Below are 56,421 nucleotides of genomic sequence, written 5' to 3'. Positions count from 1 at the left end.
AGTTTTAGGAGTTGGTCCCGCTTGAGGCCGGGGAGCAGTTCCGCTCTCCCGCACCTTTGGGGTGACAAGTAAGTACTTTACGGACCTCTTGACGGCCTCGCAAATCGCGCCTGCAACTCGGGCGTGTCGCGCCTGGGGATGCGAAACGGCCGACCAGCTGGGGCACCGGGGTGCGCCAGCCGATCGGCCGGTTGTCTGCGTTCGGGCGGGAATCGACCGCCGTGCAGAGAAGTGCGCTGAGGCCTACAGGCCTGAGTACGCGTGGAGTCCCTTGAAGAAGACGTTGACGATACCGAAGTTGAACAGGACGGCGGCGAAGCCGATGATGGCGAGCCAGGCCGACCGGGAACCGCGCCAGCCACGAGTGGCGCGGGCGTGGATGTAGCCGGCATAGATCACCCAGATGATGAAGGTCCAGACTTCCTTGGTGTCCCAGCCCCAGTAACGGCCCCACGCCTTCTCGGCCCAGATGGCTCCGGCGATGAGGGTGAAGGTCCAGGCGATGAACCCGACGATGTTCACCCGGTATGCGAGGTTCTCGAGTGCGGTCGATGTGGGAAGAGTCGCCAGGAACTTGAACTGCTGCGGCTGGGATTCTGCGACCTGCCGTTCCCGCCTGACCTGCAGCAGTTGCAGACCGGACAACGCGAAGCCCAGGGCGAAGAACGCCGTGCCGAGCACGGCCACGATGATGTGGATCACCAGCCAGTACGACTGGAGCGCCGGCTGCAGCGGGACGACCGGGACGTAGTACCGCAACAGAGCGATGCCCTGCAGCACGAGCACGAGACCCATGACGAAGGTGCCCAGGTACTTGATGTCCCACTTGAGGTTGACCGCCAGGAACACTCCGACGATGACGAGGGTTCCCGTCATCGAGAACTCCCACATGTTGGCCCACGGCACCCGGTCGGCGGCGATGCCGCGGAGAACCGTCGCCACCAGGTGGAAGGCGAAACCGATGATGGTGAGCACGAACGCCCACCGGACCGACGTCGACGACTCCGACCCGTAGAGCAGGTCGTCCTCGACCCTGTTGCTGATCTTCGCGGAGATCCTGCCCAGGGTCGATGTGCCCGCTCGTCCGTTTGCGCCGCCTGAGCCTTCGGCCGTGATGGTCGCCGTGGTCGAGCGCGCGGGCTGTGCGACCTCGGTTCGACGGGCGACCGCGCTCGGCACGGCGGCGGCCTCAACGGCGGTCGCTCGTGCTCCTCGCCGCGAGAGGTCGAGTGCGAACGCGATGAACGCGGCCGCGTAGATTCCCATGGCCGCGTAAATGAACACGGTCGATAGCTGAGCCAGGGTTTCGGTCACAATGCAAGCCTAAGTGTTTCGGGGGCGGGTGAGGGCGTCGGCGTGATCGTCGGCGATGGATTGGACGGCGGCGGCGAGGTTCGGGTCCTCGCCTCTGGCCAGACCGGCGTACTCGAGCGTGAGCGAACCATCCGGGTTCTCGATGGCTTTCACCCACAGCCGGCGGCGCGGGACGAACAGGGCAACGAGCAGACCGGCGAAGATCAGGACGGCGAACGTGAGGACCCAGCCCTGCGCGGGGTCGTGGTGCACATCCAGGGATGCGTAGCGCTTCACGTTGTCGAGCGTCACCGTGCCGAGTCCGTTCGGGAGGTCGACCGTCTCGCCCGGCCGGATCTTCAGCGCCTCGGTCTTCGTCGGCGGGCCGGCCAGCTGCTTGAGCGAGTCGGTGTTGAGGCTGTAGACGGACTGCGGGACTCCGCTGTCGACGCCGAGGTCGCCGGCGTACACGTTCAGGCTCAGCAGCGGATCCCTGAGACCGGGGAAGGTCGAGGTGAGCGCGCCCTTAGCGGTGTCACTGTCGCCGACCGTCGGGTAGAAGAAGCCGATCATCCCGAGCTGCTCCTTGAGACCGTCGGGGACTTTCACGAAGCCGAGGGAGGTGAGCCGCGCATCCTGGGGCAGGAACGGGATGGTGTCGGTGAAGGCGACCTTGCCGCTCGGGTCGCGCACCGTGATGGTCGGCGCGTAGCCGTTGCCGAGGAGATAGACGTTCGTGCCGCCGATGGCGAGAGGCTCGTTCACCTTGATCGTGGTCGTGCTCGAGGTGTCGCCTGGGCCGGTCGTGGTCACGTGGGCGGTGTAGTCGAGCGGCTGGCCGAGGGCGTTGACGTTCTTGGTCTCGTAGTCGACGACGAGCTTGTCGACCTTGATGGAGAACGGCTGCAGAGACGCGTCGCTGAAGAAGCGGCCGGGGTTGAACGAGTTGTACGACGGCAGGCTGTTGACGAAGCTCTGTCCCTCGACGACGACCTTCTGGCCGGTGAAGCCGAAGCCGCCGCCGAGGCCGATCGCGAGGAGCACGCCGACGAGAGCCGTGTGGAAGACGAGGTTGCCTGTCTCGCGCAGGTATCCGCGCTCGGCCGAGACCGACGTGGACCGCGCATCCTGGTACATGGCGACGCGGTAGCCGGACTTGCGCAGGAGGTCGCGTGCGGCGGCGATCGGCTCAGGGCCGCCCTCGCGCAGTTCGGCGGGGAGGATGCGCGCCTGGAAGCCCGCCATGCGCGTGAGGCGCACGGGCGTCTTCGGCGGCTTCGCGCGCAACGCCGTGAAGTGGTGTTTGGTGCGCGGGATGATACAGCCGATGAGGGAGGCGAATAGCAGGAGGTAGATCGCCGAGAACCAGACGGAGGTGTAGACGTCGAAGGCCTGCAGCTTGTCGAGGAACGGCGCGATGTCCGGGTGATCGGTGAAGTACTTCGTCACACCGTTCGGGTCGGAGCTGCGCTGCGGGACGAGCGAGCCTGGCACCGCCGCGATCGCGAGCAGGAGCAGCAGGAAGAGCGCCGTGCGCATGCTCGTGAGCTGCCGCCAGAACCAGCGCAGCCAGCCGACGAAGCCGAGCTTGGGTTGCTCGACCTCCGGCTGATGGCGCGGGGGCGCGGAGTCGATGTGGTCAGAGGGCCGGCTCAAAACCTTGAATCACCGCCAGGAATTGGGACATGAGCTGGCTCCAGATGCCGGACGCCATGAGGATGCCGATGATGACGAGCAGAACGCCGCCGATGATGTTGATGGCACGGATGTGCCGCTTGAGGAAGGCGACGGACCCCGCCACCCAGTCGAAGCCGAGGGCGACGAGGAGGAACGGGATGCCGAGGCCGATGCAGTAGAAGAGGCCGAGGAGCGCTCCGCGCCACGGCGACCCACTGCCGACGCTGAGCGCGCTGATGGCCGCGAGGGTCGGGCCGATGCACGGCGTCCAGCCGAGGCCGAAGACAATCCCGAGCAGCGGGGCGCCGATGAGGCCGGTCGCCGGGCGCCAGGTGGGCTTGATGGTGCGCTGCAGGAAGGAGAACTGGCCGATGAAGACGAGGCCCATCGCGATGACCAGGACCCCGAGGATCCGGATGACGACTTCCTGCCAGCGGACGAGCCAGAGTCCGAGCGCGCCGAACGCCGCACCGTATGCGATGAAGACGATCGCGAAGCCCAGAATGAACAGGGCGACGCCGGTGAGCAGCCGCGAGCGGTCGCGCTTGGCACCCAGGTCGGTGAACCCGCCGACGTATGCGAGGTAGCCGGGGACCAGCGGGAGCACGCACGGAGACGCGAACGAGACGAGACCGGCGAGGACGGCGACGGGCAGCGCCAGGAGCAGCTGGCCGCTGAAGACGATCTCTCCGACTCCGCCCACGTCAGTTGGTCTCGGCGACGGCGTCGGAGATGAGCGAGTTGAGGGTGCTCGCGTCGGGGAGCGCACCCAGGATGCGCGCGGCGACGCGTCCCTTCTTGTCGATCACCAGAGTCGTGGGCGTCGCCTTCGGCGGCACGGTCTTGCTGAACGCGAGGAGCACGGAGCCGGTGTCCCGGTCGAGGACCGACGGGTATGTGACGCCCTTGTCCTTCTCGAAACTGGCTGCGGTGCTCTCGGTGTCGTAGAGGTTCACGCCGAGGAAGTCGACGCCGTCACCCTTGTACTTCTGGTAGAGCGATTCGAGGAAGGGGGCTTCGACACGGCACGGCGGGCATCCCGCGTACCAGAAGTTGACGACGAGCACGTCGCCCGCGTAGTCCTTCGACGAGACGGGGGTGCCGTCCGCGAGTTTTCCGCTGAAGTCGACGGCGGCACCGCGGCTGCCCGCGGCGAACTCGGTGACGGTGCCGTCGCCCGCGATGTAGTTCTGGCCGGTGCCGGCACGGTACTGGCTGGCGAGGCCGTCGGAGGACGTGCATCCACTGAGGACGAGCGCTGCGGACGCGGCGATCGCCGCGAGCGGGACCAGGAAACGGGAGCGGCGGTTCACACGGCCCCCACATCGGTGGCTGCTGCGTTCAGTTCGGCAGCGGGTTCGACGTAGCCGACCTCGATGATGCGCACGACGGGCGCTCCGTTCTCGGGATGCTCGGAGGAGGGAGGCTGCGTGCCGGCCTCGACCTCGGTGGAGGGGTTCGGGGTGGTCACCGCGTCGGCCCCGGGGGTGGCCCCGCTGGTGGCCTCGGTTGCCGGCTCGACCAGGGTGCGCTCGAACGTCGTGATGCTGGAAAGAGCGCAGCGGCGCTTGCGCGGGTCGTGCCAGAAGCGCGCTCCCGCGACGGAGAGGTGGGTGACCCAGATGGGCAGCTGGTGGCTGACCAGGATCACGTCTCCGGACTCGACGGAGTCGAACGCGTCGTCGATCGCCGCGAGCATCCGCTTCTCGATGTGCGAGTATGCCTCGCCCCAGCTCGGACGCGCCGGGTTGATGAGGAACGGCCAGTTGACGGGCTTCTTGAGCGCCCGGGACATCACGGTGCCCTCGAAGTGGTTGGTCGGCTCGATGATGCGCTCCTCGATCTGCACATCCAGAGCGAAGGCTGCTGCGATCGGCGCCGCGGACTCGCGCGTGCGCTGGAGAGGGGACGCCAGAAGCGCGGAGATCGGGCGTTCGCGCCCGAGGAGTTCGTCCGCTGCCGCAGCGGCCATCCGGTGACCGAGTTTGGAGAGGCCGAAGCCCGGCAGCCTGCCGTACAGGATGCCGTCGGGGTTGAACACCTCTCCGTGACGGACGAGGTGAACCTGGCTTGCTACCACGCGACCAGTCTACGGAGGCGTTTCCCTTGAATTCACTGAGCGCTGGCACGGGAGGCTTTCGGACGGGCCGCCCGGGCTGTAGTGGCGGGCGGTAGGCTTGTGGCTCGTGACCGCACGAGTATTGATCAAGGACCTTGCCGCCTCCCCCGACGGCCCCGTGAGCGTAGCCGGCTGGGTGGAGACCGTTCGCGACCAGAAGAAGGTGCAGTTCGTCGTGCTCCGCGACGAGACCGGCGCCGTTCAGCTCGTGAACCCGCGCACCGTGGATGCGGACGGCGCGGTGATCGCCGACGAGCCTGCCACCACGATCTCCGGCCTGTCTCAGGGCTCGTTCGTGCGTGCCACCGGCGAGCTCAAGCACGACGAGCGCGTGAAGCTCGGCGGCATCGAGATCAAGCTGTCGACCCTCGAGGTCGAGACGGCGGCCATTCCCGAGACCCCGATCGCCGCGGACAGCGGCATCGACAAGCGCATGGACTGGCGCTTCCTCGACCTGCGCGAGCCGAAGAACAACCTGATCTTCCGCATCCAGACCACGTTCGAGCACGCGCTGCGCGAGTACTGGGTGAACAACGACTTCGTCGAGATCCACACCCCGAAGCTGATGGCCAGCCCGAGCGAATCGCGCGCAGAGCTCTTCGAGGTCGAGTACTTCGACACCACGGCCTACCTCTCGCAGAGCCCGCAGTTCTTCAAGCAGATGGCGCAGTCCGCCGGCTTCGGCAAGGTGTTCGAGATCGGCCCGGCGTTCCGCGCCGACCCCAGCTTCACCAGCCGCCACGCCACCGAGTTCACCAGCGTGGACGCCGAGGTGAGCTGGATCGACAGCCACGAAGACGTGATGCAGCTGCACGAGAACCTCATCGTGGCCGGCTTCACGGCGGTCAAGGAGAAGCACGGCGAGCAGATCAAGGAGCTGTTCGCCGTGGAGGTGACGGTTCCCAGCACGCCGTTCCCGCGCATCCCGTTGGCGGAGGCGAAGCGGATCGTCGCCGAGCGCGGCTACGAGGTGCCCCGTCACGACGACGACATGGACCCGGAGGGCGAGCGCCAGATCTCGGCGTACGTGAAGGAGACATACGGGCACGAGTTCGTGTTCCTGACGGACTACGCCTCGAGCATCCGGCCGTTCTACCACATGCGCCACGCGGACGACGTGACCCTGACCAACAGCTACGACCTCATCTTCAACGGTGTGGAGATCTCGACGGGCGCTCAGCGCGAGCACCGCATCGAGGTGCTCGAGGAGCAGGCGCGCGACAAGGGGCTCGACCCGGAGGAGCTCGGCTTCTACCTCGACTTCTTCCGGTACGGCGTTCCCCCGCACGGCGGATTCGGCATGGGCCTGGCCCGCGTGCTGATGCTCATGCTTCACCTGTCGAACCTGCGCGAGACGACCTACCTCTTCCGCGGCCCGACGCGCCTGCTGCCGTAGCGTTCGCCGCCGGCATGGCCATCCACTGGTCGCCGGCGACGAGGATGTGCCCGAGGAAACGCAAGCCGATGGTCGCTGCCGCCTGATCGAGGCGACGCGTGAGCATGAGGTCGGCGACGCTCGGGTCGAGCGTGCCGCCCGGATGGTTGTGGGCGACGGCGAACGACCTGCCTCCTCTGGTGAGGACGGCCTGCAGCACGTCTGCCGGCTGGACGGACACGTCGTCGACCCCGCCGTCGCGCACCAGCACGAGCTCGAGCGGGCGAGGCCCGGTCGGCGACCACCACGACGAACCGCTCGCCGTCCCTGTGCAACAGCTCGGGCCGGACGATGCGAGCGACGGCCTCGTGGTCGACCAGCCTGGTCCAGGACGACGAAGCGCCGGCCCTCCGCCAGATCTCGGTGATGGCGACGAGCCTCCCCGCTGTTGCCGGGCCGACGCCCGGGAGGTTCTCGAGACGAGCGAAGTCCATCGTGGCGAGGCCGGGGAACCCTCCGGTGCGCCCCAGGATCGAGCGGGAGAGCCCGAGAACGCTCCTCCCGGACTGGCCGGAGCCGAGCACCAGGGCGAGCACTTCGTCGTCGGTGAGGGACCCGACGCCGATGCGCCGCATCCGTTCGCGTGGTCTGTCGTGGTGGGGAACATTCGCTAATGGCTCCTCTTCTTCCTGGTCGGACATGAGCCCAAGCTAGAAGCGCCGACAGTATCGGAAGCCAGCGATCCGAAATCTGTGGATAACCGCAGGATGTGGATGAAGCGCCGCGCACGCGTCGGCGCGCCGGTGTGAGAATGGGAGGGAGCCCGGCCACAAGCCGAACCAGAGCAGACAAGCCGCACCACGGCAACGAAGGCAACGAAGGAGTCGCCATGACCAGTCCTCAGGACGTCGTCATCCTGTCAGCAGCCCGCACACCGCAGGGCAAGATCCTCGGGGCTCTGGCCTCGCAGACCGCCGTGCAGCTGGGGGCGGTCGCGCTGAGGAAGGCGATCGAGCAGTCCGGCGTCGGCGCCGACGCTGTGGACGCTGTGATCTTCGGGCAGGTGCTGCAGGCGGGCGCCGGCCAGAACCCGGCGAGGCAGACGGCCATCGCCGCCGGGATCGGCTGGAACGTGCCGGCGGTCACGATCAACAAGGTGTGCCTCTCCGGGCTCGCCGCGGTGATCGACGCCGCGCGGCTGATCCGCGCCGGCGAGGCGACCGTGGTGGTCGCCGGAGGGCAGGAGTCGATGACCAACGCTCCTCACGTGCTCCCCGGATCCAGGAAGGGCTGGACATACGGGTCGATCAACGCGCTCGACTCCGCTGCGCACGACGGGCTAACCGATGCGTTCGACGGGATCTCGATGGGCGCATCCACGGAGGGGTACACGTCCCAGCTCGGGCTGACCAGGGAAGCTCAGGATGCGTTCGCGGCGGCCTCCCACCAGCGCGCGGGGGCTGCGGCAGCATCCGGAGTGTTCGCGGACGAGATCGCGCCGGTGAGCATCCCGCAGCGGAAGGGCGACCCCGTCGTCGTCAGTGCGGACGAGGGAGTCCGCCCGGATTCGACCGCCGAGACCCTCGCCGGGTTGCGGCCGAGCTTCGCGGACGGCGGGACGCTGACCGCCGGGAACTCGTCGCCGCTGAGCGACGGGGCGGCGGCACTGGTGCTGACCAGCCGGGAGAACGCGGAGCGGCTCGGGCTGGAGTGGCTCGCGGTGGTGGGGGCGTCCGGGCAGGTCGCCGGGCCGGACAACTCGCTGCACTCGCAGCCGTCGAACGCCATCTCCGCAGCGCTCGGGCGCGCGGGGTGGAGCGTCGGAGACCTGGACTTCGTGGAGATCAACGAGGCGTTCGCCGCCGTGGCGCTGCAGTCGATGACCGATCTGGCACTGGATGCGGAACGCGTCAACATCCACGGCGGCGCGATCGCCCTCGGGCACCCGATCGGCGCATCCGGAGCCCGGTTGGCCGGGACGGCGGCACACGAACTGGCGCGGCGCGGCAGCGGCAAGGCGGCCGTGGCGCTGTGCGGAGGCGGCGGGCAGGGCGAAGCACTGCTGCTGTGGCGCTGAGCGGGCGCGCGTAACTGCGGAGAAGTGGGCGGACACGCCGCGCGGAAGTCCGCTTGAGCGGAGAATCCGGACGTGAGGGGCGGATTCTCCGCGTGAACGGAGAGCTAGCCGTTCGGGAGGTGGCGCTCCTCAGCCCCGTTGTAGAGGGAGAGCGGGCGGATGAGCGAGTTGGAGGCGTACTGCTCGAAGACGTGCGCCGTCCAGCCGGTGACGCGGGCGGCCGCGAAGAGCGGCGTGAACGTGGCGGTGTCGAAGCCCATCAGGTTGTAGGCCGGGCCGGACGGGTAGTCGAGGTTCGGCTTGATGTTCTTGCGGTCGTTCATCGCCTTCTCGAGGGCGTTGTAGAGGTCGAGCATGTCTGCGCGGTCGTAATGCTCCGCCAGCTTCTCCAGCGCGGCCTTCATGGTGGGAACGCGGGAGTCCCCGTTCTTGTACACCCGGTGCCCGAAGCCCATGATCTTGCGCTTGGCGGCGAGCGACTCGTCGAGCCACGCCTCCGCGCGCTCCGCGACCTCGATCTCGTCGAAGGCGTGCATGACGGCCTCGTTCGCTCCACCGTGCAACGGGCCCTTGAGGGCGCCGACCGCCGCGGTGACCGCCGAGTACACGTCGGAGAGCGTGGAGGCGACAACGCGGGCGGTGAACGTCGACGCGTTGAACGAGTGCTCCGCGTACAGCACCAGCGAGACGCGGAACGCATCCACCACCACGTCGTCCGGCACCTCGCCGAACGTCATCCAAAGGAAGTTGCTCGAATAGTCGAGGTCGTCGCGCGGCTCGACCGGTTCGAGGCCGCGGCGGCGGCGCTGGTCGTACGCGACGATGGTCGGCAGCTGCGCCAGCAGGTAGACGGCGCGGCCGAGGTTCAGGTCGGGGTCGAGGATGCCGTCCGTCTGACCGAGGGTGTCGTCGAGGCTGCCGAGGTGACTGACCGCCGTGCGCACCACATCCATCGGGTGGGCAGCGACCGGGATGTCGTCGATGGCGCGCTTGGTGCGCTCGTCCAGTGCACGCAGCGAGCGTTCGAGCGTGGCGAACTCGGCCAGCTCGGCATCCGTGGGCAGTTCGCCGTGCCAGAGCAGGAAGGCGACCTCCTCGAACGAGCAGTTCGCGGCGAGCTCATGCACCGGATATCCCCGGTAGAGCAGCGAATTCGTCTCGGGGTTGACGCTCGAAATGGCGGTGGTGTCGACCACGACACCGGCGAGGCCCTTGTGGATCTCGGGGTCGGTCATTGCTGCTCCTTCGCTGCGGCGGGTCCGGCGCTTTTAGCGCTTGACCTCGAAATTGAACACGGACGTGTCGAACGCGTTGTAGCCCTCGTAGTCAATCAGTTCGTAGAGGTCGGCGCGATGCTGCATTTCGCCGAGTTTGGGCTCCAGCGTGCCGGTGTCGAGCAGCTGGTCGAGGCCGCGCTCTGCTGCGCCCATCGCCAGACGGAGCAGCGAGACCGGCCAGATCACGATGTTCACGCCGACGTCGCGCAGCTGGTCGACCGTGAACAGGTCGCTCTTGCCGAACTCGGTCATGTTGGCGAGCATCGGAACGTCGATGGCGTTGCGGACGGCCTCGAACTCGCCGAGGTCGCGCATCGCCTCGGGGAAGATCGCGTCTGCACCCGCATCCACCAGGGCCTTCGCGCGGTCGATCGCCGCATCGAGCCCGTCGACGGCGCGGATGTCGGTGCGCGCCATGATGAGCAGGTTGGGGTCGCGACGGGCGTCGGCGGCGGCCCGGATGCGCTTGAGCGCGGTGTTCTCGTCGACGACCTGCTTGCCGTCGAGGTGGCCGCAGCGCTTGGGGTTCACCTGATCCTCGATGTGCAGCCCGGCGACACCGGCGTCCTCGAGGGTCTGCACCGTGCGCGCGACGTTCATCGGCTCGCCGAAGCCGGTGTCGGCGTCGACCAGCGCGGGGAGGTCGGTCATCCTGGCGATCTGGGCGGAGCGACCCGCCACCTCGGTGAGCGTGGTGAGGCCGATGTCCGGCAGGCCGAGTTCCGCGCTGAGCACCGCGCCGGAGATGTACACGCCCTCGAAGCCCTTGCGCTCGATCAGCCGGGCGCTGAGCGGGTTGAACGCGCCGGGCATCCTGACCAGTTCGCCGGACGCGAGCCTGGCGCGGAAAGCGGCGCGCTTCTCGTGCGCCGGGACGGAGGAGTACAGCATCAGAAGAGTCCCTTCGGGGCGGGGATGCTCGCGAGCAGGCCCGGCTTGGCCGTGATGGTGAGGCCGCCGAGTTCGTCGGCGGTGAGAGACGGGAGGCGTTCTGCGACGCCGAGGAAGCGCTCGATCTCGGCCTCCTCGAGGACGTCGGCGGCTAGCATCCGGAACTTGGCGATGTAGTCGGCGCGCTCGAACGGGCGTGCGCCCAGTGGATGCGCGTCGGCCACGGCGATCTCATCGGTGATGACGCTGCCGTCGGCCATGCGGATCTCCACCCGGCCGCCGAACGCCTTCTCGGCGGGGTCGATGGAGTGGTAGCGGCGCGTCCACTCCGGGTCTTCCGTGGTGGTGACCTTGCCCCACAGCTCCACCGTCTCCGGGCGCTGGGCGCGCGAAGGAAGGTAGGAGTCGACGTGGTGCCAGCCGCCGTCCTGCAGCGCGACGGTGAAGATGTACGGGATGGAGTGGTCCAGCGTCTCGCGCGAGGCGGTGGGGTCGTACTTCTGCGGGTCGTTCGCGCCGGAGCCGATCACGAAGTGCGTGTGGTGCGAGGTGTGGATGACGATGCTCTCCACCCGCGACGGGTCGGCGGCCTCCGGATGCTCGCGGTGCAGCTTGCGGGCGAGGTCGATCCACGCCTGCGCCTGGTACTCGGCCGAATGCTCCTTCGTGTATGAGTCGAGGATGGCGCGCTTGGCCTCGCCGCGCTCGGGCAGCGGAACCTCGTAACGCGCATCCGGCCCGTCGAGCAGCCAGGCGATCACGCCGTCCTCCCCCTCGTAGATCGGGGTGGGGCTGGTCTCGCCGCGCATCGCCCTGTCGATCGCCTCGACGGCCATCTTGCCCGCAAAGGCCGGTGCGTGCGCCTTCCAGCTGGAGATCTCCCCCTTGCGCGACTGCCGCGTGGCGGTGGTGGTGTGCAGCGCCTGGCCGATGGCCTGGAAGATGACCTCCTGCGGCAGGCCGAGAAGCGTGCCGATGCCGGCAGCGGCGGACGGGCCGAGGTGGGCGACGTGGTCGATCTTGTGCGCGTGCAGGCTGATCGCCTTCGCGAGGTCGATCTGGATCTCGTACCCGGTGGCGATGCCGCGGACCAGGTCGCGCCCGGACAGGCCGAACGCACGACCGGCGTGCTGGGCGACGGCGGTGATCGGCGGGATGTTGTCGCCGGGGTGCGAGTACTCGGCGGCCAGGAAGGTGTCGTGGTAGTCGAGCTCGCGCACGGCGACCCCGTTCGCCCATGCGGCCCACTCCGGGCTGACGCGGGTGGCAGCCGGCTCGCCGAACACGGTCGAGCCGTCCTGTCGGCGTTCGTCGGTCAGCTCCTCGAGCTGCGCCGTCGGCAGTGGATGCGCCAGAGCCTGCGACCGCGCGGACACCACCGGGCGCCTGGTGAGAGACGCTGCCGCGACGGCGGCGTTGTCGATGACGCGGTTGATCACCATCTCGGTCACCTCCGACGTGACCTCGACGGGGTCGGCCGCGACCTCGGCGATCTGCCACGCGAGCTGATCCTGACGGGCGAGATTCTCTTCGCTTCTGTGCACACGAACGTTGTGGAGCTTCACGTATCGAACCTACCTCGGGGCGGCTACGCTGTGCGCATGGTTCCTGGCCCATCGCTGCTGGCGTTCGCGATCGCATCCATCGCCCTGATCGTGATTCCGGGCCCGAGCGTGCTCTTCGTGATCGGCCGGTCGCTGTCGCTCGGACGCGTCGGCGGCCTGCTGAGCGTGCTCGGCAACGCGCTCGGGATGCTGCCCCTGGTGATCGCCGTCTCCCTCGGGATCGGGGCGGTCGTCGCGCAATCCGTGGTGGTGTTCACGATCATCAAGTTCGCGGGAGCGGCGTACCTCATGTATCTCGGTATTCAGGCGATCAGACACCGGAGGCACACGGCGGTGACGCACGAGGCGACACCGCCCGCGCGCTCGCGGGTGCACATCCTGTCGGAAGGGTTCGTGGTCGGGCTGACCAACCCGAAGACGCTGGTGTTCTTCGTGGCGGTGCTCCCGCAGTTCGTCGACTACCGGGCGGGGAGCATCCCGCTGCAGATGTTCGAGCTGGGCACGGTGTTCCTGGTGCTCGCCCTGGCCTGCGACAGCGTGTGGGCGCTCGCGGCCGGGACCGCCCGAAACTGGTTCGGGCGGTCGCCGAAACGCGTCGAGCGGCTGGGGGCCGCCGGGGGCGTGATGATGATCGGGCTCGGCGGGGTGCTGGCGCTGACGGGGAACAAGCACTGAGGGTGCTGGCAGCGTTCTGCCTGCCGCGTCGTGCTAGATGTCTCCGGCGGTCGCGACCGGGGTGACGACGGCGCGGGCCAGCGTGTGGAAGTGCGCGTTGAAGCCGAGGACGGCAGGGGTCGACTCCGGGTCGAGGTCGAGGTGGTCGACGTCGAGGGCGTGCACGATCAGGTTGTAGTGGTGCGTGCCGGTTCCGGGAGGCGGTCCTGCGCCGGTGAAGCTCTTCGAGCGCAGCTCGTTCGAGAGCATCGCCGCGCCCTGCGGGAGGTTGGCGCCGCCCTCAGCACCCGCGTTCGCGTCGAGCGAGGTGACGTCGGCCGGGATGTTGAAGACGGCCCAGTGCCAGAAGCCGGAGCCGGTCGGCGCATCCGGGTCGTGGATGGTGACGGCGAAGCTCTTCGTCTCCGCGGGGAAGCCGGACCAGGACAGCTGCGGCGAGATGTCGCCGCCGCCACCGCCTGCGCCCCACTGCGCCTGCGCGAGCGGACGGCCGTCTGCGACGTCGTCGCTGGTGACGGTGAACTGAGGGACGGCGCCGAAACGCTCCAGAGGATCTTTGACGGTCATGAAGTAAACGGTAGACCCGTCAGCCGACGTGCGTCTTGACCGGAACGGGAACCCTGGTGCGGCGGAACCGCTGCGGGAGGCCGGAGACACCCCAGACGGTCACGCGCCACATGGCCTCGCGGACGATGCCGCCGCTCATCTTGGACGCGCCGTGCTCACGCTCCACGAACGTGATCGGCACCTCGGCGACCGAGAGGCCGGCGCGGTACGCGCGGCGGAGCATGTCGATCTGGAAGCAGTACCCCTGGCTCTCCACATCGGCGAAGTGGATGCTGCGGAGCGCCTCGGCGGTGAAGGCGCGGTAGCCGCCCGTGACGTCTTTGGCCGGGATGCCGAGGGCGATGCGCGAGTACGCGCTGCCGCCCCGGGAGAGCAGGCGGCGGCGGGCCGGCCAGTTGACGACGCCACCGCCGGGAACCCAGCGGGAGCCGAGGACGACATCGGCGCCGGGGGTGTTGGTGGGTGCGTTGGTGGATGCGCCGGACGCGGCTGCGGGTGCGCCGATCTCCCTCGTGCCCGGCTCGCGGAGCGCGGCCAGCAGGCGGTGCAGTTCCTCCGGGCGGTGCGAGCCGTCCGCATCCATCTCGACGATGCGGTCGTATCCCGCATCCAGAGCCCAGCGCATCCCGTCGCGATATGCGGCGCCGAGGCCCTCTTTTCCGGCGCGATGCATCACGTGGATGCGCTGGTCGGCCGCGGCGAGCGCGTCGGCGAGCGCCCCCGTTCCGTCCGGGGAGTTGTCGTCGACCACGAGCACATCCACGTCGGGGGTAGCCGCGCGGACGCGTCCGACGATCGATTCGACATTCTCCCGCTCGTCGTAGGTCGGGATGATGACCAGGGTGCTCACCCCACAAGCATCGCCGATGTTGGTGAATGAAAGGAAACCGAGCGCCTGGGTAACGGCGCCGGGGTCGCTGAGAGAGCGCACAGCCGGGGCGGCCTAGCATGGTGCGGTGCCCGTGCCGAAAGTCCTCCTCTATTACGTCTTCACGCCGCTCGCCGACCCGGACGCCGTGCGGTTGTGGCAGCGCGACCTCTGCGAATCGCTCGGCCTGCGCGGACGCATCCTGCTGTCGGGCGACGGGATGAACGGGACGCTCGGCGGTGAGCTCGGCGCGTTGAAGAAGTACCTGCGCAAGACGAAGGACTACCCGGCGTTCAAGGACCTCGACGTGAAGTGGAGCGAAGGGACCGGGTTCGACGACGACGGGATGAGCCTCGACTTCCCACGGCTGTCGGTGAAGGTGCGCGACGAGATCGTGAGTTTCGGGGCGCCTGCCGAGCTGGTGGTGGACGGATCCGGCGTCGTCGGTGGAGGCGAGCGGCTCGACCCCGCCGGGCTGCACGCGCTGGTGGAGGCACGGGACGACGTGGTGTTCTTCGACGGCCGCAACCGCTTCGAGGCCGAGATCGGGCGCTTCAAGGACGCCGTGGTGCCGGATGTGTCCACGACGCGGGAGTTCGTCGCCGAGCTGGACAGCGGGAAGTACGACCACCTCAAAGGCAAGCCGGTCGTGACCTACTGCACCGGCGGGGTGCGCTGCGAGGTGCTGTCCGGACTGATGCGGTCGCGCGGCTTCGGCGAGGTGTACCAGCTCGACGGCGGTGTCGTGCGCTACGGCGAGACGTTCGGCGACGACGGACTGTGGGAGGGCTCGCTGTACGTGTTCGACCAGCGGCAGTCCGTCCGGTTCAGCGACCACACGGCCGTGATCGGGCGCTGCGTCGTGTGCGACGGCGAGACCGAGCGGATGCGGAACTGCGCGGACGCGTCGTGCCGCGAGCAGCTGGTCGTGTGCGAGGCAGAGGACGCGGTGTTCTGCGCGGCCCACGGAGGCCCGATCCCTGCACTTCGCTCCTAGCGGACGAGTTCTCCACAGCCTCCCGGGAACCATTGGCACCCTGCGCGCGTTGCGGCCATCATGAACAGCATGGATCCGGTCGCAACCATTGTCTGGATCGTGTCGTTCGTTCTCGTCACGGTCACCGTCACGGGCTTGTCGCGCCGTGTCGGGTGGTCGGCGCCGGTGGTGCTGGTGGTCGTCGGGGCGGTGGTGTCGTTCATCCCCGGGGTCCCGCATATCGAGCTCGAGCCGGAGCTCGTGCTGTTCGGGCTGCTTCCACCGCTGCTGTTCGCCGCGTCCATCCAGACATCCTTCGTGGATGTGCGGGCCAGGCGAGACGGCATCCTGCTGCTCTCGGTGGGGCTGGTGGTGTTCACGGTGATCGTGGTGGGGTTCGCCACGTGGTGGGTGGTGCCCTCGCTCACGCTGGCGGCCGCGTTCGCGTTCGGGGCGGTGGTGGCGCCGACGGACACGGTGGCGGTGACGGCGATCGCCGGGCGATTGCACCTCCCCCGCCGACTCGTGACCGTGCTCGAAGGCGAGAGCCTGCTCAACGACGCGACGGCCCTCGTGGCGCTGAACGCGACCATCGCCGCGATCGTGAGCGTGGTGAACCCGTGGGCGATCGCGGGAGACTTCGCGCTGGCGGTGGTGGTCGGAGTGGCGGTCGGGCTCGGGGTCGGCTGGGTGCTCGCGATCATCCGGAAGCAGCTGCGGGCTCCGGTGCTGGACACCTCGCTGGGGTTGATCACGCCGTACCTGGCGTTCATCCCGGCGCAGTTCCTGCACGGGTCCGGCATCCTGGCGGTGGTCGTGTCCGGGCTGTACCTCGGCTACCGGTCGCCGACCATCCAGACGGCGGAGGCGCGCATCGCGGAGTCGATCAACTGGCGCACGATCCAGTTCCTGCTCGAGAACGCGGTGTTCCTGTTCATCGGGCTGGAACTGTCCAGCATCCTGAGCGGCGCATTCCGGTCGGGGATCACGGTCGGCCAGACGGTGGTGATCAGCATCGTGGTGCTGCTCGCGATCTCGGCGGCGCGGTTCGTCTGGATGGTGCTGACCACGACGCTCTACCGCCACGGCCCGAAACGGCTGCGCGAGCGCGGGTGGAACTGGCCGACGGGGATCGCGGTGTCGTTCGCCGGTATCCGCGGGGTGGTGACGCTCGCCGCCGTGTTCCTACTGCCGGACGCGACACCGCACAAGGAGTTCCTGCAGTTCCTCGCGTTCGTGGTGGTCGTCGGAACGCTGCTCGAAGGGCTCGCGCTCCCCTGGGTCATCCGCCGGCTGAAGCTCCCGCCGCCCGATTTCGCCCAGGAGGCGAGCGAGATGCAGCGGCTGCTCGCCGAGGCCCAGACGGCCGGGCTGGAACACCTCGACTCCCAGGTGACGGGCGACGAAGACGAACGGGTGCTGGAGCGGCTGCGGATCAACGCGGTCTTCCTCTCCGACGCGCTCGAGAACCCGTCCCCGAACGAAGACGAGAACGTGCCGGTGGAGTACCAGAAGCTGCGGCGGTCGATGATCAAGGCCGAGCGGAAGGCGGTGCTGGATGCGCGGGCCGAGGGGCGGTATCAGGAGCTGGCGGTGCGGTCGGTGCTGGCGTTCCTGGATGCGGAGGAGTCCGCGTTGAAGTCGTCGGGGCCGCGGAAGGGGCTTATGTAGCGGGCCAGGGCTTGGGTGCGGTGCGCCACCGCCGGAGGTTTGCAGAGCCCGTCGCAGGCCAGGACTAAGCTGGATAAATGTACACACTGAAGCGAAACATACTGACATCGTTGCTTGGACTCAGCGTGGCTGTCGCAATACTCATTGCCATGATGTGGGTGAACGGCAACTTCACGATCGCCGTCGCTGCCGGCGTCTCCCTGGCTGTGGGCCTCGCCGTCTTCTGCTCCATCGCGGTGCGCCGAGGTCGGCGGACGGAACGATCCCATCCGCGCGACCTCGCGTGACTTCTGCGGAAGCTCGACGCAGCGACTAGCTCGCGCCCGTAGACGCCGCGATCGTCTGCCGCGACCCGCGCGGACGCGGGCGGCGGGCCCAGAGGCGGGAGCGCTGGGAGGAGAGGGCCAGGACGACCAGGATGTCGAGCGGGAGGCCGAGGACGTTGTTGTGGAGGGTGACCTGGGGGCCGCCGTTGAAGAAGTCGATTGCGGAGATGATGATGAGCAGCGAACTGTAGGACATCGAGGCGATGCGTGCCCAGTTGCTGCCGCGGAAGACCAGGATCGCCAGCAGCAGGTAGAAGAGCAGGCCGACCGTGAACAGGGCCATCACCACGACGAGGACGAGCTGCACGATCGGCTTCTCGTCGGCGGTGAGCGCCGCCGCCGGGTCGTCCATCTGGGCCTGGACGAACTGGCGCCAGTCGATCACGGTCAGCGCGACGAACACCGCACCCGCGACCGTTCGCAGCAGCATCAACAGGAAGCCGAGTGACGTGGGGATCGGCCGGTCCTCCGCCCTCGCCGCGCGTCTCGCATCCGCCTGGTCCGCGACCGCGATCGCAGCCGCATCCACCGGGACCGCACGCACGTCGATCACGGGGAGGTTGCCGTCGGTCTCGATGCTGTCGCCGCCGCCGTTGCGGGAGTGGTAGCCGGTGGAGAAGTCCTCGATGACCTCGACGTCGACGCCGATCCGCGCATCCATCAGGGTGGAGACGATGTGGTCGCGCTCGACGTCGGTGTTCGCGTCGATCTTGTGGGTGATCTGCAACGTGAACAGCGAGAAGCCGACGGAACGGTCGAACGTGCCGGCAGCCAGCCAGTCCGCGTTGTGACCGCCGGGCAGGAGCCAGCCCTCCGGGCACCGCCAGAAGCGCACATGGTGGCGCTTCGACGGGTTGCCGCGGACCTCCTGCTGGTACGCGACATCCTGCTGATGGCCGAACAGGAACAGCGGGCTCACGGGAGCCTCGTCGTAGCTGCGGCGCAACAGAGTGGATGCGACGATCCGCCAGCTGGTGCGCAACGTCACGTCGTCCGCCCTGGTCCAGCCGGCCTCCGTCATCGCCTTGTCCAGCTGGGCCTCGGTGCCGAGGACGGCCAGGTTGATGGGGTCGCCGAGCAGGCCGTCGCTGGTGCGGGCCCTGCCGATGAAGTAGTCCGGGACGTAGATCGAGGTCAGGATGCGGTGCAGGCGCGGCAGGACCAGATAGGCGACCACCACCCAGAACAGCACGAAGAACGCGACGAGGAACCAGCCCCACGAAAAACTCTCGGTGAGGACGATCCAGGCCAGCCAGACCACGGCGGCGCCGCCGAAGACGAAGAAGAGGTTGTCGACGACGACGTTGGTCGACCGGCGCCGGCCCGTCGCCGACCGGGTCTTGGTCACCGCCGTCTCGGCCATGCGCTCATCCTAGAGCCGCCGGGCGCGGGGTCGTATGGTGACTTCGTGAACGCGAACAACGAACTCGGCGCCGAGCTGCGCCGCCTGCACGACGCCCCCGAGCTGCTTCAGGTGGTGAACGTGTGGGATGCGATCAGCACGCGCGCGATCGCCGCACTCCCCGACACCCGCGCCATCGCGACGGCGAGCCACTCGATCGCCGCCTCCCACGGCTACGAGGACGGCGAGCGCATCCCGCTCGACCTGATGCTCGCGGCCATCGGGCGGATTGTGGACGCGACCGATCTGCCGGTCAGCGCCGACCTCGAAGCGGGATACGGCAACCCGGGCGAGACGATCCGGCGCGCGATCGGCGTCGGTGCGGTCGGAGCGAACCTCGAAGACGGGACGCGCTCGTTCGAGGAGGCGGTCGCCGCCGTGCGGGCCGCCATCGCCGGGGCGGAGGCGGAAGGAGTGCCGTTCGCGCTCAACGCGCGCACCGACGTGTTCCTGCATGACGACCAGCGGCCCACCGAAGAGAAGGCGCGCGAGGCGATCGAGCGCGGGCGGGCGTTCCTCGACGAAGGGGCGACCTGCGTGTTCGTGCCCGGGCGGCTCGACGAGACGGTGATCGAACTGCTCGTGGAAGGGCTCGGGATGCGGAAGCTCAGCGTGATCGGGGTGCCGGGATCTGTGGCGCCGGCGCGGCTGGAGGAGCTCGGGGTGGCGCGGGTGTCGTACGGTCCGTGGACGCAACGGCTGGCGTTGACCGCGCTGCAGGATGCGGCGAGCGCGCTGTACGCGGGCGGGGCGCTGCCGAGCGGGGTGCGGGTGTTGAACTAGGGGTGGTGTGGCACGTGGCGGCCGAGCAGGCGGGCGCGGTGGTGAGCTGCGAGGCGCGGCGGTCCAGGCGGCGCTGGGCCGGGTGGCCCATCCACTGGTCGGCGTATGGTGAAAGCCATGACTGACTTTCGGGCCATCGTGATCGAGCAGGAGGCTGAGGCGGGGCGGATCGTGGCGCATACCGCCGAGGTGCGGCGGGTGACGGATGCGTTCCTGATGCCGGGGGATGTGACCGTTGCGGTGGAGTATTCCGACCTCAACTTCAAGGATGCGCTCGCCATTGCCGGGCGGCCGGGGGTGGCTCGGACGTCGCCGCTGATTCCCGGGATCGACCTGGTCGGAGTGGTGGAGGAGTCCGCAGACGAACGGTGGGTGCCCGGGGATCGGGTGGTGCTGAACGGCGACGGGATCGGCGAGTCGCATCACGGTGGGCTGGCGGAACGGGCACGCGTGCGCGGGGATGCGCTGGTGCGGGTTCCGGAGGTGCTGAGCAGTGCGCAGGCGGCGGCGGTCGGGACCGCGGGATTCACCGCGATGCTGTCGGTGCTCGCGCTGGAGCGGAACGGGCTCGATCCACAGGTGGTCGCGGATGCCGGGTCGAGCGTGCTGGTGACAGGAGCGGCCGGGGGTGTCGGGTCGGTGGCCGTGGCGGTTTTGGCGAAACTGGGTTACCCGGTTACCGCATCCACGGGCCGGCCGGAGGAGCAGGCGGACTACCTGACCGACCTCGGCGCGACGGCGATCATCGACCGGGCGGAACTCAGCGATCCCGGCAAGCCGCTGCAGCGTCAGCGCTGGGCGGGCGTGGTGGACGCCGTCGGCAGCCACACGCTCGCGAACGCGCTCGCGCAGACGACGTACGGCGGGACGGTGGCGGCGTGCGGGCTGGCGCAAGGTCCGGATCTGCCCGCGACGGTGATGCCGTTCATCCTGCGCGGGGTGACGCTGGCGGGGATCAACTCGGTCGAGGCGCCCATCGCGCTGCGCGAGACGGCGTGGCGGCGGCTGGCGGTCGACTTGGACACTGAATCGCTTGCGGCGATGACGGCGTTCATCCCACTGGCCGAGACGATCGCGGCTGCGGAGGAACTGCTGGCCGGGAAGCTGCGCGGGCGGACGGTGGTGGAGGTGCGCGCCTGACCGTGCGCGCCTGCCGCCCGCGGGCGGGGTGTCGCCGTATGCTGACCGCATGATCGTCCTCGCGACCGTGGTCGTCACCCTTGCCGCAGCCCTGCACATCGCCATCTTCGTCATGGAGAGCGTCGGCTGGACGCGGCCGGCGGTGTGGAAGCGGTTCGGGGTGGCGTCGCAGGAGGCCGCGGACACCACGCGGCCGATGGCGTACAACCAGGGGTTCTACAACCTGTTCCTCGCCATCGGGGCGATCGTCGGGCTCATCCTGTTCGGGGTCGGGATGCACGATGCCGGGCTCGCGCTGATCCTGTTCAGCACCGCGAGCATGTTCGCCGCGTCCGTCGTGCTCATCACCACCGGGCGCGGGTACGTCCGTCCGGCGCTCATCCAGGGGATCCTTCCGTTGATCGGATTCATCCTCATGCTGCTGTCCTGACGGCAGGGCCAAGCAGCCGTCAGCGGCCGTCAGCGCAGCTCGGGCCCGATGTGCTCCGGGAGGAAGCCGCGGCCGACGATCCGCGCTGACGCACGGCGCGCCACCGGCATCGCAGCGGTGAGGAGCGCCCGGAGCGGAGCGGGCAGCGGGTTGGGCAGGCGGGCAGCGCCTCCCGGGCGCGCGATGAACTCGTGCGCGGCGAGCTGGAGACCCTGCATCCTGGCGACGGGAGGCAGGCGGCGGTGCTGCACCGCCTCCAGCACCCGGAGGTCGACCGGGCCGGAACGCAGCGGGGCGGCGACCGCGTTGGCCGTCGCAACCGCATCCTGCACCGCGTAATTGACGCCGACGCCGAACGCGGGCGACATCGCGTGGGCGGCGTCGCCGATCGCGAGGAAACCGGAGCGGAACCAGCGGTCGAGGCGGTTGATCTGGACCGAGAGGAGCTTGACGTCGTCCCAGGAGGCGATCGCGTCCACCACCGGCGCCAGCACGGGTGCGACCTCGCCGAGTATCCGGTGGAAGTGCGGCAGCCCGGCCGCCCGCAGGGTGTCGAAGCCGCCCTTCTCGATGATCACGCCGGTCTGGAAGTAGTCACCGCGGTCGATCGTGATCACCATCGAATGCTGGTCGACGTACGCGAGCGTGCTCGGCGGCACGCGGTCCGGCTTGGGCACGCGGAACCAGAGCACGTCGATCGGGACGCCGAACCGGCGAGGGCGCAGGCCGGCAGCATCCTGGAGCGTCGAATCGCGCCCGTCCGCGGCGACCGTCAGGGATGCGCGCACCTCCAGCTCTCCGTCCGGCCCGTGCGCCGTCACGCCGCGCACCGCACCGCCCTCCTGGATGAGCCCGACGGCGTCGGTCTGCATCAGCAGGTGGAAGCCGGGGAACGCCGCCGCCTCCTGCGCGAGGAAGGAGAGGAAATCCCACTGCGGCGCCATGGCCAGGAAATCGTCGGGCGGAGGGAGCATCCCGAAGTCGATCGGGTGCAGCCTGGTGCCGTTGACCACCGCATCCAGTGTCCGGATGCTCGTGTGCGGCATCCCGAGGAAGCGGTCGCGCAGCCCGAGCTCGCCGAGCACGGTGATGGTGGACGGGTGGATGGTGTCGCCGCGGAAGTCGCGGAAGAAGTCGGCGTGCTTCTCCAGCACCACCACATCCAGCCCCGACCTCGCCAGGATCAGGCCGAGCATCATGCCGGCGGGACCGCCGCCGGCGATCACGCACGAAGTCTCCACAGTGTGCATAGTGCCCAGCGTATGCTCACACGCATGGCCATCATCGGTTCCATCCTGATCGCCGCGGCCGCCGTCGTGCACCTGGCGTTCTTCGCGATGGAGAGCGTGTTCTGGTCGTCACCCGGCGTGTGGCGCAGGTTCGGGGTCGCCAGCCAGCGCGACGCGGACACGATCAGGGCGATGGCGTACAACCAGGGGTTCTATAACCTGTTCCTCGCCGGGGGCGCGGCGGTCGGGCTGGTGCTCTACTGGACGACGCTCCGGGATGTGGGGTTCGGGATCGTGTTCTTCTCCGCCGTGTGCATGGTGCTCGCGGCGGTGGTGCTGATCACGACCGGCCGGGCGTTCCTGCGCGCCGCGCTGCTGCAGGGCGCGCTGCCGCTGGTGGGACTGGTGCTGCTGGTCCTCGGCTGACGCGCGGGCGGCGGCTGTGTGGCGGCAGCCGCTACAGCGAGGTCTCGCCCTGCGCCGGGGTGCCGGCCGCATCCACCCGGAGCGCCTCGATGAGCTTGGTCGCGTGCGGCGTCGAGACGATGATGCGCGAGTACTCCTCGCCCTCCAGGTCGATCACCACGGCCGCGCGCTGCTTGCCCTTGATGAGCAGGAAGTCCTTGCCGCCGTGGAACTTCCAGGTTCCGACGGAGAGCGTCAACGGCACGGCGGCTCCTGGCGCGCGGATGCCGCGGATCCAGATCCACGGGTCCTCGGTGATCGCCACGGACCGGATGCTCTCCCTCGGCACGATGAGGTCGTCGCGCTTCAGAGCGAGCACCTTCTCCGCCGGCGTGAGGTGGATCTCAAGTCGGTCCGGGTGAACGTGCATGTCGGCCATGCTTCTATCCTGCCAGCGAGGGCGGCGTCGTGCGGGTCCGTTCCTCACAAAGAGATAACCCTTCGGCCGACGGTTTCCCACACTCCCCACCCCCTCGACCGCGGGGCATGTATCCTGCTGATCGTGGCAACGCAGCGGCGAACCCCGGGTTCGCAGACTTCACTTCGTGAAGCCAACCGGGCGCGGATTGTCGACGCCATCAAGAAGCACGGCGGGCTGACGCAGGTCGAGCTCGCCGGCGCCACCGGCCTCTCCCCCGCCACGGTGTCCAACATCGTGAAGGAGCTGTCGACCTCGGGCGTCCTGCATACCGCTCAGAGCATCCGGAGCGGGAGGCGCGCCCAGCACGTCACGCTGGCGCACGCGCTCGGACTCGTGGTCGGCGTGCACTTCTCCACCAGGCACATGCGGATCGCGCTCGCGGACGTCGCGCACACGGTGGTCGCCGAGAACCACATGCCGCTCGCCAAAGACCACCGGGCGGACAACGAGCTCGACAAGGTCTCCCTGCTGCTCACCGACATGCTCGAATCCGTGGATGCGGGCCGCGACGAGGTGCTCGCCGTCGGCATCGCGCTCCCCGCCCCGCTGGACAGGGCGAGCGGCACCATCGCCCGCAGCGGCATCATGCGCGGCTGGGACGGCGTGGACGTCGCCGAGGTGATGGAGCGCAGGCTGAAGCGCCCGGTGTTCATCGACAACGCCGCGAATCTGACCGCCCTGGCGGAGTCCAGGCTCGGCGCAGGGCGCGGAAAGCGCAACACGATCACGCTCGAACTCGGGGACGGGATCGGCGCAGGGCTCATCCTGAACGGGCAGGTCTATCGCGGGTTCCACGGCGTGGCCGGCGAGTTCGGGCACACCACCATCCGGGAGAACGGCCCGCTCTGCCGGTGCGGCAACCGCGGCTGCCTCGAAGCCATCGCGGGCGGTCCGGCGATCCTCGACGAGCTGCGCGACCACCTGGGCAGTCTGAAACTGGGCGATGTGGTCATCCAGGCGATGGCCGGGGATGCACGGTGCATCAGGGCCATCGCCGACGCGGGCAAGCACATCGGTATCGCGACGGCGAACCTGTGCAACCTGATCGACCCGGAGCGGGTGGTCGTCGGCGGCGAGCTGGCTAGGGCGGGCGAGCTGCTGCTCGGGCCGATGCGGCACGCCGTCGAGCGGTCGATCATCGTCAACGAAGACCTCATGCCCGACATCGTCCAGGGGCAGCTCGGGACGCGTGCGGCGACGCTCGGCGCGGTCGCATATGCCGTGGACTGCGTGAACATCACGCCGATCGACTCGCCCGCCTGACCCGGCGCGCAACACCTGCGGTGCCACACCCCCCGAATGCGTGTCTATTCGTTATCGAATCCGTTGGCTTCAACTCTTGACGACAACCTCACCACCTGCAACACTCAACCCAGCCGCCAACGATGGCGGTCTCGAATCGGAGGTTTTTCAATGAAGATCGCCACCACGAGAGCGGTCATCGCGTCGGCCGCGATCCTGCTCACAGCCGCAACACTCACAGCCTGTTCCAACGGGTCCGGAAGCGGATCCAGCTCCACCGCCGGTGCCAGCAGCGCCCAGATCGGCCTCCTCCTCCCCGACTCCGTCACCGCCAGGTACGAATCGGCAGACAAGCCGTTCTTCGAGGCGAAGATCAAGGAACTCTGCCCCGACTGCAAGGTGCTCTACTCGAACGCGGACGGCGACGCCAGCAAGCAGCAGCAGCAGGCGGAGTCGATGCTGACCCAGGGCGTCAAGGTCCTCGTCCTCGACCCGTTCGACGGCGAGGCCGCCGCATCCATCGTCGGAGAGGCCAAAGCCAAGAACGTCCCGGTCATCTCCTACGACCGCCTGATCAACAGCCCGGACAGCAACTACTACATCTCGTTCGACAACGAGAAGGTCGGGCAGCTGCAGGCCACGGCGCTCGTCGACAAGCTCAAGAAGGACAACGTCGCCTCCGGCGCCGGCATCCTGATGGTCAACGGCTCGCCGACGGACAACAACGCGACCCTGTTCAAGAAGGGCGCGCACAGCGTGATCGACTCGAGCGGATACAAGGTGCTCGCCGAGTTCGACACACCAGGATGGGACCCCGCGAAGGCCCAGGACTGGGTGGCAGGCCAGATCACGCAGTTCGGTAGCCAGATCAAGGGCATCTACGCGGCGAACGACGGAACCGGCGGCGGCGCGATCGCCTCGCTGAAGGCCGCCAACGTCAGCCCGATCCCGCCGGTCACCGGACAGGACGCCGAGCTCGCGGGCATCCAGCGCATCCTTGCCGGCGACCAGTACATGACGGTCTACAAGGCGCTCAAGCCCGAGGCGGAGAAGGCGGCAGAGCTGGCCGTCGACCTGGCCAACGGCAAGAAGCCGAAGGGTGACACGACGGTCAACACGGCGGGTGGCGCTGCCATCCAGTCGTTCCTGCTGACCCCGGTCGCCGTGACGACGGACAACATCGAGAGCACGGTCGTCAAGGACGAGTTCTACGGTTCCGACTCCGCCGCCAAGATCTGCACCGCAGACTACAAGGCCGACTGCGACAAGTACGGCATCAAGTAGCCCATCGAAGACCCGGCCGGGGATGCGGAAGCGCACCCCCGGCCGGGCCGATTCCGGCCTACCCTGGAACCGCGCAATACCCGCATTGCCAGCACCGAGCACCACCCGCTCCGCCCTTTCAGTCCAAAGGAGAACACCGTGACGATGGAATCCGCCGTCGCAGAACCCGAACGGTCGACGCGCCAGCCCGTCCTCTCCCTCCGAGGGATCTCGAAGGGCTTCGGCGCTGTCCAGGCCCTCACCGACATCGACCTCGATGTCTACCCGGGAGAGGTCGTCGCCATCGTCGGCGACAACGGCGCAGGCAAGTCGACCCTCGTCAAGATCCTGGCGGGCGTCCACCCGCAGGACGCGGGAACGGTGACGTTCGACGGCGACAGGGTGAGCATCCCGTCGCCGTCCGCGTCCCGCGAGCTCGGCATCGCGACCGTGTTCCAGGACCTCGCGCTCTGCGACAACCTGGATGTGGTCTCCAACCTCTTCCTCGGACGCGAGATCGCCAGGGGAACGCTCGACGAGGAGGAGATGGAGAAGCGGTCGTGGAGCCTGCTCCGTCAGCTCTCCGCGCGCATCCCGTCGGTGCGGATCGCCGTGGCGTCGCTCTCCGGAGGCCAGCGCCAGACCGTGGCCATCGCCCGCTCGCTGATCGGCGAGCCGCGCGTCGTCATCCTCGACGAGCCGACCGCCGCCCTCGGCGTCGCGCAGACCGCCGAGGTGCTCAACCTGATCGAGCGCCTGCGCGAGCGCGGCCTCGGCGTGGTGCTCATCAGCCACAACATGGCCGACGTGCAGGCCGTCGCCGACCGCGTCGCCGTGCTGCGACTCGGCCGCAACAACGGCACCTTCCGCGTGCCGGACGTCAGCTACGAGGAGATCATCTCGGCCATCACCGGCGCGACCGACAACGTCGTCACGCGCAGGGCCGAGCGCCTCAGCGAAGAAGTAGAGCAGCTCACCGAACGGAGTGCGGACGCATGACCAAGACCGAGACGCCCGCGGAGGTCGCCGCCGACCTCCAGGACGAACGCCTGATCCGCTCCGAAGGGCTCAGCGGCGCCGTCAAGTCGTTCGGGATGCGCGTGCGCGGTGGCGACCTGGGCTCGCTGCCTGTCGTGGTCGGCCTCGTGGTGATCTGGGCCGTGTTCCAGATCCTCAACCCGAACTTCCTGTCCGCGAACAACCTCGTCAACCTCACGCTGCAGTGCGCCGCGGTCGGCACGATCTCGATCGGCATCGTGCTCGTGCTGCTGCTCGGCCAGATCGATCTGTCGGTCGGGTCGGTCAGCGGTCTGGCCGCCGCGATCATGGGCGTCGGCCTCACGCAGCTGCACTGGCCGCTCATCGTCGCGGTGATCGCCGCGATCATCGCCGGTGTCGCCGTCGGCTATCTGTACGGGTTACTGTTCACCCGGTTCGGGGTGCCGTCGTTCGTCATCACCCTGGCCGGCCTGCTCGGCTTCCTCGGTCTGCAGCTGTGGGTGCTCGGCCCGAACAGCTCGATCAACATCCCGTTCGACTCGTGGATCGTGCAGTTCGCGCAGCAGACCTTCCTTCCGCCGTGGGCAGCGTACGCGCTGGCCGTGATCGCCGCGGTCGCGATGTTCCTCTCCGACTGGCGCCGGTCGGAGCGCCGCCGCAAGGCCGGCCTCTCGCAGGGGTCGATGACGGTGATGCTGGTGAAGTCGGTGCTCCTGCTGCTGGCCCTCGGGGTGAGCGTCTGGTACCTCTCCACCGACCGCGGCACGGGCGCGATGTTCCTGCTGTTCGTGATCCTCGTCGTCGTGATGAACTTCTTCCTCACCCGCACCCGCTGGGGCCGGTCGGTGTTTGCCGTCGGCGGCTCCGTCGAGGCCGCGCGCCGCGCCGGTATCAAGGTCAACCGGGTCTACATCTCGGTGTTCATCCTGTGTTCGACGTTCGCGGCGGTCGGCGGCCTGCTCGCTGCGGCCAGACTCGCATCGGTAAGCGCGGCCAGCGGCGGGACGGACACCAACCTGAACGCGATCGCCGCCGCCGTCATCGGTGGGACGAGCCTCTTCGGCGGACGCGGAAGCGCCTGGTCGGCCCTGCTCGGCATCCTGGTCATCCAGTCGATCTCCAGCGGCCTGACGCTGCTCAACCTCGACTCGTCGATCCGCTTCATGATCACCGGCGCCGTACTGCTGCTCGCGGTCATCATCGACTCGCTCTCCCGCCGCTCCCGCGCGTCGCACGGCCAGGCATAGCTCCGGCCGCGCGCGGCGGCGAGGCATGTGAGATGGTGGTCGTGTGACCCGCACGACCACCTTCCGCGCCCGGCTGCTGCGACGGGATGCTCCCCCGCAGACCGTCACGGTCCGCGCGGCCTCCGACGCCCCGCCGCGCACGCTGCGGCGACCCGCGGGCGGCGGTGGCCAGCTGACGTTCGACGTTTTCGCCCTGGTGGATGCCGACGGCTGGCCGAACGAGGCGACATACTCCTTCGTGGAGTCTGTGCAGAGGGCGGCGGCCGACGCGGACGTGTGATGGCCTGTTGCGAGGAAGCGATGCGGAGGGAAGGCACATGAGCACTGCGAGCTCTGCCGATGGCACCACCATCGGCTACGAGGCCGTCGGCAACGGGCCGACACTGATCCTGGTCGAGGGCGCGATGTCATCCAGGGGAGGCTCGGCGAGCCAGCTCGCCCCCGAACTCTCCGACGCGTTCACGACCGTCGCGTACGACAGGCGCGGGCGCGGCGGGAGCACGGACACGCTGCCGTTCTCGGTGGACAGGGAGATCGAGGACATCGACGAGCTGATCGAGGCCGTGGGAGCCCCCGCGGTCGCGTTCGGGATGTCGTCCGGCGCGATGCTGCTGCTGCGAGCGGCCGCCGCACTCGGTCCGGAGCGGATCTCCGCCGTCGTCCTGTACGAACCTCCGCTGATGCCGGATGCGGCGCTCGACGGCGCCAGGCAGTACACCGCCGACCTCGCCGAAACGCTGGCGGACGGGCGCCGCGGCGACGCCGTCGCGCTGTTCCTCGCCAGGGTCGGGATGCCGGAACAGGCCATCGACGGGATGCGCCACTCCCCCGCGTGGCCGGGCATGGAGGCCATCGCCCCCACGCTGGCGTACGACGACGCGGCGATGGGAGACAGTGCGGTGCCCGACGATGTCGTGCACCGGGTGCGCATCCCGGTGCTGTCGCTGGCGGGCGGGGCGAGCCCGGCGTTCCTGCAGTACGGCGCGCGCGAACTCGCCGCGGCGATCCCCGGCGCGGCCTTCGAGGTGGTCGAAGACCAGACCCACAGCTTCGCCCCGGATGCCGTCGCGGCGCCCGTGCGCCGGTTCCTGGCGACGAGACTCCAGTAACTGTCGCGTATCCCGGGCGTTTCGCGACAGTTACTGGTATCTCGCCAGGTGCGCTGGCGCGGGTCAGGCGGGGCGGGCGGAGGCGGCGGCAGCCGCGGCGCGCGGGAGCGCGGCGAGGATGCGGTCGACGGCCGCGTCGTCGTGCGCGGCCGTGACGAACCACGCCTCGAAGACGCTCGGCGGCAGGGAGACGCCGGCGTCGAGCATCGCGTGGAAGAAGTCGCGGTAGCGGTACGCCTCCTGGCGCTGCACCTCGGCGTAAGTCCGCGGCGCCTCGGCGAAGTCGCCGAACACGAAGCTGAACAGGTTGCCCGCCCGCTGCACCCGGTGGGCGACGCCCGCCGTGCTCAGCGCGTCGGACACCGCGGACGACACCGTGTCCGCCACGCGGTCGAGCCGGTCGTAGACCGCCTCGTCGGCGAGCGCCAGCGTGGTGAGCCCGGCGGCGACCGCGACCGGGTTCCCCGACAGCGTTCCCGCCTGATAGACCGGGCCGGTCGGCGCGAGGAAGTCCATCAGCTCGGCGCGACCGCCGAGAGCAGCCAGCGGCATCCCTCCGCCGATGACCTTGCCGAACGTGACCAGATCGGGCGTGTACCCGCGGTCCAGTCCCCAGAATCCGGCGTCACTCACGCGGAAGCCGGTGAGCACCTCATCCAGGATCAGCAGCGCGCCGAACTCGTGGGCGATGTCGGCGAGTGCTGCGTTGAAGCCCGCGTCCGGTGGGACGACACCCATGTTCGCTGCGGCGGCCTCCGTGATGACGGCCGCGATGTCCGGGCCGTGCGTCTCGAAAACGGCGCGGACCGCATCCAGGTCGTTGTACGGCAGCACGAGTGTCTGCGCGGCCGTCGCCTCGGTGACCCCGGCCGAGCCGGGCAGCGCCAGCGTCGCCAGGCCGGAGCCGGCCTCGGCGAGCAGGCTGTCCGAGTGGCCGTGGTAGTGCCCGGCGAACTTGATCAGCAGCGGGCGGCCGGTGAAGCCGCGGGCGAGCCGGATCGCGGTCATGGTCGCTTCCGTGCCGGTCGAGACGAGCCGCAGCTTCTCCACGAACGGCACGCGGGCGAGCACCGCTTCCGCCAGCTCGGTCTCCGCCGGAGTGGATGCGCCGAACGACAGCCCACGCGCAGCGGCGGCCTGCACAGCGGCGACCACCTCGGGATGCGCGTGCCCCAGGATCGCGGGACCCCACGACGCGACGAGGTCCACGTACTCGCGGCCCTCCGCATCCGTGATGTACGGACCGCTCGCCGACACCATGAACCGCGGGGTGCCGCCGACCGAGCGGAAGGCACGCACCGGCGAGTTCACACCGCCGGGGATCACCCGCTGGGCGCGCTCGAACTGCGCGAGGTTCACGTCGCCGATGGCTGCGCCGTCCGCCAGAGCATCCAGGTCGCTCATCGCAGCCACCTCGCGACCTCGGTGGCCCAGTAGGTCATGACGGCATCTGCTCCGGCCCTGCGGGCGCCGATCAGCGTCTCCTCGACGATGCGGCGGCGGTCGACCCAGCCGTTCGCTGCGGCGGCCTCGACCATCGCGTACTCGCCGGACACCTGGTACGCCCACACGGGGACGTCGCTGATCGCGGCGACGTCGCTCAGGACGTCGAGGTAGCTGAGAGCCGGCTTGACCATGAGGATGTCCGCGCCCTCCTCCAGGTCGAGGCGCGCCTCGCGCAGGCCCTCGCGGCGGTTGGCCGGGTCCTGCTGGTATGCGCGGCGGTCGCCGGACAGCTGGGAGTCGACGGCCTCGCGGAACGGGCCGTAGAAGGCGGAGGCGTATTTGGCCGCGTAGGCGAGGATGACGGTGTCGGTGTGCCCTGCCCCGTCGAGCGCGTCGCGCACGGCGGCGACCTGGCCGTCCATCATGCCGCTGAGGCCGAGCAGCTGCGAGCCGGCGTCGGCCTGCGCGACGGCCATGTCGCGGTAGCGGAGGAGGGTGGCGTCGTTGTCGACCCGGCCCTGTGCATCCAGGACGCCGCAGTGGCCGTGGTCGGTGAACTCGTCGAGGCAGAGGTCGGTCTGCACGACCAGTGCGTCGCCCACCTCGGCGGCCAGCGCGGTGGTGGCGACGTTGAGGATGCCGTTCGGGTCTGTCGCGGCCGAGCCGGTCGCATCCCGGGTCTCCGGCACTCCGAAGAGCATCACGCCGCCGACGCCTGCCTCGGCCGCCTCGGTGGCTGCACGCTTGAGGGAGTCGATGCTGTGCTGCACGACGCCGGGCATCGACTGGATGGGCAGAGCCTCGCCGATCCCCTCGCGTACGAACATCGGAAGGATGAGTTCGCCGGGATGGAGCCGGGTCTCGGAGGTCAGACGGCGCAGGGCAGGAGACTGCCGGAGGCGTCGTGGTCGGACAACAGGATGCGTCACGTCACTCACGTCACAAGCCTACGCGCCCGCGTCTGAGCCCCCTCCCAGCTTTCGGAGGGCGCCCCAGGGCGCAGAAGTTATTCGGAGGCGTGGGCGGCGTCGACGAGGGACTCGATGAGGGAGGTGGCGGTGCGCTCGGCGGCGATCACGTCGACGCGGAGGCCGAAGGCGCGGGCGTCGCGGGCGGTCTGCGGGCCGATCGCGGCCACCAGGGTCGATTCGGGGATGGGGCCGAGCTGCTGCTGCACCTGCTCGGCGACCGATCCGGAGGTGACGAGGATGGCCTGCACGAGCCCGTCGGCCACATCCCGCACCACGTTCTCCGGCACCGGGACGCCGATGGTTCGGTAGGCGACCACGGATTCGACGTCGTGGCCGATGCGCTTCAGGCCCTCGGTGAGGAGCGGCTTCGCGATCTCAGAGCGCAGCGTCAGCACGCGGAGCGGAACGATGCCGGCGGTGGCGGCCTCCCACTCCTCGAGCAGACCGCGGGCCGAGTTGTCCTCGGAGGGGACGAGGTCGACCTTGTAGCCGGCGGCGGCGAGAGCGGCCGCCGTGGTCTCTCCGACGGCGGCGACCCTGGTCGACGGCGGGACGACGGCGCGCTGCGCGCTGAGCACATCCACCGTCGTGGCGCTGGTGACCGTCATCCAGTCGAACTCGCCCGCCGCCAGCCGGGCGAGCGCCGCTTCGAGCGCGGGCGCATCGGCGGTCGGCGCGAAGTTGATCATGGCCGCGACGATCGGGGACGCACCCTTGGACCGCAGATCAGCGGCCACCGAGTCACCCCACGGCCCGCCGCGCGGCACGAGGACGCGCCAGCCGGCGAGCGGTTTGGGTGAAGCGGAAGGGGTGGTCATCGCGTGCTCCCGAGCGGTGCAAGGTCGGCGGCCCCCGCGCCGAGCAGTTCGTCCACCACCCGTTGGCCGACGTCGCGTGCCGCCTCGTCGAGGTGGCGTGCGCTCATCGATTCCGGGGTGGCGGCATGGGATGCGGTCAGCTGCTCCGAGCCGTCCGGCCGGTAGACCGTGGCGGTGAGGAAGAGCAATCCGTCGTCCACGATAGCGGTCGCGCCGATCGGTGCGGCGCATCCTGCCTCGAGTCCGGCGAGGACGTGTCGCTCCGCGGTCACGCAGGCGCGCGTCGTGACGTGGTCGACGGCCGAGAGCGCCTTGGCGATCGGGCCCTGGGCCTTCTCGTCTCCCGCGCGGACCTCGATGGCGAGAGCGCCCTGTCCGGGCGCCGTCGGAACGGTCGACAGTGCGAAGAAGTCGGTGACGGCCTCGGAGCGGCCGAGCCTGGCGAGACCGGCGGCGGCGAGCACGACGGCGTCGAGGTCGCCGTCGGCGACGCGGCCCAGCCGGGTGTCGACGTTGCCGCGGATGTCCACGACGTCGAGGTCCGGGCGCCTGGCCTTCAACTGGGCGACGCGGCGCGGCGAACCCGTGCCGACACGGGCGCCGTCGGGAAGCGTCTCGAGCGTGAGGCCGTCGCGGGCGCACAGGGTGTCGCGCGCGTCTGCCCGCTTGGGCACAGCGCCGATGACGAGGCCGGCGACGGGCGAGGTCGGGAGGTCTTTGAGCGAGTGGACGATGAGGTCGCACTCGTCGGCGAGCAGCGCATCCCGGAGGGCACTGGCGAACACGCCGGTGCCGCCCAGCTCCGAGAGCGAGTCCCTGGAGGTGTCGCCGTGGGTGGTCACGGTGATCAGCTCCACGTCGCGGCCGGTCGCCTTGGCGATGGCGTTCGCGACGACCGTGGTCTGCGCCACGGCGAGCGCGCTGCCGCGGGTGCCGACGCGGAGCACGCCGTCACGCCGCTCGACAGCTCCGGATGCGCGGCTCACCGTGCCGGTCACGGCGCGAGCCCCGCGGCGGCCGGCTTGAAGCCGAGCCTGGCGTTCTCGCAGCACCCTGGGCGGCAGACGTCGTACCAGGGACCGATCGAGGTCATGGCCGGACGCTGGTCGACGGGCACGCCGTCCCGGCGTTCGAGCACCAGGTCGACGAGACCGGAGACGTACTTGTGGTGGGTGCCGGGGGTCGGGACGCGGACGGCGACGAGGCCGTTCTCCTCGCTGGACTCCATCGCCTCGTTGTCGAGGTCCCAGAGGACCTCCATGTGGTCGCTGACGAACCCGAGGGGCACGATGATGACCGCACGGATGCCCTTGGCCGGGAGTTCGGCGATGGCGTCGTTGATGTCCGGCTCCAGCCACGGCATCGACGGAGGGCCGGAGCGCGACTGGTAGACCAGCTGCCACTTCACCACGCCGTCGGTCGCCGCCTGGGCGACGACCTCCGCCACAGCCAGGTGCTGCGCCGCGTACGCGCCGCCCTCGCCGAAGCCGCGGGAGGCAGGGCCGGACTTGGCCGCATCCACCGAGGGGATGGAGTGGGTCGAGAACAGGATCTCCACCTCGGTGGCCGGGTCGATGCCCGGCACCTTCTGCTCGATCTCGGCCAGGCCGTTGCGCACGCCCTCGATGAACGGCTCGACGAAACCGGGGTGGTCGAAGAACTGGCGCACCTTGTCGATCTCGATGACGCCTTCGAGGCCGGTCTCCTCGAGAGCCATCGCGAAGTCCTCGCGGTACTGGCGGCAGCTCGAATACGACGAGTACGCGCTGGTGGCGATGGCGATGATCTTCGTCAGCCCGCGCTCGTTCGCCTCGGTGAGGGCGTCCTTGAGGTACGGGTCCCAGTTGCGGTTGCCCCACAGCACGGGCAGGTCGATGCCGCGGGATGCCAGCTCGGCTTCCAGCGCCGCCTTGAGTTCGCGGCTCTGGTCGTTGATCGGGCTCACGCCGCCGAAGTGGCGGTAGTGGTGGGCGACCTCTTCGAGCCGCTCCTCCGGGATGCCGCGGCCGCGCGTGACATTGCGGAGGAACGGGATGACGTCGTCCTGTCCCTCCGGGCCGCCGAAGCCGGCGAGCAGGATCGCGTCGTAGGCGACGGGCTCGGTCACGTGCTCGGGGCCGGAGGCCGCTGCCGGCGTCGCACCGAGGACGCGGGCGGTGGTGTCGACGTCGGTCACTGGAGCACCTCCACGAGCTCGGCGGGCTGCACGCGGCGGCCGGTGAAGAACGGGACCTCTTCGCGGACGTGCAGGCGCGCATCCGTCTGGCGCAGGTCGCGCATGAGGTCGACGAGGTCGGTCAGCTCGTCGGACTCGAGCGGCAGGATCCACTCGTAGTCTCCGAGGGCGAACGACGCCACGGTGTTGGCGAGGACGGAGCGGAACGCCGCACCCTTGCGTCCGTGCTCGGAGAGCATCCGGCCGCGCTCCTCGTCGGGCAGCAGGTACCACTCGTAGCTGCGCACGAACGGGTAGACCGTCAGCCACTCCTTCGGCTCCTTGCCGCGGAGGAAGCCGGGGACGTGCGACTTGTTGAACTCCGCATCCCGGTGCACGCCCATGGCGTTCCAGGTGGGGAGGAGGGCTTTGAGGAGCTGCGTGCGGCGCAGCTGGCGGAGCGCCCACTGCAGGGTGTGCGCCTCCGGGCCGTGGATCCAGATCATGACGTCGGCGTCGGCGCGGAGGCCGGAGACGTCGTAGAGACCGCGGGTCGTCACGTTCTGCAGTTCGAGGTCGGCGATCACGCCCTCGAGCTCTCGGACCGCCCGGGGCACGTCTGTGCCATCGAGGTCGTCCGGGCGGGACGGGTCGCGACGCAGGACGGCCCAGAGCGTGTAGCCGCTGGGGGTGACGGCGTCAGCGTCTTCGTGTGTTGCCGGTGTTTCGTTGGGGGTGCTCGAATCTGCCGGTGCGGCAGCCGGGTTAGTCATACCTCACAGTCTCCCTCCCAAACCTGTGAGAGCCAAAACAGCCCTGTGAGAGCCGGATGCGTCCCGTCCCGTCACTTGGTGACGGAGCGGACGATCAGCCAGACCACCCCTGCGACCGCCGCTGCGGCGGCCACGGCGATGCCGACCAGCGCGAGGGGGTTGTCCGTGCGCAGCCGCTCGATGCGCTCTGCCGTGCGCTTGGGGACGTTGAGCTTGTATTCGATCGCGTCGAGGGTGGCCGCGAGTTCGTTGCGGGCCCGCTGCACGTCGCTGGTGTCAGTTGTCATACTTGCCCATCCCCTTGAACGCCTCGGTGTCCTCCTTGATGCTGTCGATCGTCTGGCTCGGAGCGACACCGTTCATCTTCTTGAACGACTGCACCCCGATCAGCACCAGGATGCCCGCCAGCAGCAGCAGCGCCACGAACACGATCAGCGCGGCCAGCCAGCCGGGCAGCACGACGGCCAGGCCCAGGACGGCGGCGGCCACGAGGGTGCCGAGTGCGAAGAAGCCGAACCCGGCGGCCACGACCATCAGGCCTATGCCGACACCGGCATATTTCGCCTTCTCGGCGAACTCCGCCTTCAGATGGGCGAGTTCGGCCTTCAGCAGCTCGATGAGCAGCCGCGGGAGGTCGGCGATCAGCGCGAACAGCGATCGCGAGCGTGCGCGTTCGTCGTCAGTCATATCGGTCACCGTACTCCTGCTTCGCTCAAACCCGATCGGCATCCGGTGCTGAGCCGTCCGCCGCCTTCAGTGCGGCCTCCGCGGCCGGTGCGGGAACGGGCGCCTTCGACTCCTGGCGGCGCTGGTTGGCCTGCACGATGAGCTTCTTCGCGCTGTCGATCACCGCGCCGGGAACCTCACCGGCCTTCGCTGCCACGAAATCCTCGACCGCGTGCACCTGCTTCTGGATGCCGTCGGACTCCCAGACCTTGGCGGCGGCCGCCTTGATCTGCTCGTAGCGCTTACGTCCGGCACGCGTGCCGAGGACGTAGCCCACGCCAGCGCCCGCGATGAAGAGAAGCTTTCCGCGCATTGCGCACCCCGTTCGTCAAAGGTTCTCGGTCAGTGCCTTCCAGCGTAGCCCCCTGGCGCGCTCGGCCGAATGGCGCGCATCCGGGACCACGGAGGCGAGCCCGGTGCCGGTCAGCCACGAGCCGGTGACCTCCAGCCCCTCGACCGCGTCCGCGGCCTCGCGGACCGCTGCGATGCGCGCACCCTCGCCGAGGGCTGCGTACGGGAGCGCGTTCGTCCAGCGGGTGCGGGCGAAGGCGGCGACCTCGGATTCCGTGAGCGGAATGTCCAGCAGAGTGGATGCGTCGGACACGGCGAGCGCACGCAGCGCAGCGTCGTCGAGTCCGGCGGTCTCCGACGACTTACCCGCCCGCCCGTAGGAGAGGCGCACGACGTGCCGTCCTGCGCCGACCGCTTCGGCGAGCCAGGCCCACTTCGCCGTCGAGTGCGTCATGGCCTTCGCGGACACGTCGGAGCGCTCGGCGTCGGACACGAGGACTCCCGTGCCGCGCGGGGCGGAGGAGAGGCGTTCGTCGGTGAGGACGAGCGTCACCAGTTCGACGCTGGACGCCGGCGGCCAGTCGAGCTCGGAGAGCCGCGCGAGCTCCGGCGACGCCGTCGCCAGCATGGCGAGGGCCGCGGGGGCCGGGGTCGCGAGGATCACCGCGTCGGCCGGCAGCTCCTCGCCGTCGGCGAGGCGGACGGTCCAGCGAGCGGGGAGGGCGTCGGCTGCTTCGGCGGCAGCGTCGGTCTGGGCCGGGTCTGCGCCCCGCGGGGTCGTCTCGTCCGTCTCCGCGTCCTCCGAGTCCGGGGCCACCCACGGCTCGACGGAGACCACCTGCGCTCCTGTCCGCAGCACGCCGCCGTGCTCCGCGATGGCGGAGGCCAGCGCGGCGGGAAGGCGCCACATCCCGCCGTCGATGCCGCCGACGGCGCTGCCCGCCTTCGCGTTCGCGCGCAGCTCACCGACCGCTCCGGAGAGGGAGCCGAGCCGGGTGAGGGCGTTGTTGAGTCCGGGAGCGACCACATCCACGTCGAGGTCGTCCGGCTGGGCCGAGTACACGCCGGTCGCCACCGGGGCGACGAGGCGGTCGAGCACCTTCGCGCCCATGCGCTTGCGCACGAGCGTGCCGAGGCGCTTCTCCTTGCCGATGGTGAGCACCGGCATCAGCCGGTCGAGGTATGCGCGGAGCGCGCCGCCCCAGCCGATCGCGGCGACGACGTCGCTGGCGAGAGGCGAACTGGGGATGCCGAGCAGCCCGGCCTTGGGCAGCGGCACGGTGCGCGACCCGTAGCGCACCCACGCGCCGGCCGGGTTGGGCTGGACGACATCGTCGGACAGGCCGAGCTCCTCGATCAGCGCGGCGACGTGTCCTCCGCGGGTGGCGAAGCTCTCCGCGCCCGCGTCGACCGTGATGCCGCCGACGTCGAGAGCGGCGACGGAGCCGCCGAACGCGTCAGACGCCTCCAGCAGGGTGACGGAGAAGCCCGGCCGCGCGCAGTCCCGCGCAGCGACCAGGCCGGCCATGCCGCCGCCGATCACCACGATGCGGGTCGGTGGAGCCTCGACGACGCTGCGGAGGTCGTCGCCCAGGTCGTCGCCCTGCGCGGCGTTCATCGGCTGTGGACGAACTCGACCAGGCGGGTGAGCACGGCGGGGTCGGTCTCCGGCGGCACGCCGTGGCCGAGGTTGAGGACGTGCGACGGCGCATCCACTCCCCGCTCCAGCACGTCAACGACGTGGGCTTCGAGCACGTCCCACGGTGCGTCGAGCACGGCGGGGTCGATGTTGCCCTGGATGGGGACGACGTGGCCCAGACGACGGCTCGCCTCGTCCAGCGGGATGCGGTAGTCGACGCCGACCACGTCGGCCCCGACCTCGTGCATCGCCTTCAGCAGCTCGCCCGTGCCGACACCGAAGTGGACGATCGGGACGTTGCGGGTCTGCGCGCCCTCCGCCCCGTCGGCGGCAGGCACGTCGTACGTCAGGTCGCGCACGTGCGACAGCGCCCTGGTGGACGCGGGGGCGACGTGCTCCGTGTAGTCCTGCAGCGACAGCGAGCCTGCCCACGAGTCGAACAGCTGCGCGGCGCTCGCACCGGCGAGCACCTGCGCGCGGAGGAAGGCGCCGGTGATGTCCGCCGTCCAGGCCATGAGCTTCGCCCACGCTGCCGGATCGGCGTGCATCAGCGTGCGGGCCCGGATGTGGTCCTTCGACGGGCCGCCCTCGACCAGGTAGGCGGCGAGCGTGAACGGGGCTCCCGCGAAGCCGATCAGCGGGGTGTCCCCCAGCTCGGCGATGGTGATGCGCACGGCCTCGGCGATCGGGGCGAACACCTCGGCGTCGAGGGAGGCGGGGTCGACGGCGGTGAGCCTGTCCACGTCCTCCGCCGTGCGGACCGGGCTGCCGAGCACGGGTCCCTTGCCGGGCACGATGTCCACATCCACGCCGGCGAGGCGCAGCGGGATGACGATGTCGCTGAAGAAGATGCCGGCGTCGACGCCGTGACGACGAACGGGCTGCAGCGTGATCTCGCTGGCGAGCGCAGGGTCGAGGCAGGCGTCGAGCATCCGGGTGCCGACCCGCAGCTCGCGGTACTCGGGGAGCGATCGACCTGCCTGGCGCATGAACCAGACGGGTGTCACCGCCTGCCGTTCCCCTTGGTATGCGCGGACGAGGCGACTGGATGCGGTGCGTCCGGCGGCGAGTGGATGGGTAGGGTCGAGGGTGTTCACCCCCTGATTCTGCCAAAGTGCAGGGAATCGAACCTGAGCGCGCGGCATGAGCGGCTTCCGATTCGAGGTTCTGCCCGGGCGAGCGTAGGCTCTCTGGCGTGCTTCTGTGCTTCTCGTCGAGTCATCGCACTGCGAACTTCGACCTCCTGGAACGGCTCGAGCGAAACGCTCCGGCCGTGACCGCCGCACTCGCGGAGCACAGCGAGGTCATCAGCGGGTCGGTCGTCCTAGCCACCTGCAACCGCTTCGAGGCGTACCTCGACATCGACGAGCCGCTGCCCGCCGCCCGCGCCGTGTCCGCGGAGACGGTCATCGAGGCCGTGAGCGCCGCATCCGGGATCGACGCGGACGAACTGCGCGCGTCGAGCACCGTGATCTGCGACCACGGCGTCGCCGAGCACCTGTTCGCCGTCTCCTCCGGGCTCGAATCCGTCGTGGTCGGCGAGGGCGAGATCGCCGGGCAGGTGCGGCGTTCGCTCGAGGCCGCCCGCGCATCCGGCACGGTCACCAGCGAGCTCGAACGACTGTTCCAGGGCGCATCCCGCACCTCCAGGGGCGTGAAGAACCGCACCGGGATCACCACGGCAGGCCGTTCGATGGTGCGCCTGGCCCTCGACCTCGCGGAGAGCCGCGTGACCGACTGGTCGGCGACCCGCGTGCTGCTGGTCGGCACCGGCGCATACGCAGGAGCCAGCCTCGCCGCCCTGCGCGACCGCGGCGTGACGGACGTGCGCGTGTTCTCGCCGTCGGGTCGCGCGGCCAAGTTCGCCGTGTCGCACGCCATCGAGCCGGTGGAGCCCGGCTACCTGATGGATGCGCTCGCCACCAGCGACCTCGTCGTCACCTGCAGCATCGCGACGGACCCCATCCTCACCAAGCCGCAGCTCGCCCAGGCGCTGCTGCGTCCGGAGTCCGTCGAGCGCCGCCTCATCATCGACCTCGGTCTCCCCCGCAACGTCGACGCCGCCGTCGCGGAGCTGCACGGCGCCGAACTGCTCGACCTGGAGACCATCAGCAGGCACGCACCGCTCGAAGAGCTGAACGCCGCGGAGGATGCGCGCAGCATCGTCGGGGCAGCCGCCGCCGAGTTCGCCGCCCAGTCCGCCGAGCAGGCCGTGACGCCCGCCCTCGTCGCTCTGCGCGGCCACATCTTCGACATCCTGGATGCGGAGATCGAGCGGGCCCGCGGACGAGGGGACTCCAGCGAGCAGACCGAGGCCGCACTGCGGCACCTGGCCGGTGTCCTCCTGCACACCCCGTCCGTCCGCGCTCGCGAACTGGCCCGCGACGGCCAGGCGCAGTCGTTCGTCGACGCCGCGAACGCGCTCTACGGACTCGACATCGGCGATGTCGCCGAGCGCCGCCTGCGCGCGGTCGGCGACGAGAGCGCCGCATCCTGACCACAACCACGAGGAGGAACCGTGAGCGAAGCGGCTGACGACCCCCACGGCGCGACAGGGCTGCCGTACTCCGCAGAGGAGCTGCGCACCGAACGGCTGCTGCTGCGCCCGCTCAACACCGGCGACCTCGACGACGTGCACGAGTACCAGAAGCGCAAAGACGTCGTCCGCTACCTCTACTGGGAGGTGCACGACCACGAGGAGTCGGCCAAGCACCTGAAGAAGCGGCTCGCGATGAACCAGCTCTCGGAAGATGGCGACGGCCTGGTCTACGCCGTCGAGCTCCCCGACCCGGAGGGCGGGCACGGCCGGGTGGTCGGCGACATGAGCATCTTCCTCAAGAGCAAGGAGCACGGACAGGTCGAGATCGGCTGGGTGTTCCATCCGGCCGTGCACGGCCGCGGTTACGCGACGGAGGCGGCGGAGCGCGTGCTCGACATCTGCTTCGGCACGCTCGGCGCCCACCGCGTCTTCGCCCAGCTCGACCCCCGCAACGAGGCGTCCGCGCGGCTCTGCGAACGACTCGGGATGCGCCAGGAGGCACTCCTGCGCCAGAACGAGATCTTCAAGGGCGAGTGGGGAGACACCGCGATCTACGGGCTGCTGGACTCGGAGTACCGCGCCCGCTGACCACCGCGCCCCGTGCATCCCGGGCATGGTCGATAGGATTGTCGGGCGGGCCGCGTCCCGGAACACCCCACAACTCGCAGGACACAGGGAGCACCATTGGCTGAACAGTCACGACTCGATTCGGTAATCACGCTGGCGCAGCACCGCGGCTTCGTGTTCCCCTCCGGCGACATCTACGGCGGAACGCGCTCCGCCTGGGACTACGGCCCCCTCGGCGTCGAGCTCAAAGAGAACATCAAGCGCGAGTGGTGGAACGCGTTCGTGCGCGGCCGCGGCGACATGGTCGGCCTCGACTCCGCGATCATCCTGCCGACCGCCGTGTGGGAGGCGTCCGGACACGTCAAGGTGTTCAGCGACCCCCTCACCGAGTCGCTCATCACCCACAAGCGCTACCGCGCGGACCACCTGTTCGAGGCGTACGAGGCGAAGCACGGCCACCCGCCGGAGAACGGCCTCGCAGACATCCCGGACCCCGACCACCCGGACAAGGTGGGCCAGTGGACGGAGATCCGCCAGTTCTCCGGTCTGATGAAGACCTACCTCGGCGTCGTCGACGACGAGTCCGGCGTGCACTACCTCCGCCCGGAGACGGCGCAGGGCATCTTCACCGACTTCGCCGCCGTGCTGCAGACGGCGCGCAAGAAGCCGCCGTTCGGCATCGGCCAGATTGGCAAGGCGTTCCGCAACGAGATCACGCCGGGGAACTTCATCTTCCGCACCCGCGAGTTCGAGCAGATGGAGATCGAGTTCTTCGTCGAGCCCGGCACGGACGAGGAGTGGCAGCAGACCTGGATGGACCTCTGCTGGAACTGGTTCATCGAGCTCGGCATGACTCCGGAGAACATCCGCTGGTTCGAGCACCCCAAAGACAAGCTGGCGCACTACTCGAAGCGCACCGTCGACATCGAGTACAAGTTCAACTTCACCGGCAACGAGTGGGGCGAGCTGATGGGTGTCGCCAACCGCACCGACTACGACCTCAAGACGCACATCGAGAACTCGGGCAAAGACCTGAGCTACTTCGACCAGAACAAGAACGAGCGCTACGTCCCGTATGTGATCGAGCCGTCGTTCGGTCTCACCCGCGCGCTGATGGCGTTCCTGGTCGACGCGTACGACGAGGAGGAGGTGCCGAACGCCAAGGGCAAGACCGACAAGCGCACGGTCCTGCACCTCGACCCGCGCCTCGCGCCGGTGAAGGTCGCCGTGCTCCCGCTCTCCCGCAACGAGGCGCTCTCACCGCTGGCCCGGTCGCTCGCCGACCACCTGCGCAAGCGCCGCAACGTCGACTTCGACGACTCCGGGGCGATCGGCCGCCGCTACCGTCGCCAGGACGAGATCGGCACGCCGCTCTGCGTCACGGTCGACTTCGACTCGCTCGAAGACAACGCCGTCACGGTCCGCGACCGCGACACGATGCAGCAGGAGCGCATCCCGATCGACCAGCTCGACGAATACCTGGCGAAGCGCCTCAAAGAGATCTAGGCGCGCCACGCCCGGCGCCCACCGATAGCCGAGCCGTTCGTGGCACCACTAGGGTGGTGCCACGAACCGCGAGGAGATCGGGAGAGGGGCGATGGACGTCCTCTGGGGCATCCGCATCATCGACGGACCGGTCTACGCGACCTTTCTGGTGGCGAGCGCCGCCTTCGTGCTGTACCTCCTCATCCGGAGGCCGACGCCGCGCTGGATCGTCACCGCACTGCTCGGGATGCTCGGGGGCGCGGTGGTCGCGGTCGCCCTGTTCTTCCTCGTCAACGCGCTCGACGTGTTCGGGACCCCGCTGCCCCGGCAGGTGGCCTTCTGGCTGATGGGCACCTTCGCCGCTCTCGGGCTGGCGCTGGTGAACCTGTGGGCGTCGCACTGGTGGCGCAAGGTGCTCGCGCTGATCGGGATCGTGATCTTCGCCATCACCGGAACCCTCGGCGTGAACGCGTACTACGGCCTCGACCCGACGCTCGGCTCGCTGTTCGGGATCAGCACGGCCGGGAAGATCGACATCGACCAGCCGGTGAACACGTCGGCGCCCGACCCCACGCAGCCGCTGTACGAGACGTGGAAGCCGCCGGCGGACATGCCCAAGACCGGTCAGCAGGGCAGTCAGGTGATCCCGTCCAGCGGCTTCGACGCCAGGCCGGCTGGCATCTACCTGCCGCCCGCCGCCCTGGTGAAGAACCCGCCACGGCTACCCGTGGTGATCTTCATGATGGGCTACCCGGGCAACCCGGACCCGGAGTACATCGGCGGCGTGCTCGACACGTACGCCGCCGAGCACCAGGGGCTCGCTCCGATCGCGGTCGTCGCCGACCAGATCGGCACGAAGGGCGACCCGGCGTGCGAGGACTCGAACACGTTCGGCGCGGCGGAGACGTACATCACGAAGGACGTCCCGGCCTGGATCCGGACGCATCTCAACGTGCTCCACTCGCCGGCGGCGTGGACCATCGGCGGGTACTCCAACGGAGGGGCGTGCGCGTTTAAGTACGCGGCCGAGCATCCGGACCAGTACGGCAACCTGCTGGTGGTCTCGGGCGACGAGTACCCCGGCGTCGAGATCCAGCGGCAGACCATCGACCAGGTGTTCGGCGGGAGCACCGCGGCGTTCGACGCGGCCAAGCCGACCTCGATCCTCGCGGCGAACCCCGGACGATACGCGAACCTGACGGCGGTGTTCACGGTCGGCGGCAACGACCCGACCTTCATCCCCGGCGTGGAACGGAACGCGCAGGCCGCCGAGGCCGCCGGGATGCGCACGACCTACTACGTCGTCCCGGCCGCCGGCCACGTGGTCGACGCGCTCGACGGCGGCCTGACCAAGGACTTCGAGATCCTCTACCCGCTTCTCGGATTGAGCCGACAGTGAGATCGTGACGGAGGAGACCATGAGCACCACCGACACACAGACCACGGCAGCCCCGGATGCGCCGGATGCGCGCAGCAGGAAGGGCCGCAGACCGCCCGCGCCGTTCTGGCAGGCGGTCATCCGCTACGCCGGGGTGGCCCCGGCGAGCATCGCGCTCACCCTGATCGTCATCGTCACCTCGATCGTCACCGGCACGATGTGGAGTCCGGCCACCGGCGGAGACCAGACGATGCTGTGGGCGGCAGGCGTCGGCCCGACCATCGACTCCGGATACTGGTGGACGCCGCTGACGGCGCTGTTCGTGCCGGAGGATCCGGCGCAGCTGGTGATCGTCGTCGTGCTCGCGCTCACCCTCCTGGCGACGGCCGAGCGACTCATCGGGACGCTGAGGGCGAGCATCGCCTTCCTCGCCACCGGCGTGGTCGGGATCACACTCGGCGTGCTGCTGCAGTGGTCGGCCGCCTCGTTCGGCGAGATCTGGGCGACGACCACCGAGTTCGACTTCACGCTCGACCCGACCGTCGGCATCATCGGTGCGCTCATCACGGCGAGCGCGTTCGCCTCGGCACTGTGGCGGAGACGCATCCGGTTGCTGACGTTCGCGGTCGTGCTGATGTTCGTGCTCTACAACGGCGACCAGAACAACGTCTTCCGCCTGATCGCTGCCCTGCTCGGCCTGGGCCTCGGAACGCTGCTGCGGCCGGGCACGGTCAAGCGCATCCGGCGCAGCTCCCACGCTGAGACGCGCAACCTGATCGCCGCCCTCGTCGCGATCACCGCCATCGGCCCTCTGGTGGCGCTGCTGCCGCCCGGCGGGTTCGGGCCGCTCTCGTTCGTGAGCGCCCTGTTCGAGCACAAGCAGGTGGATGCGCAGACCGTCCTCGCCCAGTGCGACAAGGATTTCACGGCCAACTGCCGCCTCGACCTCGCGCTCGTCTCGGTCGACGGGATCGGCCCTCTCCTGCTCAGCCTGCTGCCCCTGGTGCTGCTGATCGTCACCGCCATCGGGCTGCGGCGCGGACGGCGGTTCGCGCTGATCCTCGGCTTCGTGGTCAACGCGGCCATGATCGTTCTGCCGTTCACCGCCCTGCCCGCCGGAAACCTCAGCATCGACGCCAACGACATCGAAGATCTCGCACCGGCCATCGAGCTGCTGTTCTGGGTGGCCGCGGCCTTCATCGTGCCTGTCGCGTCGATCATCCTGCTGATCGTCACCCGCCGACAGTTCCAGATCCGGGCGCCGCGAGCCGCCATCGTGCGGTTCGCGATCATCATCGTCAGCGCGTTCGTGATCCTCGCGATCTCGTACCTGATCGCCGGCCTGGCGTCGCTCACCGAGTTCGTTCCGGACGCGACCATCGGGGAAGTGTTCGCGTCGGCGCTGCGCCGGTTCGTCCCCGCCGGGTTCGAGTCGATCACCGGCACCGTGATCGTTCCGACCTCGGCGTTCGTCAGCATCCTGTACCAGTGGGTGGGGCCGGTGTTCTGGGCGGTGTTCGTGCTCGCGACGCTGCAGCTGTACCGGGCGACGGCGACCGGGCGCACGGTCGGAGACGAGGTGCGCTTCCGCGAGCTGCTCAAGCGCGGAGGCGGAGGAACGCTCGGCTTCATGGGCACCTGGCCGGGCAACGTCTACTGGTTCAGCGAGGACAGGGAGGCGGCCGTCGCGTACCGGGTCATCAACGGTATCGCGATCACCCTCTCCGACCCCGTCTGCGCCCCGGAGCGCGCAGAGCGCACCATCGCCGAGTTCGTCTCGTTCTGCGACGCCAACAGCTGGGTGCCGGTGTTCTACAGCGTGCACGGCGAGTACCTGCCGGTGTTCGACGCGCTGGGCTGGCAGTACATGTCGGTCGGCGAGGAGACGCTGATGCACCCGCAGACCTTCGATATGGCCGGCAAGCCGTGGCAGAAGGTGCGGCAGGCGCACAACCGCGGTATCAAAGAGAACATCACCACCCTGTGGACCACGTGGGATGAGCTTCCGCCCATCCTCGCCACCCAGATCACTGCGATGAGCGAGCAGTGGGTCTCCGAGAAGGAACTCCCGGAGATGGGCTTCACCCTCGGAGCGCTCGAGGAGCTGAAAGACCCGGACGTCGCGCTCTACCTCGCGCTCGATCCGGACGGCGGGCTGCAGGCCATCACCAGCTGGCTGCCCAGCTACCGGGACGGCCGGGTGGTCGGGTACACGATCGACTTCATGCGGCGCGGGGACGCATCCATCCCGGGCATCATGGAGTTCATCATCGCGTCGGCGGCGCTCAGGATGCAGGGAGAGGGCATCGAGGTGCTGAGCCTGTCCGGTGCTCCCCTCGCGACCAAGCCCGTCGTCGACGGAGAGGCTCCGGCGGACCCGACCACGATGGACCGGCTGCTCGGCTTCCTCGGCCGCACACTCGAACCGGCATACGGGTTCGCGTCGCTGTTCAAGTTCAAGAGCAAGTTCAACCCGACCTACGAGACGATCTACATGGCGTATCCGGACCCGGTGGCTCTGCCGGCGATCGGGAGCGCGATCGGCAAGGCGTACCTCCCGGATGCGCACGCCCGCGAATACCTGGCGCTCGCCAGGACGCTGATGAAGTGACGTAGGTTGGTGCCATGCAGGCCGACACCACCCGCACCGCCATGATCATCGGAGGCACAGGGCAGATCGGCGCTGCCGCCGCCCGGCGTCTCGCCGCCGACGGCTGGTCCGTCCTCGTCGCCCATCGCGGCAGCCATCCGGGCGACGCAGCCCTCGCCGACCTCGACGTCACCACCATCCGCCTCGACCGCGACGACACGGATGCGCTGCTCGCCAAGGCGCGCGGCCACGACCTGGTGCTCGACACGGTGGCGTACGAACCGCGGCACGCCGACCAGCTCGTGCGGCTGGCCGGCGACATCGGCTCGCTCGTCGTCATCTCGACCGGTTCGGTGTACACCGGCAGGAACGGCGGCTACCTGGACATCGTCACGGGGCCGGAGGATTTCCCCGACTACCCGATCCCGCTACGCGAGGACGACGCGACCGTCGACAACCGGAAGCGCACGTACTCGCCGCTCAAGGCGGCGATGGAGCGGCGGCTGCTCGCCGCGGACGACCTGCCGGTGAGCATCCTACGGCCGGGAGCCATCCACGGCCCGTTCAGCCCGGCGCTGCGCGAGTGGTTCTTCATCAAGCGCGCGCTCGACCGCCGCACTCGCGTGGTGCTGTCCGACGACGGGGCCAACCGGTTCAGCACGTCGTCGACCGTGAACATCGCCGAGCTCGTCGCGCTGTGCGCCGAGCAGCCGGGTCACCGCATCCTGAACGCGGTCGACGACGACAACCTGAGCGTCGCGGAGATCGCGCAGACCGTGTTCGCCGCTCTCGACAGGGAGGTCGAGATCGTCACCTTCCCCGGACCGCCGGTGGACGGGCTGGGCTCGACGCCGTGGACGGTCGCGCATCCACTGGTCCTGAGCATGGCACTGGCGACGGTCGAGCTGGGCTACCGCGCTCCGGTGACCTATGCGGAGTCGGTGCGCGCGGCGATCGACTGGGCCGTGCGCGAGGCCCACGCGGCGGAGCGCCGCGACGAGAGCTGGGAGGCGGTGTTCCCCGCGCTCGCGGACCGGGCAGCGGCCGACGGGTGGTTCGACTACGCGGCGGAGGATGCGTTCCTCGGCGGACGCTAGAAGACGTACTCCAGCAGGTCGGCGCCGACGGTGCGCATCCCGTCGATGACCGAGAGGCGGGAGGCGAGGCTCGCGTCGTCGAAGTACATCGACACCGCGTACGTGACGCCGGCGCGGGGCCCGCGGAGCACGCCGACCTCGCTGCGGACGCCGTGGTCCACTCCGGTCTTGTTGACGAGCAGGATGCCGTGCTCGGAGGTGCGGTGGGCGTGCGGGTCGAGGCCGAACGCGCTCGACACCAGCGAGAAGTCGCTGTTCAGCGACAGCCAGGAGATGACGCGCTGGCTGGTGGGGGCGTCGACGATCTCGCCGCGGGCGAGGGAGGAGAACAGCCAGGTGAGCTCGTTCGCGCTGCCGACGGAGAGCTGAGGAGCGTCGTCCGGGCCCCGGTGGTCGCGGACCAGGTCGAGCAAGGCCGTGCGGGTGAGGCCAAGCGCCTCGGTGCGGGCGCTCACGGCCTCCAGGCCGACACGGCGCAGCAGGACGTTCGTGGCCAGGTTGTCGCTGGTGGCGCCGACGAGCGCGGCCAGGTCGGCCACCGGAAGCGCGGGCGCCGCGAGGTGCTGCCAGATGCCCGAGTTGCCCACAGCATCCTGCGGGGAACGGTCGAGCAGGGCGAGCGGGCTCAGCTCGCCGGACTGCAGGCGGGCCGCCACCTCGACCAGCAGCAGCACCTTGCCGATGCTCGCGGTCGGCATGACGACGTGGTCGTCGACGGAGAACAGCACAGCGCCGGTGGTCAGGTCGGTCGCGCGCGCGGACACCTGCACGCCGCTGAGCACCAGCTGACCCAGGGACGAGAATCCTCGGCTGAAATCCTCCGGCGCCACCGCCCCCCGATGCCGGCCGCGCCGAGGCGATGCATGCCTGCTGCGGCGTTCGGAATCCTGGGTCTGGATCGTCACGGGGATGGGTGGTCCTTCGTCCGAGTCTGGTCTTTCGGGTGCGGTCCCCCCGGATCCGCGTACGTGCGCCCGGGCGGGTTCCCCCGGCACAACACGCTCGATGTTACCCCGCGAAGAGGGGGCGGCGCTCACCCTCTTCGCGGGGTATCGAGACGGGCTACCAGATGGTGACGCGCTCCTCCGGCGCGAGCCACAGGGCGTCGCCCTCCGACACGCCGAACGCCTCGTAGAAGTCGTCGATGTTGCGGACGATCTGGTTGCAGCGGAACTCGTTCGGCGAGTGCGGGTCGATCGCCAGCAGACGGATGACCTCCTCGTCGCGGCCCTTCTGCTGCCAGGCCTGCGCCCAGCTGAGGAAGAACCGCTCAGCGCCGGTCAGGCCGTCAACCACGGGAGGCTCCTCGCCGTTCAGCGACAGCAGGTAGGCCTTCCAGGCGATGCCGAGACCGCCCAGGTCGCCGATGTTCTCGCCGATGGTGAGGGCGCCGTTCACGTGGTGGTCCGGCACCTGCGCGGGAGCGAGCGCGTTGTACTGCTCGATCAGGCTGCTGGTGCGTTCCTCGAAGGCCGCGCGGTCCGCCGCCGTCCACCAGTCCTGCAGGCGGCCGTCTCCGTCGAACTTGGAGCCCTGGTCGTCGAAGCCGTGGCCGATCTCGTGCCCGATGACCGCGCCGATCGCGCCGTAGTTGGCCGCAGCATCCCGCGTCTCGTCGAAGAACGGGAACTGCAGGATGGCCGCCGGGAACACGATCTCGTTGAAACCGGGGTTGTAGTAGGCGTTGATGGTCTGCGGCGTCATGAACCACTCGTCGCGGTCCAGCGGCTTGCCGATCTTGCCCAGCTCGCGGTTGAACTCGAACAGGCTCGCAGCGCGCACGTTGGCGACCAGGTCGGTCGGGTCGACCGTGAGCGCCGAGTAGTCGCGCCACTTCACCGGGTACCCGATCTTCGGCGTGAACTTCTCCAGCTTGTCGAGCGCGCGGTCGCGGGTCTCCTCGCCCATCCACTCGAGGGTCCGGATGCTCTGGCGGTACGCCTCGATGAGGTTGGCGACCAGCGCATCCATCGCCTGCTTGGCGGTGGGCGGGAAGTGCTTGTCGACGTAGATGCGGCCGACGGCCTCCCCCATCGCGCCCTCGACGAGCGAGACGCCGCGCTTCCAGCGCGCACGCATCTGCGGGGTGCCGGTGAGGGTGCGGCCGTAGAAGTCGAAGTTCGCCTCGACGAAATCGCCGGACAGGTACGGGGCGGCTCCGTGGATGATCTGCCAGGCCAGCCAGTCCTTCCACGACTCGAGGCGCTCCTCGGTGAGGAGCCCGGCGAGGCCCGCGGTGAACGACGGCTGCCGCAGCACGACCTCCGCGAGGGCGCCCTCCGGTGCACCCAGCGCCTTCTCCCAGATGCTGAGGTCGGCGCCGTCCGCGGCGTCGCCGGCGAAGAGGGAGGCGGCGTCCGCCCAGTCGTACAGGTTGTACGTCTTCTCCGAGTCGCGCGACTTCACGTTGTCCCAGTGCTGCGCGGCGATCTCCTTCTCCAGGTCGAACACGCGCTGCGCACGCTCCGGCGCATCCTGGAACCCGGCGAGCTCGAACATGCGCTGGATGTGAGAGACGAACGCCTCCCTGATCGGCGCGAAGGTGTCTTCACGGAAGTACGACTCGTCCGGCAGCGAGATGCCGGACTGCTCGACGAACACGAGGTAGCGCTCCGGGTTGCCCGGATCGTTGTCGACGAACAGCTGGTAGAAGCCGGCGAGGCCGTGACGCTCCAGTTTGCCGATGGTCTCCAGCAGGCTCGGGATGCTGTCCACGTCGCTCGCGAGCGCCAGCTGGCTCTCGATCGGCTTCGTGCCGAGGGCTTCGATGCGATCCTCGTCCATGAAGCTGGCGAAGAGGTCGCCGAATTTGCGCTCCTCCGTGCCCTCCTGCGCATCCTGGGCCGCTTCGATGATCTCGCGGACGGCCGATTCGGCCTCCTCCGCCAGGATCATGAAGGAGCCCCAGCGCGCCTTGTCCGCTGGGATCTCGGTGCGGGAGATCCATTTGCCGTTCACGTGCCGGAACAGGTCGTCCTGCGGCCGGACGGCGGGATCGAGTTCAGAGGTTTCGATGCCGGAAGTCAGGGTCATTCCGCCAGCCTACGGGGTTCGCGGCGCGGTGCCGAGAGCCCTGAGCCGGACGAACGTGGTGAGGAACAGCGCGGCGAGCACGAGCTCGACCAGCACGGACACGGTGCCGGATGCGCTGCCGAAGCCGACCACCGACAGCACGAGGTTCACGAGGGCGACCAGCAGGTAGCCTGCGCCGAGCACACCGCTGAGCAGCGGGCGCGCCGTCATGCGCCACCACGGGCGCGCGGCGGCCACCGGCTCGCCCGGCCCGCGGAAGACGCGGCTGACGAGATACCACCCGATGAGCTGCAGGATCGACACGGCGATGGAGCCGGGCTCCCAGCGCAGCGCGTTGAGGGCGAGCGCCAGCACCGCGTTGATCGCGAGCAACACGACCACGACGACGGTCTTCTGCACGGGTGTGGTGAAACGCATGGTCCAGCCAGCATCCCACCCGGCCACGCCGCGCCGCCCCGCGACGCGCGTGGCCCCCGGCGAGATGCCAGTATCTGTTGCCGACACGCCGCGCGGCGGCGCAGCTATTGGCGTCTCGCGGCGCGCGGCTCAGCCGAGGACGCGGATGGGGAAGGCGGTCAGCGCGCTGGACGGGATGGGCGCGAACAGGTCGCGGTGCCAGAGGCCGTCGTTGTGGCGGACGAGGATGTCGCCGCGGCCGTCCTGCTCCGGGTACGGGGCGAGGATGCGGCTGCCGGCGGGCAGGGAGTCGAGCTCGGACGGAGTCCAGGCTTCGGCGATGGGGTCGTGGGAATCGAAACGGATTCCGAGTGTGGTTGTCGTTGACATAGCTGTACTTCTTTCAAAGCGTGTGGGTGATCCGCCTCCGTCACGCGTCGACGCGTGACGTCCGCGACCGGCGCTCGGGATGAGCTGCCTCGCGATGGGGCGGTGGCGGACAGGTGGTCCGCGGTGGGAACGGCGCGTCTTCGGGGCGACGATGAGAGGAGCGTCAAGCCGACCGAAACGGTGTGTTCCGCATCCAGTGTAGCCGATCCGGTGGGAGACCGTGCTGGGAGGCACTCAGGAACGGGACGCGCGGACCTGTTCCCACTCGTCGATGAGCTCGGGCAGGCGGCCCTCCAGGAAGCGGTAGAAGCCCGCCATGTCGCGGAGGCGCTCGGTGGCCAGGGAGTCAGGATCGTCGACGGCGGCGATGCCGGCGTCGGCCTGGCTGGCGAGCACCGCATAGACCGGCGACTGCCGCACCATCGACGCGTACCAGTCGCTCGGCAGCTCGTAGCGGTCGCGGCGGCTGCCGGTCTGGGAGACACGGCGGATGATGCCGATGGTCTGCAGATACCTGACCGCCCCGGAGATGCCTGCCGGGCTCGCGGAGAGGCGTTCGGCGAGTTCGGAGGCGGTCATCCCCTGCTGCTCGGTGACGGTGAGAGCCATCAGGACGCGCGCGGGCATCTTCGGGAATCCGGCGGCCGTGAGCACGGAGGCGGCGTGCTCGAGCACATCGTTGAGGGCCCGCTCGTCTCTCGCCACCCGCCTATCCTTTCATTTCCGTGCGCCGCATCACCCGCGCCGCATCACCCGATCGCGAAATCCCGGCGACGGATGAGCACTGCGGCGGCGGCCGTCGCGACCACCGCGATTCCGAGCATCCAGTAGCCGCCCGTCCAGTCCGGGGTGCCGACCACCACGGGCGAGTGGGCGAACGGCGACAGGTCGTGCACCCAGGTCGGCAGGCCGATCAGGCCGCCGAAGATGCCGATGAACGCTCCGAGGCCGAGCAGCGTCCAGCCGAGCGGGATGGTCCAGGAGGGCAGCACCACGAACACCAGCGCGAGCACACCGAGGTAGACGAGCGCGACCGGCAGCTGGGCGGCCGCTGCGGCGAACGAGCTGTTGACGGTCGAGGCGTCCTCGCCCGCGGAGACGGCGGCGAGACCGGATGCGATGGCCGCGGCGAGCAGCACCAGCACGATCGCGATCACCCCCACCAGCAGGAACTGCAGCAGCCAGCGCACCCGAGACAGCGGCGTCGACATCAGCACCTCGGCCGCTCCTCCCGCCTCCTCCTGCCGCAGCCGGATGACCGCCTGGGTGGCGCAGGCCGCTGCGAGCACTCCGACGATGGAGAAGATCGCCGAGATGAAGATCTGGGTCATCGACCCCGAGCCTCCCGCGCCGATCTGGCCGACGGCCTTGCGGATGTTGCCGAGGCTCGGGTCGTTGGCGATCGACGTGCTGACAACGCTGCCGAGAGCACCGGCGAGCAGCCCGGTGAACAGGCCGCCGACGGTCCAGCCGAGGATAGTCGGCCACTGCAGGCGCCAGGCGAGGCCGAGCGGTCCGGCGAGCGTCGCCCGCGCATCCCGTCGTCCCGCCCGCTCCGGGATGAGGCCGGCGCCGCTGTCGCGCACGGACTGCAGCGCGAACACCACCGCCATGAGCACCACCGCGAGACCGAGTTGCAGCAGCAGCGGACGCCAGTCGTTCGCTCCGTACGGGTCGAACTGCTCCCCCCAGCCGATCGGGCTGAGCCAGGTGGGCCAGGCGCTCACCAGATGGCTGCCGTCCCCGGTGATCGTGCCGGAGGCGTCGCCGATGCCGCGCAGCAGGTACGCGAGCACGACCACCGCGGAGGCGAAGCCGTTGGCGCCGCGCGAGGTCATCATCAGCTGCGCGAGCAGCAGGCCGACCGCGAGGAACGCGATCCCTGCGCCGCCGACCGCTGCTCCGGCGGCGAACGACCCGGAGGCCGGCAGCCCGGCCGCGATGAATCCGAGACCGGTCGCGACGGCGAGCAGCACGTTCGCGAGCACGCCGTGGATGAGCGTGGCGACCGTCGGCAGGATGCGCGCAGCAGGAGTCGACGCGATCAGCTCCGCTCTGCCCGATTCCTCCTCCGCGCGCGAGTGCCGCACGGCGAGGAAGGTCGACATCAGGCCGGCCAGCAGCGCGAGGAACGTGAAGATCTCGAAGAACGTCACGGCGGCGAGCCCTGTGCCCTGCGGGAGCCCGCGCAGCATCAGGACGGCCGGGTTGGCGATGGCGAGCTGCATCAGCTCCGCGCGGCTTTTCGCATCCCCGTACGTGTTGCTGATGCTCGCGGCGGAGAACAGCGCAAGGAGCGCGATGCCGAGAATCCAGATGACCAGCTGCCAGCGGTCGCGCCGGATGCGCTGCCGCAGCAGCACGGCGAGCGTGCGACCCGTGCTCTGGTCGCGGCGGGCGGCCGAGTCTCGGTGCGTCGCCGGCCCGGCTGGACGACTCGTGGACTGCGTTGCGGTGGTCATCGTTCGTTCGCCCCCGCGAGCTCGTCGCCGTAGTGGCGCAGGAACAGCTCCTCCAGCGACGGAGGGGCGACGGTGAGGCCCTGGGTGTCCAGCTCGGCGAGCGCGGAGAGTACACCGGAGAGCTTGTCGGAGTCCGCGGTGAAGCGCACCCGCCCATCGGAGGTGTGCAGGTCGTGGGCGTTCGGGATGCGCGCGAGTTGCGCATCCGTGATCCCGTCCGCCACGAAGGAGACCTCGGTGCGGGTCAGGTGCCGCAGTTCGGAGAGCGTGCCGGACTCCACGGTCCTGCCCGCCCGGATGATGCTGACCCTGTCGCAGAGCTGCTCCACCTCGGAGAGGATGTGGCTCGACAGCAGCACCGTGGCGCCGTCGCCGGCCACCCGCGCGATCTCGCTGTTGAAGGTGGCCTCCATCAGCGGGTCGAGGCCACTGGTCGGCTCGTCCAGGATGTAGAGGTCTGCCGGGGTGGCGAACGCCGCGACGAGCGCGACCTTCTGCCGGTTGCCCTTGGAGTACGCGCGGCCCTTCTTGGTGGGGTCGAGCTGGAAGACGTCGATCAGGCGCTTCTTACGCTCGGCGTACACGGCCTTGTCCGCGGTGCCTCCGCGCAGCCGGGCGAGCAGGTCGATGGACTCTCCTCCGGACAGGTTGGGCCAGAGGCTCACGTCGCCAGGGACGTATGCGATGCGCCGGTGCAGGTCGACGGCGTCCTTCCACGGCTCCCGGCCGAACAGGGTGGCGCGACCGCCGCTGGCCTTGGCCAGACCGAGCAGGATGCGGATCGTGGTGGACTTCCCCGCGCCGTTCGGCCCGAGGAAACCATGCACCTCGCCCGCGGAGACGGAGAGGTCGAGACCGTCGAGTGCGCGCACCCGACCGAACCGCTTTTCGAGGCCGACGGCCTCAATGACTGTGTCCATGAGCGATGACTTTACGCTTGTTTCAGTAATTTCTGAATATTCCTAACGGAATCTTTACGGGGAGGCGCCTGTGCCATATGGTCGGTGCGTGCCTCTCGCTCTCATCACAGGAGCGGCGCGGGCCGACAGCATCGCTGCCGGGATCGTGCCGCGGCTGCGCAGCGACGGCTGGGAGGTCGTCACCAGCGATCTCGCCGACGTCGACTACCCGTGCGACCTGTCGACCGCCACGGGACCGGGGGAACTGATCGCCGCCGTCACGGCGGAGCGCGGTCCGATCGGGGCGCTCATCCTGAGCCACGCCCACGACGTCGAGTCCGGCATCCTCGACACCACGGCCGAGAGCTTCGACAGGCACGTGGCGATCAACACCAGGGCGAGCCTCCTGCTGATCGCGGCGTTCGCGCGCCAGGTCGGCCCGGATGGCGGCGCCATCGTCGCGCTGACCAGCGACCACACCACGGGCAACCTGCCGTACGGCGCATCCAAAGGGGCACTCGACCGCATCGTCATCTCGGCGGCGCGCGAGCTCGGCCCGCTCGGCATCTCCGCCAACGCCGTCAATCCGGGGCCGATCGACACGGGGTGGATGAACGACGAGGTCCGGGCGACCCTCACCCCCATGCATCCACTCGGCCGCCTGGGCACGCCGGCCGACATCGCCGCCCTCGTGTCCTTCCTCGTCTCCGACGAAGGACGGTGGGTCTCCGGGCAGCTCCTGCACACCGACGGCGGGTTCTCCGCCCGGTTCTGAACGGAGACGGAACGGTGGCTGGGTGGCAGCCGGTGCGGTTCGGTAGCGTTGGGGCGTCGTGACGTCATCCTCCCTCCGCCCGGTCGACCGGGACATCCTCCGCCTCGCCGTGCCCGCGCTCGGCGCGCTCGTCGCCGAGCCCGTCTTCCTGCTGGCCGACTCCGCGATGGTGGGGCACCTCGGGGTGGCGCCGCTCGCCGGGCTCGGGATCGCGAGCGCGATCCTGCAGACGATCGTCGGGCTGATGGTGTTCCTCGCGTACAGCACCACCCCCGCCGTCGCCCGGCGGCTCGGGGCCGGTGACCTGCGCGGGGCCGTCGCATCCGGGGTCGACGGATGCTGGCTGGCGCTCGGGCTCGGCATCGTGCTCGCGGTGGTCGGCTGGTTCGCGTCCCCGGCGCTGGTCGGCCTGTTCGGCGCATCCACTGCGGTGTCCGAGGCGGCCACCCGCTACCTGGAGATCTCGATGCTCGGGCTGCCGGCGATGCTGCTGGTGTTCGCGGCGACCGGTCTGCTGCGCGGGCTGCAGGACACGAAGACCCCGCTCGTGGTCGCGGTGGCCGGGTTCGCGGTGAACATCGTGCTCAACTACCTCTTCATCTACGTGGCCGGGCTCGGCATCGCGGGGTCCGCGGTAGGCACAGTCGCGGCGCAGTGGGCGATGGCGTCCGTGTACCTGGTGATCGTCGCCGTCAACGCCCGGAGGGTCGGGGCGCCGCTGCTCCCCCATCACACCGGACTCACGAGCACCGCCCGCTCCGGCGGCTGGCTGCTGCTGCGCACGGCCAGCCTGCGCGCGGCGATGCTGCTCGCGGTGTTCGCGGCCACCAGGCTCGGGCCGGACGAGCTCGCGGCGTTCCAGGTGGCGATGACCGCGTTCGCGACCCTGGCGTTCGCCCTGGAT

General features: G+C 69.5%; 56 protein-coding genes and 1 pseudogene (1 of these 57 running past the window's edge). 24 read left to right on the top strand and 33 right to left on the bottom strand.

Annotated elements, in window-relative coordinates; all coding sequences use genetic code 11:
* Nucleotides 1–243: 243 nt before the first annotated feature.
* From ccsB to B7438_RS01965, 5 genes are read right to left on the bottom strand one after another with little or no spacing between them, the layout of a single operon-like run.
* On the bottom strand, nt 244–1,266 hold the full coding sequence (gene ccsB, locus B7438_RS01985) for a c-type cytochrome biogenesis protein CcsB (RefSeq protein WP_085367641.1): 1,023 nt from the start codon (nt 1,264–1,266) through the stop codon (nt 244–246).
* Between the two features lie 57 nt (nt 1,267–1,323).
* On the bottom strand, nt 1,324–2,949 hold the full coding sequence (locus B7438_RS01980; protein WP_085367640.1) for a cytochrome c biogenesis protein ResB: 1,626 nt from the start codon (nt 2,947–2,949) through the stop codon (nt 1,324–1,326).
* Nucleotides 2,933–3,673: a cytochrome c biogenesis CcdA family protein gene (locus tag B7438_RS01975; RefSeq protein ID WP_085367639.1), complete on the bottom strand. Its 741-nt coding sequence runs from the start codon at nt 3,671–3,673 to the stop codon at nt 2,933–2,935. Before B7438_RS01975 ends, B7438_RS01980 begins: the two co-directional genes overlap by 17 nt.
* Nucleotide 3,674: 1 nt before the next feature.
* A complete protein-coding gene (locus B7438_RS01970; RefSeq protein ID WP_256921830.1) occupies nt 3,675–4,283 on the bottom strand; it encodes a TlpA disulfide reductase family protein in 609 nt (202 codons plus the stop codon).
* Complete coding sequence (locus B7438_RS01965; RefSeq protein WP_085367638.1) at nt 4,280–5,050, bottom strand: histidine phosphatase family protein; 771 nt, start codon at nt 5,048–5,050, stop codon at nt 4,280–4,282. Before B7438_RS01965 ends, B7438_RS01970 begins: the two co-directional genes overlap by 4 nt.
* 106 nt (nt 5,051–5,156) lie before the next feature.
* Between B7438_RS01965 and aspS the strand changes: the two genes are divergently transcribed.
* Entirely contained in the window at nt 5,157–6,485 is a 1,329-nt protein-coding gene (gene aspS / locus B7438_RS01960) for an aspartate--tRNA(Asn) ligase (protein ID WP_179150692.1), read from the top strand.
* Here the strand turns inward: aspS and B7438_RS20455 are convergent.
* Nucleotides 6,415–6,735, bottom strand: a complete 321-nt coding sequence (locus tag B7438_RS20455) for a JAB domain-containing protein (protein WP_179150691.1) — start codon at nt 6,733–6,735, stop codon at nt 6,415–6,417. The genes aspS and B7438_RS20455 overlap by 71 nt on opposite strands.
* Before the next feature lie 184 nt (nt 6,736–6,919).
* Nucleotides 6,920–7,165 (bottom strand): annotated as a pseudogene (locus B7438_RS21005) (UPF0758 domain-containing protein); the annotation flags it as partial.
* 188 nt (nt 7,166–7,353) lie between these two features.
* Here B7438_RS21005 and B7438_RS01950 point away from each other — a divergent pair.
* The gene (locus B7438_RS01950) at nt 7,354–8,541 is read left to right on the top strand and encodes an acetyl-CoA C-acetyltransferase (protein ID WP_085367635.1); all 1,188 of its coding nucleotides are present in this window, start codon (nt 7,354–7,356) and stop codon (nt 8,539–8,541) included.
* 104 nt (nt 8,542–8,645) lie between these two features.
* On the opposite strand, the gene B7438_RS01945 is transcribed toward B7438_RS01950, so the two are convergent.
* From B7438_RS01945 to B7438_RS01935, 3 genes are read right to left on the bottom strand one after another with little or no spacing between them, the layout of a single operon-like run.
* A complete protein-coding gene (locus tag B7438_RS01945) occupies nt 8,646–9,776 on the bottom strand; it encodes a bifunctional 2-methylcitrate synthase/citrate synthase (RefSeq protein WP_085367634.1) in 1,131 nt (376 codons plus the stop codon).
* Between the two features lie 33 nt (nt 9,777–9,809).
* Entirely contained in the window at nt 9,810–10,709 is a 900-nt protein-coding gene (prpB, locus tag B7438_RS01940) for a methylisocitrate lyase (RefSeq protein ID WP_085367633.1), read from the bottom strand.
* Nucleotides 10,709–12,274: an MmgE/PrpD family protein gene (locus tag B7438_RS01935; protein WP_085367632.1), complete on the bottom strand. Its 1,566-nt coding sequence runs from the start codon at nt 12,272–12,274 to the stop codon at nt 10,709–10,711. The genes prpB and B7438_RS01935 overlap by 1 nt, the downstream gene beginning before the upstream one ends.
* A gap of 36 nt (nt 12,275–12,310) precedes the next feature.
* Here B7438_RS01935 and B7438_RS01930 point away from each other — a divergent pair, with 36 nt between their 5' ends.
* Nucleotides 12,311–12,949: a LysE family translocator gene (locus B7438_RS01930; protein WP_085367631.1), complete on the top strand. Its 639-nt coding sequence runs from the start codon at nt 12,311–12,313 to the stop codon at nt 12,947–12,949.
* A 33-nt stretch (nt 12,950–12,982) separates the two neighbouring features.
* Here the strand turns inward: B7438_RS01930 and B7438_RS01925 are convergent, their stop codons facing one another.
* Both B7438_RS01925 and B7438_RS01920 read right to left on the bottom strand, forming a co-directional pair.
* Entirely contained in the window at nt 12,983–13,516 is a 534-nt protein-coding gene (locus B7438_RS01925) for a YbhB/YbcL family Raf kinase inhibitor-like protein (RefSeq protein ID WP_085367630.1), read from the bottom strand.
* Nucleotides 13,517–13,535: 19 nt separating this feature from the next.
* Nucleotides 13,536–14,366 carry a polyprenol monophosphomannose synthase gene (locus B7438_RS01920; protein ID WP_085367629.1) on the bottom strand — a complete coding sequence of 277 codons (831 nt, stop codon included), beginning with the start codon at nt 14,364–14,366 and terminating at the stop codon, nt 13,536–13,538.
* A gap of 106 nt (nt 14,367–14,472) precedes the next feature.
* Between B7438_RS01920 and B7438_RS01915 the strand changes: the two genes are divergently transcribed.
* The 3 genes from B7438_RS01915 to B7438_RS20165 all read left to right on the top strand — a co-directional run bounded on the left by B7438_RS01915 (nt 14,473) and on the right by B7438_RS20165 (nt 17,318).
* Entirely contained in the window at nt 14,473–15,381 is a 909-nt protein-coding gene (locus B7438_RS01915; RefSeq protein ID WP_085367628.1) for a rhodanese-related sulfurtransferase, read from the top strand.
* A gap of 69 nt (nt 15,382–15,450) precedes the next feature.
* The gene (locus tag B7438_RS01910; protein ID WP_247597241.1) at nt 15,451–17,031 is read left to right on the top strand and encodes a Na+/H+ antiporter; all 1,581 of its coding nucleotides are present in this window, start codon (nt 15,451–15,453) and stop codon (nt 17,029–17,031) included.
* A gap of 77 nt (nt 17,032–17,108) precedes the next feature.
* Nucleotides 17,109–17,318 (top strand): hypothetical protein, encoded by a 210-nt coding sequence (locus B7438_RS20165; protein ID WP_143465513.1) that lies wholly within the window; start codon nt 17,109–17,111, stop codon nt 17,316–17,318.
* A gap of 25 nt (nt 17,319–17,343) precedes the next feature.
* Here B7438_RS20165 and B7438_RS01905 read toward each other — a convergent pair whose 3' ends face one another.
* Entirely contained in the window at nt 17,344–18,720 is a 1,377-nt protein-coding gene (locus B7438_RS01905) for an LssY C-terminal domain-containing protein (protein WP_085367626.1), read from the bottom strand.
* 45 nt (nt 18,721–18,765) lie between these two features.
* On the opposite strand from B7438_RS01905, the gene B7438_RS01900 reads away from it, so the two are divergent.
* From B7438_RS01900 to B7438_RS01890, 3 genes are all read left to right on the top strand, one after another.
* Nucleotides 18,766–19,542, top strand: a complete 777-nt coding sequence (locus B7438_RS01900) for an isocitrate lyase/phosphoenolpyruvate mutase family protein (RefSeq protein ID WP_085367625.1) — start codon at nt 18,766–18,768, stop codon at nt 19,540–19,542.
* Between the two features lie 117 nt (nt 19,543–19,659).
* Complete coding sequence (locus B7438_RS01895) at nt 19,660–20,682, top strand: MDR family oxidoreductase (protein WP_085367624.1); 1,023 nt, start codon at nt 19,660–19,662, stop codon at nt 20,680–20,682.
* A 49-nt stretch (nt 20,683–20,731) separates the two neighbouring features.
* Nucleotides 20,732–21,112, top strand: a complete 381-nt coding sequence (locus tag B7438_RS01890) for a DUF1304 domain-containing protein (protein WP_085367623.1) — start codon at nt 20,732–20,734, stop codon at nt 21,110–21,112.
* Nucleotides 21,113–21,141: 29 nt separating this feature from the next.
* On the opposite strand, the gene B7438_RS01885 is transcribed toward B7438_RS01890, so the two are convergent.
* Nucleotides 21,142–22,362, bottom strand: coding sequence for an FAD-dependent oxidoreductase (locus B7438_RS01885; protein WP_085367622.1), 1,221 nt, complete (start codon nt 22,360–22,362; stop codon nt 21,142–21,144).
* 24 nt (nt 22,363–22,386) lie between these two features.
* On the opposite strand from B7438_RS01885, the gene B7438_RS01880 reads away from it, so the two are divergent.
* Nucleotides 22,387–22,767, top strand: a complete 381-nt coding sequence (locus tag B7438_RS01880; RefSeq protein ID WP_085367675.1) for a DUF1304 domain-containing protein — start codon at nt 22,387–22,389, stop codon at nt 22,765–22,767.
* Between the two features lie 31 nt (nt 22,768–22,798).
* Here the strand turns inward: B7438_RS01880 and B7438_RS01875 are convergent, their stop codons facing one another.
* Nucleotides 22,799–23,185 (bottom strand): hypothetical protein, encoded by a 387-nt coding sequence (locus B7438_RS01875; protein ID WP_085367621.1) that lies wholly within the window; start codon nt 23,183–23,185, stop codon nt 22,799–22,801.
* A gap of 123 nt (nt 23,186–23,308) precedes the next feature.
* Here B7438_RS01875 and B7438_RS01870 point away from each other — a divergent pair, with 123 nt between their 5' ends.
* The 6 genes from B7438_RS01870 (at nt 23,309) to B7438_RS01845 (ending at nt 29,087) form a co-directional block, all read left to right on the top strand.
* The gene (locus B7438_RS01870) at nt 23,309–24,490 is read left to right on the top strand and encodes an ROK family transcriptional regulator (RefSeq protein ID WP_085367620.1); all 1,182 of its coding nucleotides are present in this window, start codon (nt 23,309–23,311) and stop codon (nt 24,488–24,490) included.
* 150 nt (nt 24,491–24,640) lie between these two features.
* A complete protein-coding gene (locus B7438_RS01865; protein ID WP_085367619.1) occupies nt 24,641–25,753 on the top strand; it encodes a sugar ABC transporter substrate-binding protein in 1,113 nt (370 codons plus the stop codon).
* Nucleotides 25,754–25,897: 144 nt separating this feature from the next.
* On the top strand, nt 25,898–26,731 hold the full coding sequence (locus B7438_RS01860; RefSeq protein WP_085367618.1) for an ATP-binding cassette domain-containing protein: 834 nt from the start codon (nt 25,898–25,900) through the stop codon (nt 26,729–26,731).
* A complete protein-coding gene (locus B7438_RS01855; RefSeq protein WP_085367617.1) occupies nt 26,728–27,978 on the top strand; it encodes a sugar ABC transporter permease in 1,251 nt (416 codons plus the stop codon). Before B7438_RS01860 ends, B7438_RS01855 begins: the two co-directional genes overlap by 4 nt.
* 43 nt (nt 27,979–28,021) lie before the next feature.
* Complete coding sequence (locus B7438_RS01850) at nt 28,022–28,258, top strand: hypothetical protein (protein ID WP_085367616.1); 237 nt, start codon at nt 28,022–28,024, stop codon at nt 28,256–28,258.
* A gap of 37 nt (nt 28,259–28,295) precedes the next feature.
* Nucleotides 28,296–29,087 carry an alpha/beta fold hydrolase gene (locus B7438_RS01845; protein WP_085367615.1) on the top strand — a complete coding sequence of 264 codons (792 nt, stop codon included), beginning with the start codon at nt 28,296–28,298 and terminating at the stop codon, nt 29,085–29,087.
* A gap of 63 nt (nt 29,088–29,150) precedes the next feature.
* Here B7438_RS01845 and hemL read toward each other — a convergent pair whose 3' ends face one another.
* From hemL to hemE, 11 genes are all read right to left on the bottom strand, one after another.
* On the bottom strand, nt 29,151–30,491 hold the full coding sequence (hemL, locus tag B7438_RS01840; protein ID WP_085367674.1) for a glutamate-1-semialdehyde 2,1-aminomutase: 1,341 nt from the start codon (nt 30,489–30,491) through the stop codon (nt 29,151–29,153).
* Nucleotides 30,488–31,462, bottom strand: coding sequence for a porphobilinogen synthase (gene hemB, locus B7438_RS01835; protein ID WP_085367614.1), 975 nt, complete (start codon nt 31,460–31,462; stop codon nt 30,488–30,490). Before hemB ends, hemL begins: the two co-directional genes overlap by 4 nt.
* Nucleotides 31,463–31,539: 77 nt before the next feature.
* Entirely contained in the window at nt 31,540–32,322 is a 783-nt protein-coding gene (locus tag B7438_RS01830) for a uroporphyrinogen-III synthase (protein WP_085367613.1), read from the bottom strand.
* Complete coding sequence (gene hemC, locus B7438_RS01825) at nt 32,319–33,320, bottom strand: hydroxymethylbilane synthase (protein ID WP_085367673.1); 1,002 nt, start codon at nt 33,318–33,320, stop codon at nt 32,319–32,321. The genes B7438_RS01830 and hemC overlap by 4 nt, the downstream gene beginning before the upstream one ends.
* Nucleotides 33,317–34,498: a ferrochelatase gene (locus B7438_RS01820; protein WP_085367612.1), complete on the bottom strand. Its 1,182-nt coding sequence runs from the start codon at nt 34,496–34,498 to the stop codon at nt 33,317–33,319. Before B7438_RS01820 ends, hemC begins: the two co-directional genes overlap by 4 nt.
* Nucleotides 34,495–35,250: a hydrogen peroxide-dependent heme synthase gene (gene hemQ, locus B7438_RS01815; RefSeq protein ID WP_085367611.1), complete on the bottom strand. Its 756-nt coding sequence runs from the start codon at nt 35,248–35,250 to the stop codon at nt 34,495–34,497. The genes B7438_RS01820 and hemQ overlap by 4 nt, the downstream gene beginning before the upstream one ends.
* Nucleotides 35,251–35,321: 71 nt before the next feature.
* Nucleotides 35,322–35,537, bottom strand: coding sequence for a DUF3618 domain-containing protein (locus B7438_RS01810; protein WP_085367610.1), 216 nt, complete (start codon nt 35,535–35,537; stop codon nt 35,322–35,324).
* Nucleotides 35,527–35,937, bottom strand: coding sequence for a phage holin family protein (locus B7438_RS01805; protein ID WP_168688349.1), 411 nt, complete (start codon nt 35,935–35,937; stop codon nt 35,527–35,529). Before B7438_RS01805 ends, B7438_RS01810 begins: the two co-directional genes overlap by 11 nt.
* 25 nt (nt 35,938–35,962) lie before the next feature.
* Nucleotides 35,963–36,289, bottom strand: coding sequence for a hypothetical protein (locus B7438_RS01800; protein WP_085367608.1), 327 nt, complete (start codon nt 36,287–36,289; stop codon nt 35,963–35,965).
* A gap of 15 nt (nt 36,290–36,304) precedes the next feature.
* Nucleotides 36,305–37,885 carry an NAD(P)/FAD-dependent oxidoreductase gene (locus B7438_RS01795; RefSeq protein ID WP_085367607.1) on the bottom strand — a complete coding sequence of 527 codons (1,581 nt, stop codon included), beginning with the start codon at nt 37,883–37,885 and terminating at the stop codon, nt 36,305–36,307.
* Nucleotides 37,882–39,051 carry a uroporphyrinogen decarboxylase gene (gene hemE, locus B7438_RS01790; RefSeq protein ID WP_143465512.1) on the bottom strand — a complete coding sequence of 390 codons (1,170 nt, stop codon included), beginning with the start codon at nt 39,049–39,051 and terminating at the stop codon, nt 37,882–37,884. The genes B7438_RS01795 and hemE overlap by 4 nt, the downstream gene beginning before the upstream one ends.
* A gap of 50 nt (nt 39,052–39,101) precedes the next feature.
* Between hemE and B7438_RS01785 the strand changes: the two genes are divergently transcribed.
* The 6 genes from B7438_RS01785 to B7438_RS01760 all read left to right on the top strand — a co-directional run bounded on the left by B7438_RS01785 (nt 39,102) and on the right by B7438_RS01760 (nt 47,562).
* Complete coding sequence (locus tag B7438_RS01785) at nt 39,102–40,403, top strand: glutamyl-tRNA reductase (RefSeq protein WP_085367605.1); 1,302 nt, start codon at nt 39,102–39,104, stop codon at nt 40,401–40,403.
* A 21-nt stretch (nt 40,404–40,424) separates the two neighbouring features.
* Nucleotides 40,425–41,033: a GNAT family N-acetyltransferase gene (locus tag B7438_RS01780; protein ID WP_247597239.1), complete on the top strand. Its 609-nt coding sequence runs from the start codon at nt 40,425–40,427 to the stop codon at nt 41,031–41,033.
* 96 nt (nt 41,034–41,129) lie between these two features.
* Nucleotides 41,130–42,518, top strand: coding sequence for a glycine--tRNA ligase (locus tag B7438_RS01775; protein ID WP_085367604.1), 1,389 nt, complete (start codon nt 41,130–41,132; stop codon nt 42,516–42,518).
* Between the two features lie 91 nt (nt 42,519–42,609).
* Nucleotides 42,610–43,896 carry an esterase family protein gene (locus B7438_RS01770; protein ID WP_085367603.1) on the top strand — a complete coding sequence of 429 codons (1,287 nt, stop codon included), beginning with the start codon at nt 42,610–42,612 and terminating at the stop codon, nt 43,894–43,896.
* Nucleotides 43,897–43,915: 19 nt separating this feature from the next.
* Entirely contained in the window at nt 43,916–46,486 is a 2,571-nt protein-coding gene (locus B7438_RS01765; protein ID WP_085367602.1) for a bifunctional lysylphosphatidylglycerol flippase/synthetase MprF, read from the top strand.
* A 14-nt stretch (nt 46,487–46,500) separates the two neighbouring features.
* The gene (locus B7438_RS01760) at nt 46,501–47,562 is read left to right on the top strand and encodes an NAD-dependent epimerase/dehydratase family protein (protein ID WP_085367601.1); all 1,062 of its coding nucleotides are present in this window, start codon (nt 46,501–46,503) and stop codon (nt 47,560–47,562) included.
* Here the strand turns inward: B7438_RS01760 and B7438_RS01755 are convergent.
* The 7 genes from B7438_RS01755 to B7438_RS01725 all read right to left on the bottom strand — a co-directional run bounded on the left by B7438_RS01755 (nt 47,559) and on the right by B7438_RS01725 (nt 54,763).
* Complete coding sequence (locus tag B7438_RS01755; RefSeq protein ID WP_085367600.1) at nt 47,559–48,467, bottom strand: serine hydrolase; 909 nt, start codon at nt 48,465–48,467, stop codon at nt 47,559–47,561. The genes B7438_RS01760 and B7438_RS01755 overlap by 4 nt on opposite strands.
* Before the next feature lie 157 nt (nt 48,468–48,624).
* On the bottom strand, nt 48,625–50,595 hold the full coding sequence (locus B7438_RS01750) for a M13 family metallopeptidase (RefSeq protein WP_085367599.1): 1,971 nt from the start codon (nt 50,593–50,595) through the stop codon (nt 48,625–48,627).
* A gap of 9 nt (nt 50,596–50,604) precedes the next feature.
* Nucleotides 50,605–51,012 carry a hypothetical protein gene (locus tag B7438_RS01745; RefSeq protein WP_085367598.1) on the bottom strand — a complete coding sequence of 136 codons (408 nt, stop codon included), beginning with the start codon at nt 51,010–51,012 and terminating at the stop codon, nt 50,605–50,607.
* A gap of 129 nt (nt 51,013–51,141) precedes the next feature.
* The gene (locus B7438_RS01740) at nt 51,142–51,381 is read right to left on the bottom strand and encodes a hypothetical protein (protein ID WP_085367597.1); all 240 of its coding nucleotides are present in this window, start codon (nt 51,379–51,381) and stop codon (nt 51,142–51,144) included.
* Between the two features lie 234 nt (nt 51,382–51,615).
* Nucleotides 51,616–52,086, bottom strand: coding sequence for a GbsR/MarR family transcriptional regulator (locus tag B7438_RS01735; RefSeq protein WP_085367596.1), 471 nt, complete (start codon nt 52,084–52,086; stop codon nt 51,616–51,618).
* Between the two features lie 44 nt (nt 52,087–52,130).
* On the bottom strand, nt 52,131–53,843 hold the full coding sequence (locus B7438_RS01730; RefSeq protein WP_085367595.1) for an ABC transporter permease: 1,713 nt from the start codon (nt 53,841–53,843) through the stop codon (nt 52,131–52,133).
* Nucleotides 53,840–54,763: an ABC transporter ATP-binding protein gene (locus B7438_RS01725; RefSeq protein ID WP_085367594.1), complete on the bottom strand. Its 924-nt coding sequence runs from the start codon at nt 54,761–54,763 to the stop codon at nt 53,840–53,842. Before B7438_RS01725 ends, B7438_RS01730 begins: the two co-directional genes overlap by 4 nt.
* Before the next feature lie 88 nt (nt 54,764–54,851).
* On the opposite strand from B7438_RS01725, the gene B7438_RS01720 reads away from it, so the two are divergent.
* A complete protein-coding gene (locus B7438_RS01720) occupies nt 54,852–55,517 on the top strand; it encodes an SDR family oxidoreductase (RefSeq protein ID WP_085367593.1) in 666 nt (221 codons plus the stop codon).
* Between the two features lie 58 nt (nt 55,518–55,575).
* On the top strand, nt 55,576–56,421 hold the 5' portion of the coding sequence (locus B7438_RS01715; RefSeq protein WP_256921829.1) for an MATE family efflux transporter. The gene runs 489 nt beyond the window's last position; the window shows 846 of its 1,335 coding nt (coding positions 1–846); the start codon lies at nt 55,576–55,578; its stop codon lies off the right edge, out of view.

It is taken from the genome of Leifsonia sp. NCR5 (assembly GCF_002105485.1).
Taxonomy (GTDB): Bacteria; Actinomycetota; Actinomycetes; order Actinomycetales; family Microbacteriaceae; genus Leifsonia.
Note: the sequence above shows the minus strand (reverse complement) of the source record. Positions and strands in the feature narration are given on the sequence as shown.

What these genes read in the sequence shown, in the direction of transcription:
- hemE (WP_143465512.1), bottom strand. Translation starts at nt 39,051, where the DNA reads ATGCCGCGCGCTCAGGTTCGATTCCCTGCACTTTGGCAGAATCAGGGG.
- B7438_RS01880 (WP_085367675.1), top strand. Translation starts at nt 22,387, where the DNA reads ATGGCCATCATCGGTTCCATCCTGATCGCCGCGGCCGCCGTCGTGCAC.
- B7438_RS01795 (WP_085367607.1), bottom strand. Translation starts at nt 37,885, where the DNA reads ATGAACGCCGCGCAGGGCGACGACCTGGGCGACGACCTCCGCAGCGTC.
- B7438_RS01910 (WP_247597241.1), top strand. Translation starts at nt 15,451, where the DNA reads ATGGATCCGGTCGCAACCATTGTCTGGATCGTGTCGTTCGTTCTCGTC.
- B7438_RS01750 (WP_085367599.1), bottom strand. Translation starts at nt 50,595, where the DNA reads ATGACCCTGACTTCCGGCATCGAAACCTCTGAACTCGATCCCGCCGTC.
- B7438_RS01845 (WP_085367615.1), top strand. Translation starts at nt 28,296, where the DNA reads ATGAGCACTGCGAGCTCTGCCGATGGCACCACCATCGGCTACGAGGCC.
- B7438_RS01895 (WP_085367624.1), top strand. Translation starts at nt 19,660, where the DNA reads ATGACTGACTTTCGGGCCATCGTGATCGAGCAGGAGGCTGAGGCGGGG.
- B7438_RS01945 (WP_085367634.1), bottom strand. Translation starts at nt 9,776, where the DNA reads ATGACCGACCCCGAGATCCACAAGGGCCTCGCCGGTGTCGTGGTCGAC.
- B7438_RS01765 (WP_085367602.1), top strand. Translation starts at nt 43,916, where the DNA reads ATGAGCACCACCGACACACAGACCACGGCAGCCCCGGATGCGCCGGAT.
- B7438_RS01860 (WP_085367618.1), top strand. Translation starts at nt 25,898, where the DNA reads ATGGAATCCGCCGTCGCAGAACCCGAACGGTCGACGCGCCAGCCCGTC.
- B7438_RS01930 (WP_085367631.1), top strand. Translation starts at nt 12,311, where the DNA reads ATGGTTCCTGGCCCATCGCTGCTGGCGTTCGCGATCGCATCCATCGCC.
- B7438_RS01725 (WP_085367594.1), bottom strand. Translation starts at nt 54,763, where the DNA reads ATGGACACAGTCATTGAGGCCGTCGGCCTCGAAAAGCGGTTCGGTCGG.
- B7438_RS01865 (WP_085367619.1), top strand. Translation starts at nt 24,641, where the DNA reads ATGAAGATCGCCACCACGAGAGCGGTCATCGCGTCGGCCGCGATCCTG.
- B7438_RS01770 (WP_085367603.1), top strand. Translation starts at nt 42,610, where the DNA reads ATGGACGTCCTCTGGGGCATCCGCATCATCGACGGACCGGTCTACGCG.
- prpB (WP_085367633.1), bottom strand. Translation starts at nt 10,709, where the DNA reads ATGCTGTACTCCTCCGTCCCGGCGCACGAGAAGCGCGCCGCTTTCCGC.
- B7438_RS01890 (WP_085367623.1), top strand. Translation starts at nt 20,732, where the DNA reads ATGATCGTCCTCGCGACCGTGGTCGTCACCCTTGCCGCAGCCCTGCAC.
- B7438_RS01800 (WP_085367608.1), bottom strand. Translation starts at nt 36,289, where the DNA reads ATGCGCGGAAAGCTTCTCTTCATCGCGGGCGCTGGCGTGGGCTACGTC.
- ccsB (WP_085367641.1), bottom strand. Translation starts at nt 1,266, where the DNA reads ATGGGAATCTACGCGGCCGCGTTCATCGCGTTCGCACTCGACCTCTCG.
- B7438_RS01875 (WP_085367621.1), bottom strand. Translation starts at nt 23,185, where the DNA reads ATGGCCGACATGCACGTTCACCCGGACCGACTTGAGATCCACCTCACG.
- B7438_RS01830 (WP_085367613.1), bottom strand. Translation starts at nt 32,322, where the DNA reads ATGACCACCCCTTCCGCTTCACCCAAACCGCTCGCCGGCTGGCGCGTC.
- B7438_RS01950 (WP_085367635.1), top strand. Translation starts at nt 7,354, where the DNA reads ATGACCAGTCCTCAGGACGTCGTCATCCTGTCAGCAGCCCGCACACCG.
- B7438_RS01745 (WP_085367598.1), bottom strand. Translation starts at nt 51,012, where the DNA reads ATGCGTTTCACCACACCCGTGCAGAAGACCGTCGTCGTGGTCGTGTTG.
- B7438_RS01885 (WP_085367622.1), bottom strand. Translation starts at nt 22,362, where the DNA reads ATGCACACTGTGGAGACTTCGTGCGTGATCGCCGGCGGCGGTCCCGCC.
- B7438_RS01730 (WP_085367595.1), bottom strand. Translation starts at nt 53,843, where the DNA reads ATGACCACCGCAACGCAGTCCACGAGTCGTCCAGCCGGGCCGGCGACG.
- B7438_RS01760 (WP_085367601.1), top strand. Translation starts at nt 46,501, where the DNA reads ATGCAGGCCGACACCACCCGCACCGCCATGATCATCGGAGGCACAGGG.
- B7438_RS01905 (WP_085367626.1), bottom strand. Translation starts at nt 18,720, where the DNA reads ATGGCCGAGACGGCGGTGACCAAGACCCGGTCGGCGACGGGCCGGCGC.
- B7438_RS01925 (WP_085367630.1), bottom strand. Translation starts at nt 13,516, where the DNA reads ATGACCGTCAAAGATCCTCTGGAGCGTTTCGGCGCCGTCCCTCAGTTC.
- B7438_RS20165 (WP_143465513.1), top strand. Translation starts at nt 17,109, where the DNA reads ATGTACACACTGAAGCGAAACATACTGACATCGTTGCTTGGACTCAGC.
- B7438_RS01740 (WP_085367597.1), bottom strand. Translation starts at nt 51,381, where the DNA reads ATGTCAACGACAACCACACTCGGAATCCGTTTCGATTCCCACGACCCC.
- hemL (WP_085367674.1), bottom strand. Translation starts at nt 30,491, where the DNA reads ATGAGCGACCTGGATGCTCTGGCGGACGGCGCAGCCATCGGCGACGTG.
- B7438_RS01805 (WP_168688349.1), bottom strand. Translation starts at nt 35,937, where the DNA reads ATGACTGACGACGAACGCGCACGCTCGCGATCGCTGTTCGCGCTGATC.
- B7438_RS01855 (WP_085367617.1), top strand. Translation starts at nt 26,728, where the DNA reads ATGACCAAGACCGAGACGCCCGCGGAGGTCGCCGCCGACCTCCAGGAC.
- B7438_RS01810 (WP_085367610.1), bottom strand. Translation starts at nt 35,537, where the DNA reads ATGACAACTGACACCAGCGACGTGCAGCGGGCCCGCAACGAACTCGCG.
- hemQ (WP_085367611.1), bottom strand. Translation starts at nt 35,250, where the DNA reads ATGACTAACCCGGCTGCCGCACCGGCAGATTCGAGCACCCCCAACGAA.